Genomic DNA, 57,671 nt, shown 5'->3' on the forward strand with positions numbered 1-57,671 from the left:
TGATTACTTTATATAAACCAAATGAAACAGACTTTACGCATAACGGAATTGGTGTTTTAGATAAACATATTTATAGTGCAACTGTTGAGGAAGAACTCAACGGTTTATTTGTTTTTAATTTTAATTATCCTTTATTTGCTCCATATGGAACGAAGATTGACGGAATGAGCATCATAAAAGTTCCTACTCCTGATGGGGATCAGTTATTTCGCGTGGTAACTCCTAAAGTGAGTATGGGAGAAATCAAAGCGGTTTGTTACCATATTTTTTATGATTTAACGGAAAACTTGATTGAAGATATATTTATTCAGCCCACAAATGGTAGTGCGGCAATGGCTAGGTTGTCATCAGGTTGTCAATATAAGCATCCTTTTACTTTTTATTCTGATGTAACAAATATATCCACCGCACGTATTGTTCGAAAGAATCCTGTTGAAGCAATGTTGGATACGAGCCAAGATAATTCATTCGTAAATCGATGGGGCGGGGAATTAAAAAGAGATAACTTTGATGTAAAGATGTTGAAAAGCCGAGGATCTAACCGTGGAGTAGTGATAAGGCATAAAAAAGATTTGTTAGGGTATGAAGGCAGTGTGGACTGGAAAAGCCCTACTACCAGAATTATGCCACAAGGGTTTGACGGATTGTTATTACCAGAAAAATATGTAGATAGCCCACTGATTAATAAGTATCCGCATCCGAGAATACGAGTTATTGAATTTAATCATATAAAGGCAGCTATCGGTAAAAATGCGAATGATGAAGACGCAGTACCTGTAGAAGAAGCGTATAAAAGGTTACGTCAAGCCGCTAAAGCTATGTTTGATATTCAGATGGTAGATCAACCGAAAGCAACATATAAGGTTGAATTTCAAGAGTTGTCTCAAACAGAGGAATATAAAGAATATAAAATCTTGCAGCGTGTCTGGATGGGAGATATTGTTACAGTTAAACATGAGGAAGACGGTATTGATATTCAAGCAAAAGTCATTGCGTATAAATATGATCCGATTAAAAAGGAATATATCAATGTAACCATTGGGAACTTTAAAGAATCTTTTACAGATATGGCTGGTAAGGTAGATCAAATTCAACAAGATTTATCCAATATGCCAGGATCTTTACTGGATGCAGCGAAAGAAAATGCAACAAAACTAATCAATTCAGGATTTGGTGGAAATGTTCGTGTATATCCAGACCGAATTCTAATTATGGATACAAAAAATGAAATGACAGCTTCAAAAGTGTGGCAGTGGAACATAAACGGATTAGGTTATTCATCAAACGGGGTAAATGGTCCGTATGAAATAGCAATAACAAAAGATGGGCGTATTGTTGCGGATTTTATTACAACTGGAGTATTGACTGGAAATGTGATTAGAGGTGGAGAAATAACAGGAACTACTCTTAGAACTGCCAATGATTCTAATTATGTCTCTATTTCCAAACAGTTTATTAGGTTAATGGAATCGTATACCACCCGGATTTTCATGGGCTATTATATAAATCAAAGTAATGTCATGCAACCCACTATTGTATTAGGTGGCAACAATGATATAACAGCAACGCAGGGTGCAGTGTTAGTTTACCAACTCGAAGGTTCTCCCAAGTCAGGAGGAATCGGAATATCAAATGGATACCTAAATGGTGATCCAAACAGAGTCTATTTTTCAGCGTCCCTTGCGTTTAATCAAAATGGACATGCGGAACTAAGAGCGGATCAAAGCCTAGAACTAGAGTCAAAAGCATCCTATGCTTCTTTGAGAAGCCAAAATAATCTTTTTCTGGAAAGTAGAACAGGTGGTGCTTATTTCACTGCAAAAGAAGGATTTAGCTTTCGCCAAAATGGAGATCGGGTTGTGGATTTGAAACAGTCATCTGGCGGAGATAGTGACATCGTATTTCAGAACATTTTATTACGGAACAACAGAAATTATGAAAGTACCTATGTGCAAGTGAAAAGTGCTGGGGGAACTTATTTCAACGGTGTTTTAGCAGCAGATTTTAAAGTATCTTCTAAAAAGAAATATAAAACAAATATACGTGATATTAAATTTGATGCGTTAGAGAAGGTAATGGGCTGGGAAATTAAACAGTACAACCTTAAGACAGAAGTAGCCGAGTTGTATGATATGCGTATGAAACGTAAAGAAGGAGATCCAATCCTTACAACAAATGATATTACAACTCATTATGGAGTTGTGCTTCCGGATGAATCAAAAGAAAATGGTGTTGGCTTATATGGGATGATTGCGCAGACTGTTAAAGCATTTCAGGAGTATGTAGCCAAAACAGATGCTAGAATCGAAGAATTAGAGCCAATAAAGCCTAAAGGAAATATAAAACACAGGAACAAAGTAAAACGTCAAAGAAGACCGCCTAGACGCGTGAAAAGGAATAGTTAGAGAGAGGTGTAGTCATGCGAAATGAGGAAATTATTATAGATTTAGCAGATCCTGTGTTTACCAAAACAATTCGTTCGAGACAAAATGATAAAAACGGCTTGAAGATTACTGTATATGTAAGAGAAAAGGGGCAAATTGTTGATTTAACAGGGTATGCAGTGAAGTACGAAGCGATTAATCAAGTCGGACTGTTTGTTCGAGATGATGCTCAAATAGTTGATGCAAAGAATGGTATATTTTCATACACATTGTCCTCACAAGCTGTTTCCGCATCGGATGATTGGACAGCTTATTTTGTTATGGAAAAAAGTACAGAACGAATGAGTACACCAGACATTCGGATTACATTAAGACGGGATGTAAAAGAAGGTAATATTAAAATCGAAAACTATATTTCTGAGTTCGATAAGCTCAAGAAACAGATAGATGCTTTGCAGCAAGCGGTTGATAAAATGGATGTTGTAAAGCGATCAGGCGGGATAATGACAGGTTATCTAACAATGAAACCAACGTCCGGTTCCAATATCGGAGTTGGATTCAATAGTGAGGATAAGTTATTAGATATCGGTCTTGTAGGAGCCTCGGATGGTCAATTCTATTTAAAAGACTGGAAAAATAATAAAGTGTTGCTTGATAAATCACCTACTGGGGTATTCAATGTTTTTGCTGATAATCTTCTAAAAAAAGCTGGCGACATCATAAATGGGTTACTTGAATTTAAGAGCGATAATGCAATTGTATTAGGTAGTCGTTCTTATAAGACAGTCATTCACAAAGGGGCGCAGGGAGAGCTGATTTTTGCTCCATCCACAGTTTCTCAAGGGGATACTTGGGATTGGTCCAAAAGAGTAGAATTTCGAACAGATGGGACAATTAGACAAGCAAATGATACAGGGTGGATTAACCTTCCTACAACAGGGATAGAAAATGTTGCTGATAGAAATATGAAATATAAAAGAAGCGGTGAGCAGATATCTGTCATTGGATCAGTTAGAAATCCGACAAATACGACAGTATTCGCAACCCTTCCGACTGGATTTCGCCCTGTACAAAATATTGCTTTTCCAGCACTTGCTTATGGCAATGGACCAACAGTTTGTGAGGTTACGGTTAAAAGTGATGGTGGGATTTTCGTAAATGGTGTTCAGAGCGGGAATACAATTCATATTGCAATGAGCTTTTTAATTTAAATATTACAGATTAAGCGTGCATAAGCAGGCTTTTTTATTTTGTATAAAATAGGGCTTTTATTTGGAAAGGAGTTGACCCAATGTCAGAGCAAAAACATGATGATTTTAAAGAACTATTAGTAGGGTTAACAAGGGTGGAAACAAAGTTAGACACACTTGGTAACGTTAAGGATGTTGCGATTGAAGCACAGCAATCAGCGAAAAGCGCTCATTTACGGATTGATCGATTAGATAAATTAGTATTCTGGATTGGTACTACAGTAGTTGGAGCTATTATCACTGGTGGGATAATGGCTCTTTTTAAATTCGCAGGGAAGTGATCGTATATACGGTCACTTTTTTTATTGAGAGGAGGTGAGAATATGAAAAATCTTGATGCAGCATCAATTAGTCGCTATGTCATATTGGTGATTGCTGTAATTAATAGTGTTTTAAATCTTGTTGGATACCAAACCATTGATGACAAAATCACAAACGATTTAGTAGCCGTAATTACAGGCGCATTTACTTTGTATATGGCGTGGAAGAACAACTATTTGAGTAACAAAGGATTACAACAAAAAGATGTATTAGAAAAAAATAATTTACACTAAAAGGAGATGTTCAATAATGGAAATCAGAAAAAAATTAGTTGACCCAAGTAAATATGGTACAAAGTGTCCGTATACAATGAATCCAGAATTTATCACAGTTCACAATACGTATAATGATGCTACAGCAGAAAATGAAGTATCTTATATGATTCGCAATGACAACCAAGTTTCGTTTCATATCGCAGTAGATGATAAGGAAGCTGTACAAGGTATTCCTTTAGAGCGTAACGCTTGGCATTGTGGTGATGGTGGAGGAAATGGTAATCGAAAGTCTATCGGGGTTGAGATTTGCTATTCTTTAAATGGTGGAGATCGATATTATAAAGCAGAAGATAATGCAGCTATCGTTGTAGCTCAACTCATGAAACAGTACAATATTCCAATTAGTAAAGTTCGCACACACCAATCATGGAGTGGAAAGTACTGTCCTCATCGTATGTTAGCAGAAGGACGTTGGAATAGTTTTATTGAAAGAGTCCAAAACGCATACAATGGAGGTGGTAAAGTAACTCCTACACCTATTCCGCCGTCAAATAACGGGACAGGTATTGCATATATTGAGGGGAATGGCGTTAACCTTCGTAAAGGACCGGGTACTGGATACGGGGTTATTCGTCAATTAGGTAAAGGTGAGTCCTACGAAGTATGGGGACAATCAAACGGGTGGTTAAACCTTGGTGGCGATCAGTGGATTTATAATGATCCATCGTACATTCGTTATACAGGAGGGGAGGCACCGACACCTTCTAAACCTTCAAATGATGGTATTGGTGTAGTGACTATTACTGCTGATGTGTTACGCGTTCGTACTGGTCCAGGAACTAACTATGGTGTCGTAAAAAATGTGTACCAGAGCGAAAGATATCAGTCTTGGGGATATAGAGACGGTTGGTATAATGTTGGTGGCGACCAATGGGTTTCAGGTGAATATGTGAAGTTTGAAAAGTAAAAATAAGAGCCGTCCTATTGGGCGGCTTTTTTTAGTTTATATTCACCAATTCATCAAACTTAAACTCAGTATTTAAACCAAAAGCATCTGTACAATACACAGTTTTTAGCATTGGTTCAATATGTAATACATTTATGTACATGTCGTGAATTATTCCGTCACGATAGTATGAAATTAATATTTCCTCTTTATTTTGCATTGAATGAATAAGTCCACGCTCAATTTGTTCGCGCATATCTTCTGTGATCGTTGGTTTAGGAACCTTATTCAAATCGTTTAGCATTTCCTTAATTCCGATAAATTGTTCTGGAAGTGAAGCAAATGGTCGCCACTTTATCATACCGCGCCCTTTCAATTTAGGTGTTCCCCAATTTTCATTTTCCATAATGAGATCCTCCGATTCAAGCTGTTTGATATTATTATACACAAACATATGTTCTTTTGGAATGCGTAAAAAAAGCCTATCTTTTATGATTAGGCCTGTTTTTATTATTATGGTATTTAAAGTTATCTTTTAGATAATGCACGTAGTATAGGTTTTAAAATTCTACCGAATATGCGATACGCATTAAAAATAGAGCGTATGACTTTCATATAATCTCCACCTTGAAATTTATTTAATATTCGATTCTTCTTCAATCCAAATATCCTCTATGTACAAGTTTAGTTCTTTAGCAATTTTATAGGCTGTAGGGAAAGTAGGTAGTTTTGTATTATTTACAAGAGTGCTTAGTGTAGATTGACTTAAGTTTACACGTTTAGCAAATTCTTTTTGTTTTATTTCTCTTTCGGCGAAAATGATGCGTAATCTACATTTGAAATTCATATAGATCCCTCCTATATATATGATTCAACACATCAAGTAATACACCTTTTTAATAAAATGCTTTCTGTCATAAAAAGTTTAATTGGACAGGCAAATATTAAATTCCATCACATATACCTATATTACTTCCATTTAGAAGCCCACAAGGAAGAAGAGACAACAAGAGGGGAGAGAGTTACATGCGTTGGCAGTATAATCACTTAAACACAACTCCATATTTACATCCTTCAAAAGAATTACGTCAAATGTATAACGAATCAAAATCCAAATCAGAAACAGAATCAATTATGAATCACATGAAAAATCATGAAGTGTTTAATAACAAGGAATATAAAAGGTATTTCAGTTTATCCCAGGTTATCGAAGAGGATCTATACGGTGAGGAAGAAGACATTTTAAATTGGGAAATCCTAATGGATTGTTATGATGTAGTGCTTGCGAGAAAAGGTATTATATTCCGCGAAAAAGAAGAGGAGGAATAGGTATGACACTTGCAGGAGAAGCAGTAATTATTTGGACGGCAACAGGTTTGTCAGTAATTACGATGAAGGTAGCAGAAAAAATGGGGAAGAACGTTCCACATTGGCTTCCACGTATTACTTTGTACACAACGCTTACAGGTTCGTTTTTATACCTTCTACGTTATGTTCTAGTTATGTTTCTATGAAGGAATGGGATGTGGAAAGCTTATATTCTATATGTCATAAGGGATTTTGCTTGTATGCACGTATTCCTTGAAACAGGGATATATACCCTCTATAAGAGGGATATAGGGAGTGATTTTATGTTGGAGCTATTATCGGTACCGGTCGCTGGATTATTATTCGCCATATTCGGTGATAAACTTAAAAGTAAAGATGATGACCGTAAAAAGATACAAGTATTTTTTGAGGTAAGTGGAATTGCTATCCGGATTGAGGAGAGATTACAGTATCCGGTTTTTCTTGAGCAAAAAAATGATGACCGAAGCACAACTTATGTATATCGATTACCAGTAGGAATGCCAAGTAAAATTATTCAGAAAGTTGAGGATGTTGTTTCTGAAGGATTGAACAAACCTGTTCGAATTGATTACGACAATTACAAATTAAATATTCGTGTGTTTCATAGAGATATACCGAAAAAATGGTCATGGTCAAATGACTTAGTGACACAAGGGAAATGGCGTGTACCAATGGGCCAAGGTTTAGAAAAACTTATCTACCATGATTTTGATAAAACTCCACATATGACACTAGGTGGTCTCACACGAATGGGTAAGACGGTGTTTCTAAAGAATGTAGTTACGTCACTTACTATAGCGCAACCAGAGCATATTCATTTATACATTATTGATTTAAAAGGCGGTTTGGAGTTCGGACCATATAAGAACTTAAAACAAATAGTTTCCATTGCTGAGAAGCCCGTAGAAGCCTTTATGATATTAAAGGACATTCTTGAGAAGATGGAAGAGAAAATGCAATACATGAAAGATAGACATTATACAAACGTTGTAGAAACAAATATCAAAGAGCGGTACTTCATTATAGTAGACGAAGGAGCTGAACTTTGTCCTGATAAAAGTATGAAAAAAGAACAACAAAGACTATTGGGAGCGTGTCAACAAATGCTGTCCCACATAGCTCGTATAGGCGGTGCCTTAGGATTTAGATTAATTTTCTGTACACAGTATCCTACAGGAGATACATTGCCACGCCAAGTGAAACAAAATAGTGATGCGAAATTAGGTTTTAGGCTACCAACTCAAACAGCTTCAAATGTTGTAATAGATGAACCAGGATTAGAATCAATAAAAAGCATTCCTGGTCGTGCAATTTTCAAAACCGATAGACTTACTGAAATACAGGTGCCTTATATTAGCAATGAAGTGATGTGGAATTATTTAAAACAATTTGAGGTGGAGAAACATGAGGATGCAAACGCATATGCAAATCAACCGTCAAATGGCGATACTTGCGACGATTAGGAAGCTACAGTTTGCGACAAGAAGGCATTTAATGAGTGTGCATGATATGGGTGGGATAAGAAATGCAAATCGAATTATGAAGGATCTCTCTTCTTACACGAGTAAATTAACTCACAATAAAGAATATGTTTATTATTTAAATCAATTAGGGCACAAGCTATTTGGTGAAGGGAAAGTAGTTCATCGTAGCCGAGTGGCACATGCTATTTTACGCAATGAAGCTTGGCTACATTTGTTTTGCCCAAATGACTGGCAAATAGAAACAGAAATTAGATATATAAAAGATAACAAAAAGAAGAAGATAATTCCTGATGTGAAATTTCGTGACGAGGACAGAATACTTCATGCTGTAGAAATAGATCGCACCCAAAAGATGGTGGTCAATGATGAAAAATTAAAATGTTACGAGGAGCTTACTAGAATATATAAACAAAAATATAACGGAAAAGTGCCAGTTATTCATTTCTTCACCATAACCAAATATAGAGAAAAGAAATTGGAACAACTGGCAGCAAAATATGATGTATTTGTAAAAGTATATGTAATTCAAGAAATTTAATTCTGTAGGAGTTAACGGGGATAGTAAATGGGAATATATATATAAGAAGAGAGTGATCGCAAACGACCACTCTCTTTTGACCACGCAGACCACATTGACCACAACTTGTACCACATTTATTATTTACTTTATGTCCATTTTGTCTAAAATAGAAAATATAGCTGGACAAAAACACACGTTTTAACACATAATGGACACAATGCTTCTTTAGAGGTGTAAAGAAAAAACATTGACAAATATAAAATGGCTAGCTATAATTTTGTTTGTTGCCTTGAGGTGATATGATATGAAATGGTCCATCCATCAATTGAATAAATTGAGAAATAAAGGATTGACATTGGATGAGATGGTAGATGTAAGTGAGCTAAAAGAGGTCGAGAAAGATATTCGTGAAATTAATCCTGTTCATGTAACGGGAAGAGTTGATTTTGGCTCCGGTAAGTTTACGTTTCATCTACATATAACTGGAAGCATGGTTTTACCATGTTCTCGCTCTTTAGTAGATGTGACATTACCATTTGACATTAAAACAACTGAGGTGTTCCAAACTTCACAAGAAGAATTTGAAACTGAAGCTGAAATTCATTCTTTAGAAGGAGAAGTACTTGACTTACTGCCCGTAATCAAGGAAAATATACTTTTGGAGATTCCAATGCAAATTTTCAGTGATGATGTTTCTGGTGGAGCACCGACGCAAGGTCAAGACTGGCAAGTGATTTCGGAAGAAGACAAAGAAAAGACTGTTGATCCAAGATTGGCAGGACTTGCAAAGTTTTTTGACAAATAATCGGAAGACTGGTTCAGGCCTTCATATGAAAATAACTATTTCTTTTAAGGAGGTGGGAAGAATGGCTGTACCTTTTAGAAGAACTTCTAAAACAGTAAAAAGAAAGCGTCGTACGCATTTCAAATTATCAGTACCTGGTATGGTAGAGTGCCCAAGCTGTGGTGAAGCGAAATTAGCTCACCGTGTATGTAAAGCATGCGGTACTTACAAAGGTAAAGAAGTAATCAGCAAGTAATTGCGGGAAAATAAACGCAGAAGATATCTTCTGCGTTTATTTTTTTTGTCTTAATCTTTAGTTGTTGTATTCTATCTTTTCTAGTAACTGCATATGCTTAATAAAAAATGCATAGGGAGGACTAGAGAGATGGCGACAACAAGACAAGATGCTTGGACTGATGATGAAGATTTGCTTCTGGCAGAAGTAGTACTCCGGCATATTCGAGAAGGTGGAACACAACTTTCTGCCTTTAAGGAAGTGGGGAAAAATTTATCTCGTACACCAGCAGCATGTGGGTTTAGATGGAATTCTTACGTAAGAAAGCAATATAAAGAACGTATTGAGGAAGCAAAGCAACTTCGTAAAGTAGAAAATTATGAAGTGAAAGAGACAAAGGTGTTAGAACCTACGTCAATTACGTTGAATGATGTTATTGATTTCTTGCAAAATTATAAAGATGAAAACTCTTTAACAGTGTTGCAACAACAAGTTGAATCATTACAAACAGAAAGAGAGCGTCTTCTGGAGCGATTATCAGTATATGAAGAAGAGTATAGAACACTACTTGATTATATCGATCAAAAAAGAAGTGTAATGGTAGCGGAAAGAAACAATGCTCGCTCGAATGAGAAGTTAGAGAAGCTTAAGAAATAAAAAACAGCTGTTATACAGCTGTTTTTTTATTTCTTAAGCCGATTCTTCGTTTGTAACCGCATTCAAATTTGCTTCTGGCTGCCAAATATAAAAATCTCCATCAGTTACTGATACGGGGTTGAAATTTAATTTATCCCAAAAACCAGCTGAATGAATACGTGCTATCGTTTTAATAGGAAATTGCATTTGTTTCGCATGATTTACAAGCATTTGCCCGAATCCTTGTTTTTGAAAAGTTGGTAATACTTCAAGTTTATAAAGTTCTAGGTAGGGACCTGTAATTTCGAATGGTTCTCCGCCGTTTCTTTTCATATATAGACTCATACGTGCGATTAGTGATCCGCCATAATAAATACCGTAAAATGGAGATTCACTGTCGTTTTCAATAATGTTTGCTTGCAATTCTTCCAGCATAGATAGTTCCTGGGCTCCGCACCCTTTAAATTTTTTGAATTCATCTAACGTTTTATAATTGATGAGCAAGCGCTCAACTTTTGGGAATCCCATTACATCACATCCTTTTCTTGTCTCGTTGAATGCAGAAAAGTAAAAATATTTATAATAATAGTATAACTCATTTTTTTATTTTTATGAAGAAGATAGTATATTTCTTTTTTTATTTTTTTTGAGGATTTGCTAAACTAAGAGTAGAAGCGTATTAATAGGTGGTACATACATAGTGAAAAATGAGAGTATATTTGTTGGGCAGAGGACAGCGGAATTATAGGGCGTGCTCAGGTGCTTTAAAAAGATATAAAGGGGGGAAGGCAAGGGCACTTAGTGTGAATTCCTTGTGTGAAAATGAAAATTGGAATTGTCGGACCAGGTGCTATTGGTCTATTGTATACATTTTATTTACAAAAAAATAACCAAGATGTTACGTTGTTTACAAGAACAGCTAAGCAAGCTGAAGAATTAAATGAAATAGGTGTAACTTGTATTAGAGATGGAAGATGTGAAACAGTATATCCATCTGTTTTACCGATAGAAAGTATGGTAGCGCAAAATTTAGATTATATATTTATTGCTGTGAAGCAATATCATATAGATGACGTACTACCGTTTGTGGAAGGGGCATCATCATTAATCTTTTTGCAAAACGGAATGTCGCATCTTCAAAAGATGCTGAACATAGGGAGTAAAAATATAGCTGTTGGTATTGTAGAACATGGTGCGAAAAAAGAGGGAGGGCATATCGTTCATCATACTGGGATAGGGGTAACAAAATTTGGAGTGGTTTGTGGTCAATCTATACATTTTAAAAAAATATTCAATTATTTTCCTGTTGCTTATTTTCCAGTTCAAATAGAAACGGATTGGGAAGAGATTATGCATAAAAAATTAGTAGTAAATGTATGTATCAATCCGTTGACAGCACTATTGGGAGTTAAGAATGGTGAATTAATCACGAATCGTTTTTTTTATCAAATGATGGAGCAAGTGTTTCAGGAGGCAGCATTTCTTATTAGAGGAGAAAAAGAAATGGTATGGCAAATGGTACGAAATGTGTGTGAAGGAACGTCTCGTAATACATCTTCTATGCTAGCGGATGTAAGAGCGAGTAGACAGACGGAAATTAATGCGATTGTTGGATATGTATTAGAAGAAGCTAAGAAACAGCAACGACCAGTTCCGACACTTCAATTTTTGTTCGATGCAATAAAAGGTTTAGAAACAAGAGTATAAGTGTTATTCTTTGCTTTTACGTGAAACATTGACTACAATGTGGATTGGTGAGAGAACTGGATACGAAAGGAAGAATTATATGGAGATAAAAGAAATCTCTGTTCCGCAACAAGGTATTGTAGCGGACTATATGAACGGTAAAAAAGAGATACAGTCATGTTTTGATTATATGTTAACAGAAGATGCTTTTAAACAACGTTTACATGATTTGCGTGAAAGGGAGTTTTTCCGCCAAGATTTAGTAGCGCATTTATTAGAATATAATACAAAATTACAAGCGGGAGAATCTACACTTCAAAATGTAAAAGCGCTTGGAGATGAAAATACATATGTTGTTATAGCTGGACAACAAGCGGGGTTATTAACTGGACCGCTTTATACAATTCATAAAGTTATTTCAATTTTACAGCTTGCAAAGGAAAAGGAAGAAAGTTTAGGAGTTAAAGTTGTCCCTGTCTTCTGGATTGCGGGTGAAGACCATGATATGGATGAGATTAATCATACTTTTGTAGCGAAAAATAAAAAGATGAAAAAAACTATTTTTTATGACCGTAATCCGAAAAAGGCAAGTGCTTCTGAGTCTGAACTTTCTGTTGAAGATTGTAGAAATTGGATTGAAGAGATTTTTAAAACATACCCAGAAACAAATTTTACAAAAGATGTATTAAAATTTGTTGATGATGCTTTGAAAAAATCGAATACGTATGTAGATTTCTTTGCTCATCTTATTACGAAAATCTTTGCTAATTCTGGTTTAATCCTTGTTGATTCACATCATCCTGAATTAAGAAAGTTAGAAATTCCATTTTTCAAGCGAATTATAAGTAAGTATAAAGAGGTACAAAAGGGCCTTCGTAATCAGCAGGAAGTAATTAAAGAACTAGGATACAAACCGATTATTGAAACGAAGTCTCATGCAGTGCATATATTCATGGAAATAGATAATGAACGAGTATTGCTTGAAGAGCATCAAGGGAAGTTTGTTGGAAAGGATGGGGCGCATTCCTTTTCATACGAAGAGTTGATTGAAGAGATGGAGAGAAATCCGGCACGTTTTAGTAATAATGTTGTAACACGTCCTCTTATGCAAGAGTATGTATTTCCTACGCTCGCATTTATTGGAGGTCCAGGGGAATTAGCTTATTGGAGTGAATTACAACAAGTATTCCATACTGTCGGTTTTCAAATGCCACCTGTCGTTCCTCGTCTTACAATTACTTATGTGGAGAGAGATATAGCGACAGATTTATTCGATCTGCAATTGAGAGAAATTGATCCGTTTTTAAATGATGTCGATAAACTGCGTGAAAACTGGTTGTCTAATCAAATAGAGGAACCGATTGATGATCATTTTGAAAAGGCGAAAAAAGAAATTGCCGATATTCATACATCTTTACAGCAATTTGTAAAGAAAATAGAGCCAGGGTTAGGTGCGTTTGCAGGGAAAAACGAATTGAAAATTAATGAACAAATTGAACTGTTGGAAAGAATGTTGAAAAGAAATGTTGAGAAAAAGTATGAGGTTCAGCTAAATAAATTCCGCCGTATACAATTCGCACTTCGTCCATTAGGTGCACCGCAAGAACGTGTGTGGAATGTATGTTATTATTTAAATCAGTTTGGTTTGGATTTCGTTGATCGTGTAATGGAAAACCCTTTTTCTTGGGACGGAAAACATCATGTTATAAAACTATAAAATCTTGCTCTTTGGAGCAGGATTTTATTTTTATTCCGTTGAATTTACTGTGAAGTGATTTTTTTCTGAATTATCAATCAAAAAATGTTAGATATGGCAATTGTGTTGGATACTTAAATATATGACAAAATAGCACAAAATGTAAACGTATTATTCGCTTTTTCGACAGTTTTTTATTTAAATTCCCGCAAAAGATGATAAAATTTAGTATATAATAAAAGAAAATAGCGATTTGTATAGTATGTTGCCTTTGTTGGTAAGTTAAATGAGTCGTTCTTTCGTATTATTTCATTCTCTAAGCGTGAAATATGTGTTTAGAGGAAGGGATACATTCAACATAATTAATTGGAAAAAGAGTAGGTGCAACAATGTTTAAACACGTAACAGTGCTTTTAAAGGAAACAGTAGACGGCTTAGATATAAAGCCAGATGGTACATATGTAGATTGTACACTGGGGGGAGGAGGACATAGTTCTTATTTATTATCCCAATTAACTGAAGGTGGAAAATTAATAGCGTTTGATCAAGATGAGATAGCGATTCAAAACGCGAAAGAAAAGTTCTCTTCATACGGTGAACAGTTTATAACAGTAAAGAGTAACTTCCGTTATTTAGCTGAAAAACTGCAGGAAATAGGTATAACAGAAGTAGATGGCATTTTATTTGATTTAGGTGTTTCATCCCCACAATTAGATACACCAGAACGAGGCTTTAGTTATCATCATGATGCACCGCTAGATATGCGGATGGATCAAGATGCCCCATTAACAGCGTATGATGTTGTAAATAGCTGGTCATATGAACAACTTGTAAGGATTTTCTTCCAATACGGTGAAGAGAAATTTTCAAAACAAATTGCAAGAAAAATTGAAGCTTATCGTGAGAATAAAGCTATTGAAACGACAGGAGAATTAGTAGAGCTAATTAAAGAAGGTATTCCGGCTCCAGCTCGTAGAACGGGTGGGCATCCTGCTAAGCGAGTGTTTCAGGCAATTCGTATAGCTGTAAATGATGAATTAAAAGTATTTGAAGAAGCATTGGAATCTGCTATTGAGATGGTTAAGCCAGGTGGAAGGGTTAGTGTTATAACATTCCATTCATTAGAAGATCGTATTTGTAAAACAACGTTTAAGCGAAATAGTACAACGCCACAATTGCCGCCAGGATTACCGATTATTCCTGATGAATTTAAGCCGAAATTAAAGCTTATTACAAGAAAACCGATTTTACCTTCTGATATAGAGCTAGAAGAAAATAATCGTGCGCGTTCTGCGAAGTTGAGAATCGCTGAAAAACGATAAAAGGGAGAGAGAGGTATGACTAATTTAGCTGTAAAGTACAAACAACAAGCGCAAGAAGAGGTGCAAATTCAAACGCCCCCACAGCAGATGGCTAAGCCGAAGGTTAAAGCAAAAATTACAAGAATCGAAAAACTGTTGTATGTAGCGTTTATTGGCTTTTTATTGTATGCCTGTGTCGCGTTTATTGGAAATAAAGCAGGCCTTTATCAAGTTAATGTAGAAGCAGCGACGATAGAAGAAAAAATTGTACAGCAGCAAAAAGAAAATCAAGAATTACAAGCTGAAGTAGAGAAGTTAAGTCGCTATGAACGAATCGCTGAAGTTGCAAAAAAACACGGGCTAGAAATTAATGCGAATAATGTGAAAGGCCTCAAATAAGGCAATAGGTGTGAAGGAACGATGAAGAAGAATATGACTAAATTTCATACCAATAAGGGAGCAGGTTATTTTATGATATTTTTCCTCCTGCTCTTTTTGCTGTTATTAGCCCGATTTTTTTACATACAATCAACAGGAACAGTTCATAATCAGGATTTAGATGCACTTGCTAAACAAAAGCATAGTAAAAAAGGAGTTCTTGAAGCGAACCGAGGAACCATTTATGATCAAAACGGTCATGTGTTAGCGCAAGATGCAAACTCTTACAAAATGGTAGCTGCACTAAAAGGTGCTAACTCAGTTGAGAATAAAGAAGATACTGCAAAGAAAATTGCAGGAGTACTTGGAAAAGGCGAAGAGGATATTTTAGCTTCTTTAAATAAGGAAGGTAGAAGTCAAGTCGAATTTGGAACGTTAGGCAAGGATTTGACGAAAGAAAAGAAGGAACAAATAGAAGCGTTGAAGTTGCCGGGAATATCTTTTATTACAGAAAATGCAAGGGTGTATCCAAACGGTGATTTTGCATCTTACGTTATAGGTCATGCAAAACCAAATGAGAATGGAACCTCGGTAGGTCAATTTGGCATAGAGAAAAGCTTGGATAAATACTTAAGTGCTTCGAACGGAGAAGTAGCGTATACAGGTGATCGTAAAGGTGTGTCCCTTGATGGTGGAAAAGTTAATGTAAAGGCACCTAAAAATGGAGATAACGCGTATTTAACAATTGATCAACGTGTCCAAAGTTATTTAGAAGACGCGATGAAAGCAGCAAGTAAGCAATATGAGCCAGAAAGTTTAATAGGGATTGTTGCAGATCCGAAAACTGGGAAAATATTAGCGATGTCTACTAAACCTAGTTATGACCCTAATGATCGTCAAATTAAATATTTCTTCAATGATGCAATTGCCAATGCATTTGAACCTGGATCAACAATGAAAATTTTCACGTTAGCGGCAGCCATTAATGAAGGTGTGTACAAAGGGCAAGATTATTATCAGTCCGGGACATATCAAGTCGGAAATAGGAAAATAAAAGATCATAACGGTGGTGCTGGTTGGGGCTCTATCACGTTTGATGAAGGGGTAGAGCGTTCTTCAAACGTAGCGTTTGCAATTTTAGGAGATCAAAAACTTGGTCCAGAACGTTTCCGAAAATATATTCATAGTTTTGGATTAGATGAAAAAACGAACATTGATTTATCAGGTGAAGGATCGAATACAATTTTATTTGATCAGCAAATACAACAAGTGACAACAGCTTTTGGACAAGGTTCCACTGTAACACCAATTCAGCTTGTACAAGCTGCAACGGCCATTGCAAATGATGGGAAAATGATGAAACCTTATGCAATTGATAAAATTGTAGATCCGATAACAGACAAAGTAAAATTAGAACATAAGCCAGAAGAAGTAGGAAAACCTGTTACAAAGGAAACAGCAGCGCAAGTAAGACAATTATTAGAACGTGTTGTTACATCTCCGAAAGGTACAGGGACAGCTTATAAAATTGATGGATATTCAGTTGGTGGTAAAACAGGTACAGCGCAAATTCCGGATGGAAAAGGCGGCTATATGACAGGGAGACAGAATTATATATTCTCATTCTTAGGTATGGCACCAATGGACGATCCACAACTTGTTGTGTATGTAGCTGTTAAACAGCCGAAATTAAAAGATGATGAGAACGGTGCACAACCGTTAGCTGATATTTTTAAATATGTAACAAAAAATAGTTTAGAGTATTTAAAGATTAAGCCAAATGAAGTGAAAGATCCGAAAAAACATCTGAAAGAACAACAAACTACTGTTCCGGATGTAAATGGTAAAACGATGGCTGAAGCGGGGAAAGCGATTGATAAAGCAAAACTTCGTCCAATCGTACTAGGTGAAGGGAAAGTACAGCAACAAGTACCAAAAGCGACTGAACAAACATTAAAAGGCGACCGAGTCTTCTTGGTAGGAGATAAGCCTACAATGCCAAATATACAAGGATGGGCACTGCGTGATGTTATGAATTTAGCGAAGACATTACAGCTTAACTTGAAACCTTCTGGTACAGGATACGTAACAGAACAAAGTGTGGCGGAAGGAACATTATTACAACCTGGTACAGAATTAGGTGTCACACTCGTACCGCCACTCGAACCACAGCAAGAAGCAGAAAAGCCGTAATGGTAAAAGAGAATAAGTTCTAATTAAATAAGTACAAGCATATATTGGAACAAGCTAGGCGTAAGGGAGGCTTGTTCCGATATGCGTGTATCAAATGTAACAGTTAGAAAACGACTTATTTTTATACTTATATCAGGTATACTTATTTTCACGATTATCGATATTCGTCTTGGATATGTGCAATTTTTTCTTGGGAATATGTTAACGGATCGTGCGAAAGATTCATGGAGTCGTAATATTACTTTTGAACCCGAACGTGGGAAAATTTTAGACCGAAATGGTGTGGAACTTGCCACGAATAAAAGTGCTCCAACTGTCTTTGTTGTACCGAGGCAAATTGAAAAACCAGCAGAGACTGCAGAGAAGTTAGCTGCAGTATTAGGTGTGGAAAAAGATGAGATTTATAAAAGGATTACAAAAAAAGAATCGATTGTAAGGTTAGATAAAGGCGGAAGGAAAATATCACATGACAAAGCGAAAGAAGTACGAGGATTAAGTCTGAAGGGCGTGTATATCGCAGAGGATTCTATCCGGTACTATCCATTTGGAAACTTTTTATCACATGTATTAGGTTTTGCAGGTAGCGATAACCAAGGTCTTATGGGACTAGAAAAATATTATGATAAAGAGCTAAATGGGGACAAAGGTCATGTGCGTTTTTTTGCAGATGCGAAAGGACAAAGGATGCCTAATGTTGGTGATGATTTCAAAAAGCCAGAAGCCGGTTTAAATTTAGGATTAACAATCGATGCGCGTATTACAAGGATTATGGAAAGAGAAATGAATATCGCGGAGTCAACTTATAATCCTGACGGTATGATTGCGATTGCGATGAACCCTAAAAATGGTGAAGTTTTAGGGATGTCTAGTCGACCGAGTTTTGACCCAGCGGATTTTCAAAGTGTCTCTCCAGAAGTGTATAACAGAAATCTACCTGTATGGAGTACGTATGAGCCTGGTTCAACATTTAAGATCATTACATTAGCTGCAGCATTGAATGAAAATTTAGTAGACTTAGAGAAGGATACGTTTTATGATGATGGAGCAGCTGAAGTAGGTGGAGCTAGATTGAAATGCTGGAAAGCAGGAGGTCATGGCAGTCAAACGTTTTTAGAAGTCGTTCAAAACTCATGTAACCCGGGATTTATTGAACTTGGTGATCGCCTTGGTAAAGACCGATTATTTAAATACATTCGTAATTTTGGTTTTGGGCAGAAGACTGGAATTGACTTGCAAGGTGAAGGCAGTGGGATTTTATTTAATTTAGATAAAGTTGGTCCAGTAGAGCAAGCAACAACTTCATTCGGCCAAGGGGTTTCTGTTACACCGATTCAACAAGTAGCAGCTGTAGCGGCGGCTGTAAATGGTGGAACATTGTATCAGCCGTATATAGCTAAGGAGTTTATTGATCCGAAAAATAATCAAGTTGTTAGTAAAAAGACACCTGTTGAGAAAAGAAAAGTTATTTCCAAGGAAACTTCAGAAAAAGTTCGTTATGCATTAGAGAATGTTGTAGCGAAAGGTTCTGGTAAAGGTGCTTATATTGATGGATATCGTGTAGGTGGAAAAACGGGTACTGCTCAAAAGGTGAAAGATGGTAAATATTTAGAGAATAATTATATAGTATCTTTTATCGGATTTGCTCCAGCGGATGATCCAGAGATTGTTGTGTATGTTGCTGTTGATAATCCAAAAGGGGTTACACAGTTTGGTGGAGTGGTAGCAGCTCCAATTGTCGGGAATATTCTTCGAGATGCGCTTCCTGTTATGGGAGTGAAACCGAGAAAAGAACAAGTTGAGAAAGAATATAAATGGGGCGATACACCAACTGTGGAAGTTCCGAATTTAATTGGAATGAAAAAGAAAGACTTACAAACACAACTCGTCGATTTGAAGCTTGATATAAGTGGAGATGGAGAGAAAGTAATTAAACAATCACCAGAAGCGGGAGCTAAAGTAAAAGAAGGCTCAAAAATTAGAATTTACTTCGGGAATTAAAGGTAACATAGTACGTTTTATGGTACAATTGGTGGAAGTGAGTTCTTTATAGAACAGTTACTTAATTTGAGACAGTAAGTGTCTCATTCATAAATAGGTCAGTAGCACTTACCTCCTTATATAGGAGGTAATGTGTTGCTTACTAAAAAAGATAAATAAACAATGTAGAGAGGGTTTAGTGAAATGAAGTTGCATACACTTGTATCATGTTTGCATGATTTTCCAGTTGTTCCAAAAGAAAATCCAGAAATCACATCTATAGAAGCTGATTCACGTAAAGTGAAAGAGGGAAGCTTATTTGTATGTATGAAAGGATATACGGTTGATAGCCATGATTTTGCTAAGCAAGCAGCGGCACAAGGAGCGGCTGCTATTGTTGCGGAAAGACCAATTGATGTTGACGTTCCAGTTGTACTTGTGAAAAATACTTTTCGTTCGTTAGCGGTTTTAGCTGATTATTTTTATGGTCAACCGACACACAAGTTACATTTAATCGGAATTACAGGTACAAATGGAAAGACAACAACATCGCATATTATGGATGAGATTATGCGAGCACATGGTCATAAAACAGGGCTAATTGGAACGATTAATATGAAAATCGGTGATGAAACATTTGAGGTGAAAAATACAACACCAGATGCACTAACACTTCAACAGACGTTTTCAAAAATGGTTGAACAAGGTGTGGACAGCACGGTAATGGAAGTTTCGTCACATGCGTTAGATCTTGGTCGTGTACACGGATGTGATTACGATGTAGCGGTATTTACGAATTTAACACAAGATCATTTAGACTATCATCAAACGATGGAAGAATATAAACATGCAAAAGGGTTACTATTTGCACAGCTTGGCAATAGTTATAATCATAATGGCGAAAAGTACGCTGTGCTGAATAGCGATGATAATGTAACAGAAGAGTATATGAGAAGTACTGCAGCAACAGTTGTAACATATGGTATTGATACAACAAGTGACATTATGGCAAAAAATATCGTTATGACGAGTGGCGGGACTACATTTACGCTTGTCACACCATATGAAAGTGTAAATGTTACGATGAAATTAATAGGTAAATTTAATGTATATAACGTACTTGCAGCAACAGCAGCAGGACTTGTTTCGGGTGTGAAATTAGAAACAATCATTGCTGTTATAAAAGAACTAGCTGGGGTTCCAGGGCGTTTTGAAGTTGTTGATGGAGGACAAAATTATACAGTTATTGTTGATTACGCACATACGCCGGATAGTTTAGAAAATGTATTAAAAACTGCAAAACAATTTGCAAAAGGTGATGTGTATTGTATCGTTGGTTGTGGCGGCGATAGGGACCGAACGAAGAGACCGATAATGGCAAGTGTTGCAACAAAATATGCAACTCATGCAATTTACACATCAGATAATCCAAGAAGTGAAGATCCAGCGGCTATTTTAGATGATATGGTACATGGTGCAAGTGGGAAAAATTATGAAGTGATTATTGATAGAAAAGAAGCGATACACCATGCAATCACTAAAGCGAAAGCAGATGATATCATTATTATTGCTGGTAAGGGTCATGAAACGTATCAAATTATTGGTAAAGAAGTTCATCATTTTGATGATCGTGAAGTTGCTAAAGAAGCAATTAAAGGGCGTTTAAGCAACGAAGAGTAACAACGTGAGAGGAGGACTACATGTGCTTGAGCAAGGTTTATTAGTAACGGCTGGGGTAGCATTCTTAATTTCTGTTGCCCTTTCGCCATTGTTTATTCCATTTTTAAGAAAATTAAAGTTCGGACAGAGTATTCGTGATGAAGGACCAAAGTCACATCAAAAAAAATCAGGGACACCAACAATGGGTGGTATCGTCATATACGTATCTATGATGGTAACTTCACTTATTATGGCGATTAAGTTTAATTATTTAGGTGCAGAGGTTTCGTTATTACTATTAGTGACGTTTGGTTACGGATTGATTGGATTTTTAGATGACTACATAAAGGTAGTTAAGAAGAGAAATCTTGGTTTAACATCAAAACAAAAATTAGTAGGTCAGCTTGTTATTGCTATTGCATTCTTTTTAATTGGAAAAGGGCAAGCGTTCCACACATACATCATGATTCCGGGAACGGATGTTAAGTTTGAATTAGGTTGGGCGTATTTTGTACTTGTACTATTTATGCTTATTGGTGGATCAAATGCAGTTAACTTAACTGACGGTTTAGATGGTTTATTATCAGGAACAGCTGCTATTGCATTTGGAGCATTTAGTATTATTGCTGTGGCACAAGAGCAATTTGGAGTAGCGATATTTTGTATGGCAGTTGTAGGAGCTGTACTTGGATTTTTAGTATTCAATGCGAATCCAGCAAAAGTGTTTATGGGAGATACAGGTTCATTAGCTTTAGGTGGAGCCATTGCAGCTGTAGCGATTTTATTAAAACAAGAATTGCTACTTGTAATTATTGGCGGAGTATTCGTAATGGAAACTTTATCGGTTATCATTCAGGTCATTTCATTTAAAACAACAGGAAAACGTGTCTTTAAAATGAGTCCATTACACCATCATTATGAATTATGTGGTTGGTCAGAGTGGCGTGTTGTTGTGACGTTTTGGTCTGCAGGATTTTTATTAGCTGTGTTAGGAATTTATATCGGGGTGTGGATGTAATTGAAAACTGTAACTGAATTTCAAAATAAGAATATTCTTGTATTAGGCATTGCAAAAAGTGGTTATGCAGCAGCTACATTGTTACAAAAGTTAGGGGCAAATGTTATTGTAAATGACGGAAAGCCTTTAGCAGAGAATGTACTTGCTGCAGAATTACAAGCAAAAGGAATGGACGTTGTATGCGGTGGTCATCCTTTAGAATTATTAGAGAGAAATATTTCTCTTGTAGTAAAAAATCCAGGAATCCCGTATTCTAATCCAATATTAGTTGCTGCGAAAGAAAAGCAAATTCCAATTGTTACGGAAGTTGAATTAGCATATCGTATTTCAGAAGCACCATTTGTTGGGATTACGGGGTCTAACGGTAAAACGACGACGACAATGCTGACATTTGAAATGCTAAAAGAAGGACAAAAGCATCCTGTAATTGCAGGGAACATTGGAACTGTAGCGTGTGAAGTAGCACAGGGTGCAAAAGAAAATGAAGTTGTAGTTACAGAACTTTCATCGTTTCAATTGATGGGAGTAGAATTGTTCCAACCTAAAATTGCTGCGTTTTTAAATTTATTTGAGGCCCACTTAGATTATCATGGGACGAAGAAAGAATATGGTTTAGCGAAAGCAAATATTTTTAAAAACCAAACAGAAAATGATTATAGTGTAATAAATGCGGATGATGCAGATGTGATGGCTTTGTCTGCGTATTCTAAAGGTCAAAAAATCCTGTTTTCGACAACGAAAGAAATTGAAGATGGCGCGTGTATAAAAGATAACGCTCTTTATTTCAAAGGTGAAAAAGTTGTTGAAGTAAGCGATATCGTTTTACCTGGTCAACATAATTTAGAAAATATTTTAGCTGCGATGAGTATTGCGAAATTATTAGGTACTTCTAATGAAGCAATTACGGTCGTGTTAAAACGTTTTACGGGTGTAAAACATCGTTTAGAATATGTAACAACGATTAACAACCGTAAGTTTTATAATGATTCAAAAGCAACGAATATGTTAGCGACTGAGAAAGCACTATCTGCGTTTACACAACCGATTGTGTTACTAGCAGGTGGGCTTGATCGCGGAAATGAATTCGATGATTTAATTCCGTATTTCAAAAATGTAAAAGCGATTGTAACATTTGGACAAACAGCTCCTAAACTAGTAAGAGCGGCAGAAAAAGCGGGATTAGATATAATTGAAAGTGTCGATACTTTGGATGAAGCAGTGGTGAAGGCTTATGCTCATTCTAAAGATGGCGATGTTGTTCTTCTTTCTCCAGCGTGTGCAAGCTGGGATCAATTTAAAACATTTGAAGAAAGAGGAGACATTTTTATACAAGCTGTGCATAAACTTATATAAAGTAAATCAAAACATCAGTAGGCTAACACCTACTGATGTTTTGTTACATAGGGCAAAAGGTTCTGCCTAAAGAGGTGGTGTTTGTGGGTAATGAAGAAAACGCCTGATTTTATTCTCATCATCGTAACACTTTCATTGTTGACAATCGGAATGATTATGGTTTATAGTGCGAGTGCAGTTTGGGCCTCTTATAAAATGGGGGACTCATTCTTTTTTGCAAAAAGACAATTACTGTTTGCGGGTCTTGGTGTAGTAGCTATGTTTTTTATTATGAAAATTGATTATTGGGTGTGGCGTACGTATTCAAAAGTGATTTTGCTAGTTTGCTTCATTCTTCTTATTCTCGTTCTTATTCCTGGAGTAGGTCTTGTTCGAGGAGGAGCACGAAGTTGGATTGGAATCGGAGCATTTTCGATTCAACCGTCAGAATTTATGAAGTTTGCGATGATTATTTTCTTGGCAAAGTTTTTAGCAGAACGGCAAAAATTGATTACATCTTTTAAACGTGGTTTATTACCGGCTCTTAGTTTTGTTTTTCTTGCTTTTGGGATGATTATGTTACAGCCAGACCTTGGGACAGGAACGGTAATGGTTGGGACATGTATCATTATGATATTCATTTCGGGAGCGAGAGTCTTTCACTTTGCAATGTTTGGTTTGATTGGTGTAGCAGGATTTGTAGGGTTAATTGCATCAGCACCGTATCGAATGAAACGCATTACATCATATTTAGATCCGTGGTCAGATCCGCTCGGGAGTGGATTTCAAATTATCCAATCATTACTTGCAATTGGACCTGGTGGATTATTTGGGCTTGGACTTGGACAAAGTAGACAAAAATTTCTTTATTTACCTGAACCGCAAACTGACTTTATATTTGCAATCTTATCCGAGGAATTAGGTTTTATTGGTGGTTCATTTGTGTTATTATTATTTAGTCTATTATTATGGCGCGGGATTCGTATCGCATTAGGAGCGCCAGATTTATATGGTACGTTTTTAGCAGTAGGTATTGTGGCGATGATTGCGATTCAAGTAATGATTAATGTTGGTGTTGTAACAGGACTGATGCCTGTTACGGGTATTACCTTGCCGTTTTTAAGTTATGGTGGATCAAGTTTGACATTAATGTTAATGGCAGTAGGTGTATTATTAAATATAAGTCGCCATTCTCGCTACTAAACCCTGTTTATAAGACAGGGTTTTTCGTATGTGTGTAAAAATGCAATATGTATATAGAAATAAGTATAATGGAAATAAGAAAAGAGAAGCGGAGGAGTTAGTAGTGCGTGTATTAGTGAGTGGTGGGGGTACTGGTGGTCATATTTATCCAGCTCTTGCTTTAATTAGAGAAATAAAAAAGTTAAATCCAGAAGCGAGATTTTTATATATTGGTACGGAAAATGGACTAGAGAGTACAATCGTTCCAAAAGCAGGTATACCATTTCAATCTATTGTTATAAGTGGATTTAAACGAAAAATATCATTAGATAATGTGAAAACAGTAATGCGTTTTCTAAAAGGTGTACAGGATAGTAAACGATACATTCGTCGTTTTAATCCGGATATCGTAATTGGAACGGGTGGATATGTATGTGGACCAGTTGTATACGCTGCAGCCAAACTAGGTATTCCAACTATTGTACATGAACAAAATAGTGTACCAGGTGTAACGAACAAGTTTTTAAGCCGTTATGTTGATAAAGTTGCTGTTTGTTTTGAAGCAGCTATAGAGCATTTTCCAGAGTCAAAAGTGGTAATGACAGGCAATCCAAGAGCATCAGAGGTAATGGATCAAAATGGAATGAAGGGGAAACGTTCAGTTGGGCTTTCTCTTCCTAAAAAGTCTGTACTTATATTTGGTGGAAGTCGTGGGGCTAGACCGATTAACGATGCCTTCGTTGAAGCAATTGAACAGTTTGGGAACAAAAGCTACGAAATACTATATGTAACGGGTGAAGTACATTATGATAAAGTGATGGAAGCCGTGAAGCAAAAAGGAAACCCAAGCAATGTTATTATTAAGCCGTTCATTCATAATATGCCAGAGGTACTAACTGGTGTAGACCTTGTTGTTTCAAGGGCTGGGGCAACAACACTTGCAGAATTAACAGCGTTAGGAAAACCAAGTGTGTTAATACCGAGTCCGTATGTAACAAATAATCATCAGGAAAAGAATGCACGTTCAGTTGTTGATAAAGGAGCGGCAAAAATGTTACTTGAAAAAGATTTAACAGCTGAAACGCTTATTCGTGATATTGATGAGATTTTATTGAATGCACAAACATTACAAAATATGAAGCTAGCGGCTAAGCAACTAGGTATTCCAGATGCAGCAAATAAGCTGTATGAAGTAATGAATAAGCTTGTAAAAAAATAAAGTGAGGCTTTAATCAGTGGGGAGTGATTCTCTCTCTTTGATTATTATCTTTCACTAATAGGATGTTTACTGACATCCTGATTCCGCCTAATTTCTTTGTTATCGCCGAATTTTGATTTAGGAGCTGTACTGCCCGTAAATAGAGGGATAACGTTAGGTGAACGCCCTGCATATTATTGTCATAAGGAGACTTAATATGGGGGAGATTGTCTATGGAACAATTAGTAAATGAGCTTATAGAAGCAGACGTTGGTCGTGTTTTAGTTAACGAGCCGTTAGCACGTTATACAACTATGAAAATAGGTGGACCAGCGGATATTTTAATTGTGCCAAAGCATGTAGCCGGTATTGAAAAAACATTACAGTTAGTAAAGCAATACAAAACGAAGTGGACTGTAATTGGTCGCGGTTCAAACCTTCTTGTATCTGATCAAGGCATAGAAGGTGTTGTTATTCGTTTAGGAGAAGGATTAGATCACTTAGAGGTCGAAAAACATAAGGTAAGAGTTGGTAGTGGATATCCTCTTATTAAATTGTCAACTTTACTTAGTCGTCAAGGGTTAGCTGGATTGGAGTTTGCGAGCGGTATTCCAGGAAGTGTCGGTGGTGCAGTATACATGAATGCAGGTGCACATAAATCGGATATATCGAGTGTATTATCGAAGGCTCTCATTCTGTTTGAAGACGGTACAATTGACTGGTTAACGAATAAAGAACTGGAGTTTTCTTATCGGGCATCTGTATTGCAAACGAAACGTCCTGGTATTGTTTTAGAGGCGGTGTTTCAATTACAGGCGGGAAAACGTGAAGAAATTGTACGTAGTATGCAAAATAATAAAGATTACCGCCGTGAAACGCAACCATGGAATCACCCGTGTGCAGGAAGTGTATTTCGGAATCCAATCCCACATTTTGCAGGAGATTTAGTAGAAAAAGCAGGGCTTCGTGGTTATAGGATTGGTGGAGCTCAAATTTCTGAAATGCATGGCAATTTTATTGTTAATACCGGGGGAGCTTCAGCGCAAGATGTATTGTCTTTAATTGAATTAATAAAACATACAATTAAGGATAAATTTGATGTAGATATGCACACAGAAGTAGAAATCATTGGAAGATAACGGTTATTCGTTCCGCTCATTATCATTTATGTTATAATAAGAAGATAAGAACGGCATGAGGAACATGCCGTTCTTTATGTTACATAGGGGGATCGTACATGAATAATAGTAAAGTGATTAAACTACAAGATCGTGTACCAAAATTGAAAAATCAAAAGAAAAAAAACAAAAAAAATGTTAATCATCGATTGATTTTATACATATCAATTTTATTTTTATTAGTGCTCTTTTTAATTTATTTTCGGTCTCCGCTTAGTAATATAAAAAAGATTAGTGTGTTTGGAAATCACTATATGACGGATGAGCAAGTAATGAAGGATTCAGGCGTGACATATGATACAAGTTATTTCCGAGTGACAGCACATAAAGCTGAAGAAAACTTAACGAAGCGAAAAGAAATTAAAGCAGTAAATGTAAAAAAACGTTTTCCAAACAAGATTGATATTCATATCGAAGAATATTTAACGATTGGTTATATAAATAAAGAGGGAAAATTACAACCGTTATTAGAAAATGGAAAAACGCTTGATGTACTACCTAATGGAAAACTTCCTGTTGCAGCACCGATTTTTGAACCTTTTAAAGAAGAGAAAATGAAGGAGTTAATCGCTGAACTAGAAAAATTAACACCAGCTATTTTAAAATCTATTTCGGAGATTCGCTATTCACCAACGAATGCGAATGAAGATCATCTTACTTTATATATGAATGAAGGTTATGAAGTGAGCACTACGATTCAAAATTTCGCAAAACGTATGGAAGCCTATCCACTTATTTTAAAAACAATTGAGCCAGGTAAGAAGGTATTAATTGACTTAGAAGTAGGTGCATATACGAAAGAATTAGGTGCGGAAGAAAAAAAAGAATAGAATGGTAGTTTTCGTTGCTTATAGCAGAAAAAACGAAACGAATGTTCTATTATATGTATACGAATTTAGAAGAATGGTTCATTTGATGAAAAATATGTAAAAATTCTTAGATTCATACTAGTATTGGTACAAGTTTCACTTTTCTATGAGTACATCTTAGTGTAGACTTATACTTGGCGGTAAACTTTACACTCGAAATAGAATTATTTCAAGATAAGCAGTTATTCATAGTTTACTGCGATATTCTTAATTGAATGCTAAATAAAAATAAGAAAAATATAGGGTTAAAAAAGGGAAACGTATAAAGACGTTGAATATTTTTCTTATAAATAGTAAAGTTGCGATTGTTGTTCCATATATTGAGTTGTATGGTATAAATAAAGAAGGAGGTGCCAAAGAATGAACAGCAATGAAATATATGTTAGTCTTGACATCGGTACATCCAATGTTAAAGTCATCATTGGTGAAATGGTTAATGACAGCTTAAACATTATTGGTGTTGGAAATGTAAAATCAAATGGTTTAAAGAAGGGATCGATAGTTGATATAGACGAGACTGTTCGATCAATTAAAAAAGCAATTGAACAAGCTGAGCGCATGGTGGGAATCCACATTGAGCAAGTTGTAGTAGGTGTCAATGCAAACCAGGTACAGCTACTTCCTTGTCACGGAGTAGTCGCTGTTTCAAATGAAGATCGTGAAATCGGGAATGAAGATGTCTTACGCGTTCTAGATGCAGCACAAGTTGTGTCAATTGCTCCAGAACGTGAGTTTATTGATGTGGTACCTCGACAGTTCATCGTAGACGGTCTTGACGAGATTAACGATCCACGCGGGATGATCGGTGTAAGATTAGAAATGGAAGGTACACTTATTACAGGCTCGAGAACTTTACTACATAACCTACTTCGTTGTGTAGAAAAAGCAGGTCTTGAAATTGTTGATATTTGTCTTCAACCTTTAGCGGCTGCAACAGTTGCTATATCTTCAGATGAAAAAAATAGAGGAGTAGCCCTTGTTGATATGGGGGGAGGATCTACAACTTTATCTATTTTTAAAGATGGAGAGTTACAAGCGACGAGCGTATTACCATTAGGTGGAGACCATATAACGAAAGATATTGCGATTGGGTTGAAAACTTCAACAGAAAATGCAGATCAAATTAAGTTGAAATATGGACATGCTTTTTATGATACAGCATCTGAAGAAGAGATGTTTACGGTTCCTATTATGGGAAGTGATCAAACAGAACAATATTCTCAGTTGGAATTATCGGATATAATAGAGGCTCGTGTAGAGGAAATTTTAATGTTTGTTCAAGATGAAGTGCGTAAGTTAGGAGTAAAGCAAGTGGCTTCTGGTTATGTACTAACTGGCGGAATTGCTTCTATGCCAGGTGTTCTTGATCTTGCATATGATATTTTACATGAAAATGTTCGTGTAGCAACTCCTGATTATATTGGTGTGCGTGAGCCTCAATATACAAGTGGAGTTGGATTAATTAAACATTCTTATCAAAAAGCTAAATTACGTGGGAAAAATGTGCAGGAAAAGCAAGAGCATTTTGAACCAGTACCAGCACCAGCACCAACGCCGGTACAACAGCAACCCGCGAAACAAAAAACTCGTAATCAAAACAATAATAATCAAAATGATGACCGCATGATGTCAAAAGTAAAACGTGTATTCCGTTATTTATGGGATTAAAATTGGACACGAAAAATGAGGTTCTAGGGGGATTTCGACATGTTAGAGTTTGATACTACTCAAGATCAATTAGCGAATATAAAAGTTATCGGTGTCGGCGGTGGCGGAAACAATGCTGTAAACCGTATGATTGAACACGGTGTACAAGGTGTAGACTTTATCGCTGTGAACACTGATGCACAAGCATTAAATCTATCAAAAGCTGAAACAAAAATGCAAATTGGTGGAAAATTAACGCGTGGACTTGGTGCAGGCGCAAACCCTGAAGTAGGGAAAAAAGCTGCAGAAGAAAGTAAAGAACAGATCCAAGAAGCACTTCGTGGTGCGGATATGGTCTTCGTAACTGCCGGTATGGGCGGTGGAACTGGAACTGGTGCAGCTCCAGTTGTTGCTCAAGTTGCAAAAGAATTAGGTGCTTTAACAGTTGGTGTTGTAACACGTCCATTTACTTTTGAAGGACGTAAGCGTGCGACGCAAGCAGCATCTGGTATTGCAGCATTTAAAGAAAATGTAGATACTCTTATTGTAATTCCAAACGATCGCTTATTAGAGATTGTTGATAAAAATACGCCAATGTTAGAAGCATTCCGTGAAGCTGATAACGTATTACGTCAAGGTGTTCAAGGTATTTCGGATTTAATTGCAACGCCAGGTTTAATTAACTTAGACTTTGCAGACGTAAAGACAATTATGTCTAATAGAGGTTCTGCTTTAATGGGTATTGGTTCTGGTAACGGGGAAAATCGTGCTGCAGAAGCTGCGAAAAAAGCGATTTCTAGTCCATTACTAGAAACATCTATTGATGGAGCTCAAGGTGTTATCATGAACATTACGGGTGGCGCTAACTTAAGCTTATATGAAGTACAAGAAGCGGCAGATATTGTAGCTTCAGCTTCAGATCCAGAAGTAAATATGATCTTCGGTTCTGTTATTAACGAAGGATTAAAAGATGATATCGTTGTAACTGTAATTGCAACTGGTTTTGATGATAGCATTGCAACTCAACCACCAAAACCAATTATTCGTCCGAATGCGAACCACACGCAACAACAGCAACAACCAGTAGCTCAACCTTCAAAACAACGTGAAGTAAAACGTGAAATGAAGCGTGAAGAGCCAGTTGTACATGAGCGTCATTCAGATTCAGATGATATCGATATTCCAGCATTTTTACGTAACCGTCGTAGACGATAAAAAAAGGAGCTTTCATGCTCCTTTTTTGTTTTTTAAATGGAAAAGACCTGCTAAGCAGGTCTTTTTTTTATTTGGTATATTTTGTTGGTGAAAATAAGAGTATATCATTCTATGAATTTGTACTTTTATTTTTTACCGACAGATTATGTCTAGAAATCACAAAATAACAAAAAAACACCTCCGCAAATTGACACACTTTCCTATTGGATATGCATTATACTAGTCTCAACTTGAAAAAAGAGGTGAATTGTTTGGTTGTTTACGCCGACGTTGTTTGGTTGTTAAACGCCTGCATTGATTTTCTTTTGCTTTTATTAACAGCTACCGTGTTAAAAAAGAAAATCAAAAAATGGAGGCTTGTGTTAGGGGCATTTATAGGTTCAACTATTGTTATTTTTGCCTTTACTCCTTTTGCTTCTATGATGACACATCCAATTATGAAACTACTGTACTCATTACTTATTGTGTATACAGCATTTGGGTTTACAACATTTAGAAATTATGCACAAACTGTTTTTACTTTTTACTTTGTAACCTTTATGGTTGGCGGAGGATTAATTGGAACTCATTTCTTTTTGCAAACGAATGAAATGGTAAATGGATTGGTTCAATCTCAGTCAATTTCTTACGGTGATCCAATTAGTTGGTTATTTGTTATTTTTGGTTTTCCAGTAATTTATTATTTTTCTAAAAAGCGTATTGAAAGCGTAGAGGTCACGAAAATACACTATGATCAAATTGTGAAAGTAAAAATTCAATTAGCAGAAGAAGAACTAGAACTGGCAGGTCTTATTGACAGTGGGAACCAACTTTATGACCCATTAACAAAAACACCCGTTATGATTATGCATGTTTCATCATTAGAACATTGCTTACCATCTTGGTTAACAGAACAAATTTATTCCAAAACAGAAATTCCTCAAATACCAGAAAATGATTCTGGTTGGGCGACAAAATTACGCTTAATTCCTTTCCGTGCAGTAGGAGTAGAGAGTCAATTTTTGTGGGCAATTAAGCCTGACAGTGTGCAAGTTGACCATGAAGGTAGTTCTATTGTTGTAAACAAAGTATTAATTGGATTAAATACACAACAGCTTTCTACTAATGGGGAGTATCAATGTATTGTGCATCCAAAAATGTTGATTTCACAAAAAATGGTAATTGCTTAATAATGAGAGGCGGGATAATATGATGAAATTAAAATTTTATTTAGTATACCTTTGGTATAAAGTATTGCTGAAATTAGGAATTAAGACCGATGAAATTTATTATATTGGTGGAAGTGAAGCGTTGCCACCACCGTTAACAAAAGAAGAAGAGGAAGTTCTTTTGAATAAATTGCCAAAAGGAGATCAGGCAGCAAGGTCATTACTTATTGAACGTAACTTAAGGCTCGTTGTATATATAGCAAGAAAGTTTGAAAATACAGGGATAAATATTGAAGATTTGATTAGTATAGGAACAATCGGCCTTATTAAAGCGGTAAATACATTTAATCCAGAAAAGAAAATAAAATTAGCAACATATGCATCGCGTTGTATAGAAAATGAAATTTTAATGCATTTACGTCGAAATAACAAAAATCGTTCGGAAGTTTCTTTTGATGAACCACTAAACATTGATTGGGATGGGAATGAACTGTTATTGTCTGACGTGTTAGGTACAGATGATGATATTATTACAAAAGATTTAGAAGCTACTGTAGATCGTCACCTTTTAATGAAAGCATTACACCAATTAAATGATCGTGAAAAACAAATTATGGAACTTCGGTTTGGGCTTGCTGGAGGAGAGGAAAAGACGCAAAAAGATGTGGCTGATATGCTTGGGATTTCACAGTCATACATTTCGCGTTTAGAAAAAAGAATTATAAAAAGATTACGAAAAGAATTTAATAAAATGGTGTAAAGAATAAGACCAGCCGTTATGTAGGCTGGTCTTATTCTATTTAGTTGTATTAGGAAAGATAATTTAAATAACAAATCGTGAAAAAACCACATGCATAAAATCCCCTTCAAAGGAAATACTTTACACTGTACAGCAACTCCCGATAGGAGGGAACACTTTGACGAGAAACAAAGTAGAAATTTGCGGTGTTGATACAGCTAAACTTCCAGTATTAAAAAATGAAGAGATGCGTAAATTATTTCGTGAAATGCAAAGTGGAGAGATAAGCGCAAGAGAAAAATTAGTGAATGGAAACTTACGTCTTGTACTGAGCGTCATCCAAAGATTTAATAACAGAGGAGAATATGTTGACGATTTATTTCAAGTTGGTTGCATCGGACTTATGAAATCAATTGATAATTTTGATTTAGGCCAAAATGTAAAATTTTCAACGTATGCTGTGCCGATGATTATTGGGGAAATACGCAGATATTTGCGTGATAATAATCCGATTCGCGTATCGCGCTCATTGCGAGATATTGCGTATAAAGCTTTGCAAGTAAGAGAAAAGTTGATTGCAGAAAATTCAAAAGAACCAACAGCAATGGATATTGCAAAAGTGCTAGAAGTAACTCATGAAGAGATAGTATTTGCTTTAGATGCAATTCAAGATCCAGTCTCATTATTTGAACCGATTTATAATGATGGGGGAGATCCTATCTTTGTTATGGATCAGTTAAGTGATGAAAAACAAAAGGACGAGCAGTGGGTTGAAGAATTAGCATTGAAAGAAGGAATGAAGCGTTTAAATGATAGAGAGAAAATGATTATTAGAAAACGTTTCTTCCAAGGAAAGACACAGATGGAAGTTGCAGAAGAAATTGGGATTTCCCAAGCGCAAGTATCACGTTTAGAGAAGTCAGCCATTAAACAAATGAATAAAACGATTCAAGGATAAGGTCTCACCAATTATGGTGAGACCTTTTTATATGTAATATGGTTTGTGCTCATAGTAGGGGATTAGTGTTCATATAATTTCGTATAGGTGGCTTCCTGTAAATATGAGAAACAGTTTCCAATTTGTCATATAAGGGAGAGGATGAAAATGGTGATACGAATTTCAGAGTTACAGATGAAGGATGTTATAAATATTTCAGATGGAAAAAGGATTGGGAATATTGGAGATATTGAAATTGATATGAACACAGGGAAAATTTGTTCTGTTATTATTTCCAAACAGACACGTATGCTAGGTATTTTTGGAAAAGATGTTGAGATTGTAATTCCTTGGAAGGAAATTGTGAAAATTGGGGAAGATGTCATACTTGTAAGAGTAAATCCTGTTAATTCTGTAACAGAATCAATACAAACACCGACAATTTCATAAAGAATATTACAAATTCCTCTTTTTTTTCTGTTAGGATTATGAAAAAATAAAAGTATGGTAAAATAGACAGGAAGTACCATGCTTTTTTCTGTTATTTTAATTAAAAGGAGCCGCTTTATTATGAGAGAACCATTTAAATATGTGGACGGTATACTGTATTTACAAGCGTGGAAAGAACTTGGAAACATTACTGCTGGATTTACGACAAAAGATGGTGGGATAAGTACGGGCTCCTTTCATGCGATGAATTTAGGATTACATGTGAATGATATCGTGGAGAACGTTCATGAAAACAGACGCATTTTAGCAAATAAGTTACAAAAACCATTAGAAAACTGGATTTGCTCTGAACAAATTCATGCTCATCATGTTGAAAAAGTAGGGCAACAGGAAAAGGGAAGTGGTGTCTATTCATATGAGGACGGCATTTCAAAAACAGATGGCATTTATACGAGTAATGAAGATGTTCTGTTAACGTCTTGTTACGCGGATTGTGTTCCGCTCTATTTTTATGCACCATCACATGGTATGATAGGACTTGCGCATGCTGGATGGAAAGGCACTGTACAAGAGATTGCAAAGGAAATGATTCAAAAGTGGAATGCAGAAGGTATTTCAAGTGATGAAATTCATGTTGCAATTGGGCCGTCGATCGGATCTTGTTGTTATGTTGTGGATGATCGTGTATTAACAGCAGCACAGGAAGTAGTTAGGGGTGCTGTTCCTCATCAAAAAATTTCTGACGGGCAGTACGCAATTAATTTAAAAGAAATTAATCGTATATTATGTGTACAAGCAGGCATAAAAGAAGAGCATATTGTAATGTCATCTCTTTGTACAAGCTGTGAAGAGCAACTATTTTTCTCTCATCGTCGTGATCAAGGTAAGACAGGAAGAATGTTGAGTTTCATAGGTTTTAAGGAGGAAGAAAGCAAGTGACAGTACAAGAAAATTTAGTAATTGTAAACGAAGCTATTAAAGAATCTTGCGCTCGAGCTGGACGTTCGTTGCAAGATATTAAACTTGTTGCAGTTACAAAAACTGTAGGGATTGAAAAAACAAACGAAGTAATTGAAGCTGGAGTTATCGATTTAGGTGAAAATAGAAATGAAGGTTTCTTACAGAAATACGAGCATTTCGGTTCAAAAGTTAATTGGCACTTTATTGGCTCATTACAAACGAGAAAAGTAAAAGAAATCATTAATGAAATTGATTATTTACATTCGTTAGATCGTCTTTCACTGGCGAAAGAAATTCAGAAACGTGCTGATAAGAAAGTGAAATGCTTTATTCAAGTGAAAACCTCATCTGAAGAATCGAAGCAAGGATTGGCAATAGAAGAGGTTGTTTCTTTTATTCAAAGTTTGCAAGAATTCGATAAAATTGAAGTGGTTGGACTAATGACGATGGCTCCATTTACAGAAGAAGAGGAAGAAATCAGACGCTGTTTTAAGGAATTACGTATGCTGCAAACAGAGGTGCAGGAGCTAGAGTTATTACATGCGCCATGTAAAGAATTATCAATGGGAATGTCCAACGATTACAAGATTGCAATTGAAGAAGGGGCTACATATATTCGTTTGGGAACGATTTTAGTAGGAAAAGCGTAAAAGGAAGGAGAATCTTATTATGAGTTGGTCAAAAGTAAAATACTTCTTTTTTGATACACCGGAAGAAAAAGAAGCAGCTCAATATGGTTATGAAAAGGAGCAAACAGACATGAAAAAGCAGCAAGATCCACCAGAACAACAAGACGTTACGTTTCCGAAAGCGCAACCGAAGCAAAATGTTGTGAGTATTGAAACAGCAAAACAATCTTCAAAAGTTGTTTTATTAGAACCACGCACATATTCGGAAGCACAAGGGATTGCGGACCACTTAAAAGGTAGACGAGCTGTTGTAATTAATTTGCAGAGAATGTCTACTGATCAAGCGGTACGTATCGTTGACTTTTTAAGTGGTACTGTATACGCTATAGGCGGGGACATTCAAAAAATAGGGCCGAAAACATTTATGTGTACACCTGAAAATGTAGATATTGTTGGTGCGATTTCAGAGTTATTCGGTGAAGAAGAAGAAACAAATATAAAGAGGTGGTAATACGCCATGACAACAGTTTTTATAGTGTTAAGTTATGCTATCGAGATTTACTCGTGGGCACTTATTATTTACATTCTCCTATCATGGTTTCCTGGTGCGAAGGAATCATCTTTTGGAGAGTTCCTGGCACGTATTTGTGAACCGTATTTAGAACCGTTCCGCCGCTTTATTCCGCCGCTTGGAATGATTGATATTTCTCCAATCGTTGCGATCTTTGCGTTGAAACTTGCTAAAACTGGTTTGTTCAGTTTATTAAGCTATTTCTTATAGTAAGAAGGTAAATACATGAGCATCTACGAACATTTTAGGCCTGATGAGGAGGTCTTTGTGGATAAAGTGCTAGAGTGGAAGCGAGCGGCGGAGTACCATCAAGTGAAGTTAACGGATTTTCTCGATCCTAGGCAACAACAAATTGTTTCTATGGTAATAGGACAAGGTGATGTTGCTGTGCAATTTGGTGGTGCAACGCCTAATGCAGAGCGTAAAAGAGCACTTATTTATCCAGACTATCTAGAATTAAATGAAGAAGAATTTCAAGTAGAAGTATTAGAAATTGACTATCCTTCCAAGTTTTATACGCTAGAACATAGGCAAATATTAGGTACATTTATGTCTCTTGGTTTAACAAGAGAAAAATGTGGTGATATTTTGCTGCAAGAAAATCGTGCCCAAATTGTAGTTGCGAAAGAAATTGTATCGTATATTGAGATGAACTTACAATCAATAGGGAAAGTAAAAGTCTCTTTAGCGTCAGTGCATGGAGAACAAATTCTACAGATACATGAAACGTGGGGAGAGAAATCTGGAACGGTTTCTTCACTTCGTTTAGATGTTATGTTAGCTGAAATGTTACATTTATCTAGACAGAAAGTACAACCTTTCATAAAAAATGGTTTAGTAAAAGTCAATTGGAAAACAGTGGAGCAAACTTCTTATGAATGTTATCCAGGAGATGTTTTTTCTGTTAGAGGATATGGCCGAAGTAAATTATTTTCTGTAGAAGGTAGAACAAAACGCGACAAATGGAGAATTTTGTATGGTATACTAAAATGATTGGTTTTTTAGAAGGAAATCCTCCTATTTTGTCGAAGAAAAGATATAATTGAAAGAGGAAATTTAGATAACTACTTGGAGGTGGCGTTGTGCCGTTAACACCATTAGATATTCATAACAAAGAATTTGGTCGCGGATTCCGTGGCTATGATGAAGATCAAGTAAATGAGTTTCTTGATCAAATTATCAAAGATTATGAATTGGTCATTCGTGAGAAAAAAGCTTTAGAAGAAAAAGTTGCGCAGTTAGAAGGGAAGTTAGATCATTTCTCTAATATTGAAGATACGTTAAACAAATCTATCGTTGTTGCACAAGAAGCAGCGGAAGAAGTAAAACGTAATGCGCAAAAAGAAGCGAAATTAATTGTGCGTGAAGCTGAAAAGAATGCTGATCGTATTATTAACGAAGCATTAGTAAAATCAAGAAAAGTTGCTTTTGATATTGAAGAGCTAAAGAAACAAGCGAAAGTATTCCGAACTCGTTTCCGTATGTTATTAGAAACACAGCTTGAGATGTTAAACAACGATGATTGGGATAAACTAATTGAATTAGAAGACGAAGTAGATGAACTGTTGAAAAAAGAAGAAACAGTGTAAGCTTGACGTTTTTCTCATTATTACATATAATTTTAAACAACATATTTATTAAGAAAAACGAAGATAGGGATAAGTACCTTTTCAAACCTTATATAGCGAACTGAGGATGGTGTAAGCTCAGGATAAGGAGATAGTGGGAATATCACCCTGGAGTTCCGCGCTGAACAAATAGAGTAAGCGTAGGCGTGTATTCGCGTTAAGAATATAAAGAGGATTCTATACATATGTATATGATCTACTAGGGTGGTACCGCGGGAGACTTTCTCGTCCCTTTTTGGGATGAGAAGGTCTCTTTTTTATTCCGTTTTTTAAGTATTTCTTTTATACATGTAAGGAGGAATTGAGCATGGAGTACAAAAATACATTACTGATGCCAAAAACTGAGTTCCCAATGCGTGGGAATTTACCAAAACGTGAGCCTGCAATGCAAGAAAAATGGGCTGAAATGAATATTTACGAAAAAGTACAAGAACATACAAAAGGTCGTCCTTTATTTGTATTGCATGATGGACCTCCATATGCGAATGGTGACATTCATATGGGACATGCATTAAATAAAGTATTAAAAGACTTTATTGTTCGTTATAAATCAATGAGTGGTTTTAGTGCGCCATATGTTCCAGGATGGGATACGCACGGTTTACCAATTGAACAAGCTTTAACAAATAAAGGTGTAAAACGTAAAGAAATGACAGTTGCTGAGTTCCGTAAGTTATGTGCAGAGTATGCATATGAACAAGTAGAACGTCAACGTGAACAATTTAAGCGTCTAGGTGTACGTGCAGATTGGGATAATCCATATATTACTTTAGAGCCAGCTTATGAAGCACAACAAATTAAAGTGTTTGGTGACATGGCGAAAAAAGGTTATATCTATAAAGGTCAAAAACCAGTTTACTGGTCTCCAACGAGTGAATCTGCTTTAGCGGAAGCTGAAATTGAATATCAAGATAAAAAATCAGCATCTATTTACGTAGCATTCCCTGTAAAAGATGGAAAGAACGTATTAGAAGGTGATGAAAAGTACATCATTTGGACAACAACACCTTGGACATTACCTGCAAACTTAGGTATTTCTGTTCATCCAGAGCTTGAATATAGCATTGTAAAAGTAAATGATGAGAAATATATCATTGCTTCTGAGCTGTTTGAGACAGTTGCAAAAACGTTAGAGTGGGAAAATGCTGAAGTTGTGAAAACAGTAAAAGGTAGCGAACTTGAGTATACAGTTGCAAAACATCCATTCTACAATCGTGATTCATTAGTTATGCTAGGAGATCACGTAACAACAGATGCAGGTACAGGTTGTGTTCATACAGCACCAGGACACGGGGAAGATGACTTCGTTGTTGGTAAAAAGTATGGATTAGAAGTACTTTGCCCAGTCGATGATAAAGGTGTATTAACAAATGAGGCACCTGGATTTGAAGGCTTATTCTATGATAAAGCTAACAAACCAATTACAGAAAAATTAGAAGAAGTAGGCGCGTTACTGAAACTAACATTCATTACACATTCATACCCACATGATTGGAGAACGAAAAAACCAATTATTTTCCGTGCAACAGCACAGTGGTTTGCATCTATTGAAGCATTCCGTAAAGAATTAATAGAAGCTGTAGCAGAAACAAAATGGGTACCAGCATGGGGAGAAACTCGTCTTCATAATATGGTTCGTGACCGTGGTGACTGGTGTATTTCTCGTCAGCGTGCATGGGGTGTGCCAATTCCGGTATTCTATGCTGAGAATGGTGATCCAATTATTACGGATGAAACAATTAACCATGTAGCAGATTTATTCCGTGAACACGGTTCTAACGTATGGTTCGAGCGTGAAGCGAAAGATCTATTACCAGAAGGATTTACACATCCAGGTAGCCCAAATGGCGAATTCCGTAAAGAAACAGACATCATGGATGTATGGTTCGATTCAGGTTCTTCTCACCAAGCGGTATTAGAAGAGCGCGAAGATTTACAGCGTCCAGCTGATTTATATTTAGAAGGATCTGACCAGTATCGTGGTTGGTTTAACTCTTCATTATCAACAGCAGTTGCTGTAACAGGTAAAGCTCCATATAAAGGCGTACTAAGCCACGGTTTCGTACTAGATGGTGAAGGACGTAAAATGAGTAAGTCGATTGGAAACATCGTCGTACCGAAGAAAATCATGGATCAATTAGGCGGAGACATTTTACGCTTATGGGTATCTTCTGTTGACTATCAATCTGACGTACGTATTTCAGATGATATTTTAAAACAAGTAGCAGAAGTGTATCGTAAAATCCGTAACACATTCCGTTTCTTATTAGGAAACTTAGACGACTTTAAGCCAAGTGAAAATGCAGTAGCTGTAGCTGAACTTCGTGAAGTAGATCGTTACATGTTAGTAAAATTAAATGACTTAATTACAAAAGTTAAAGAAGCATATGAGACATACGACTTCGCTGCTGTGTATCATGCAATTCATAACTTCTGTACAATTGATTTAAGTTCATTCTACTTAGACTTTGCAAAAGACATTTTATACATTGAAGGTGCAAACCACGAAGATCGTCGTGCAATTCAAACTGTATTATATGATGTTCTTGTTGCGTTAACGAAACTTGTAACACCAATCTTACCGCACACAGCTGATGAGGTATGGCCATATATTCCAGGCGTAACAGAAGAAAGTGTACAATTAACTGATATGCCAGAAGCTGTACAATTAGATGACGCGGAAGCGTTAAAAACAAAATGGGATGCATTTATGACATTACGTGATGACGTGTTAAAAGCACTAGAAGTAGCTCGTAATGAAAAAGTAATCGGTAAGTCATTAAATGCAAGCATTACGCTATATCCAACTGCAGAAATGAAAGCTATGTTAGAGTCTATTAGCGAAGACTTAAAGCAATTATTCATCGTTTCTGAGTATAAACTTGGTGGTATGATGGATGAAGCGCCAGCAGATGCACCGAAGTATGAACATACAGCGGTTGTTGTTGTTCAAGCAACTGGTGAAACATGTGAACGTTGTTGGGTAGTTTCAGAAACAATTGGTAAAGATGCTGAACATGAAACATTATGTGAGCGTTGTGCAACAGTTGTTAAAGAAAACTATGTAAAATAATAAAAAACTGACTGCTATTGATGCGGTCAGTTTTTTTGTTGATGGCATATCAAGATCACTTTCAGACTCTTTCCTGTGAAGGAAAAATGTGTGTGAGGTAAGCAAATAAATTTCGGACACACTAACTGTACATTACAGCTAGGAGGAATGTACACGTGAATGAAATTTACATGGAAATAAAAGAAGAATTGCAATTGATGAGAAAAGAGTTGCAAGAGAGACTAGCTAAAGAAGTAATGCACAAATATGATGTCGAGTTCAGCCAAGAGCTTGGATATGAAATTAAGGAAGAGATAAAGAAAAAATTGCTATTACATGATATAAAAGAGGATTTAAAGGATGTAGAACGCGCATTATTTAAAATGGAAATAGACATGTATGGTATTTGTGAAGAGACAGGGAGATTAATTTCGACAAAGCAAATGAAGACAATGCCGACTGCCCGTACGATTCATGAATTCTTCTACGAAAAGGTAAATGTATGAATACGCACAACGATATTATATTACCTTTTTTAAATTTATTTTATTCTTCTATAAAGGTTCATTGTGAAAAGGTAGCAGCTATGCTAAAATTTTGAGGTACACTGTCTTTGTGGGGGAAATGAAAATGATATATTATGTAATAGCGTTATTCGTCATTGCTATCGATCAAATATCGAAGTGGTTAATTGTAAAGAACATGGAATTGGGTACGAGTATTCCGATTATCGACAATGTATTATACATAACATCACATCGAAATAGAGGCGCTGCTTGGGGTATTTTAGAAAATAAAATGTGGTTCTTCTACATTATTACAGTTGTTTTTGTAGTGTTTATTGTATTTTATATGAAAAAGTATGCGAAAACAGACAAGCTTCTAGGTATTTCGTTAAGCCTAATTTTGGGCGGGGCAATTGGTAACTTTATTGATCGTGTATTTAGACAAGAAGTAGTGGATTTCATTCACGTGTATATTTTCTCGTACAACTATCCAGTATTCAATATAGCTGATTCAGCATTATGTATTGGTGTTGTATTAATTATTATTCAAACATTATTAGAAGGCAAGAAAGCGAAGGAGTAATTGAATGAGTGAAGTAGTACAAGTAACAGTTGCAGCAGAGCAAAAAAACGAGCGAATTGATAAATTCGTTGCAGGGATAAATAACGAATGGTCACGTACGCAAGTGCAGCAATGGATTAAAGATGACGTTGTGACAGTAAACGGAAAAGCGGTAAAAGGGAATTATAAAGTAAAAGAAGAAGATGAAATTACAGTAACAATTCCTGAACCAGAAGAGTTAGATATTCAACCAGAGGATTTAAATTTAGAAATTTATTATGAAGATGCAGATGTGCTTGTTGTAAATAAGCCACGTGGTATGGTTGTACATCCAGCACCAGGGCATACAAGTGGTACACTTGTAAACGGCCTTATGCACCATTGTACAGACTTATCAGGCATTAACGGTGTAATGCGCCCAGGTATCGTGCATCGTATTGATAAAGATACATCTGGACTATTAATGGTTGCTAAAAATGATATGGCACATGAATCGCTTGTAAATCAGCTTGTAGCAAAAACAGTAACGAGACGTTACAAAGCGATTGTACACGGTGTGATTCCGCATGATAAGGGAACGATTGATGCTCCGATTGCTCGTGATAAGAAAGAGCGTCAAAGTATGACAGTTGATGAAAATGGTAAGAACGCTGTTACGCACTTCCAAGTGTTAGAACGCTTTAAAGACTTTACGCTTGTAGAATGTCGCTTAGAAACGGGACGTACGCACCAAATTCGTGTTCATATGAAATATATTGGCTATCCACTTGCAGGAGATCCGAAGTATGGTCCGAAGAAAACGTTAGATATGAATGGACAAGCACTTCATGCGGGTATTTTAGGCTTTGATCATCCTCGTACTGGTGAATATATTCAGTTTGAGGCACCGATTCCAGAAGTGTTTGAAGACGTATTAAATATTTTACGAAAATAGTATTGACAAATCATAAGAAAACTGAGATACTGACAACAGTTAAATAATGATCCTTTAACACAGCCCCGTGAGGTTGAGAAGGTAACGGTTTGAAATACTTAGGGTATGTTGTACCCTTTTTTCAAAAGTCCTCTCGCACACGCTGAGAGGACTTTTTTTATACCATTACTCTCACGCAAGAAAAAAGCTTGGAGGTGTAGAGCATGCAAGAGAAAGCTGTCGTTTTAGATGACCAAATGATTCGCCGCGCTTTAACACGAATTAGTCATGAAATCGTGGAACGAAATAAAGGTGTCGATAATTGTGTTCTTGTCGGAATTAAAACTCGTGGAATTTTTATTGCACAACGTTTGGCAGAACGAATTGGTCAAATTGAAGGAAAAGAAATGGAAGTTGGAGAGTTAGACATTACGTTATATCGTGATGATTTAACACTACAATCGAAAAATAAAGAACCACTTGTAAAAGGTTCTGATATCCCTGTAGATATTACGAAGAAGAAAGTTATCCTTGTGGATGACGTATTATATACAGGAAGAACAGTTCGAGCAGCAATGGATGCTCTTATGGATTTAGGTAGACCATCTCAAATCCAATTGGCGGTTCTTGTTGATAGAGGTCATCGCGAATTACCAATTCGCGCTGATTATGTAGGGAAGAACATTCCAACATCAAGTGAAGAGCGTATAGAAGTTGATTTGCAAGAGACAGATCAACAAGATCGAGTAAGCATATACGATAAGTAAAGCCCTTTTAAATGTAGTCCTGTGAGGCTGCCAAAGGGTCTTGGCTTTCATATGTCAAATTTGGCATACGAAAGTGTAGGACTCTTTGTGCACAGGCACAAAGAGTTTTTTTATTGCAAAGATTTAAACTGAAGGAGGATGTAACAATGGAACAAAAGCCAGTGTTAGACGTTAATGAAGTACCGAAACCGGGAAAATGGTTATTTTTAAGTATACAACATTTGTTCGCGATGTTTGGATCAACAGTGCTTGTTCCGTTTTTAACAGGATTGAATCCATCAGTAGCATTAATATCAAGTGGATTAGGAACGTTAGCGTTCCTTCTTATAACGAAAGGTCAAGTACCTGCCTATCTAGGATCATCATTCGCCTTTATCGCACCGATTATAACAGCGAAAACGGCAGGTGGACCGGGAGCAGCAATGCTTGGTGGTTTGCTAGCAGGACTTGTGTACATCTTAATCTCACTCGGAATTAAGAAGTCAGGATCAGAGTGGATTATGAAATTACTTCCGCCAATCGTAGTTGGTCCAGTAGTAATGGTAATCGGTCTAGCTTTAGCACATACAGCAGTTAACATGGCGATGAACGGTGCGGATGGCAAATATAGCTTTACACACTTTTCAGTAGCGTTAGTAACGTTAGCAATTACAATTATCTGCTCGATATTCGGGAGAGGGTTTTTCAGTATCATACCAGTGTTACTAGGGATTGTCGGCGGATATATCTTCGCTTACTTCCAAGGGCTAGTAGACTTAAAGCCGGTAGCTGAGGCAAAATGGTTTGTTATACCAGATTTCACAGTACCATTTGTAACATATACGCCGGAGTTTTCGTGGAAGATTGTACTCCTGATGGTACCAGTTGCACTAGTAACAATTTCAGAGCATATCGGACATCAAATTGTACTTGGAAATGTTATTAAAAGAGATTTAATTGAAAAACCAGGTTTACACCGTTCAATCTTCGGTGATGGGGTAGCGACATTAATCGCGTCACTAATCGGTGGACCGCCGAATACGACGTATGGTGAAAACATCGGTGTGCTAGCAATTACGAGAGCATACAGTGTATACTTATTCATCGGTTCAGCAGTGTTTGCAATCATATTCGGGTTTATCGGTAAGATTTCTGCACTGATTCATTCGATCCCAACACCAGTTATGGGTGGTGTATCAATCCTACTATTCGGTGTAATCGCATCAAGCGGATTACGCATGATGGTAGATGATAAAACAGACCTAAGTGACAAACGAAACTTAATGATTGCATCAGTGATACTAGTGATTGGTATTGGCGGAGCGGTACTTCACGTAGGAGAATCGTTCCAAGTAGAAGGAATGGCACTAGCAGCAATTGTAGGTGTACTATTAAATCTACTACTACCAGAAACGAAACAAATAAAACAATCTAAGCAAATTGCTTCATAATAATAACCTTTTAATTCAGTCCTGTGAGACCGAAAAGGGTGGCTTCTTTCTTGCACCCTAGTCTCACATGACTAGGGTATTTTTATACAAAGGTTGTTATAAATATACGAAAGTGGTAACATAAAAATTAGAAAGATGAGGGATGACGATGAGCCATTTGTTAACGATGAGTGAATTATCGGAAGTAGAAATTTCAGAAATCCTAAAAGACGCAGAAGATTTTGCGAATGGAAAAGAAAGCAAAACGACAGAGCAAACTTTTGTTGCGAACTTGTTCTTTGAGAATAGTACGAGAACGAGATTTAGCTTTGAGGTTGCTGAGAAGAGATTAGGACTTGATGTTTTAAACTTTTCAGCTGATGCATCTAGCGTACAAAAAGGAGAAACTTTATACGATACGATAAGAACATTAGAATCAATCGGAACAAAAGCGGTAATCGTCCGCCATGAGCAAGATCGCTACTTCGATGAACTAAAAGATCAGGTGAATATCCCAATCTTAAATGCTGGAGATGGATGTGGAAACCACCCAACGCAGTGCCTACTCGATCTCCTTACAATTAAACAAGAGTTTGGAAGATTTGAAGGATTAAAGATTGCGATAGTAGGAGATGTTCGTCATAGCAGAGTAGCGCGTTCGAATGCAGAAGCATTAACGAAACTAGGTGCAACAATCTACTTTGCAAGTCCAGAAGAGTGGAAAGATGAAGACAACACATTTGGAACATACAAACCATTAGATGAACTTGTTCCAGAAGTGGATGTAATGATGTTACTTCGTGTACAACATGAGCGTCATGATCATTATGAAACAGACATTATGAAAGAGTATCATGAGAAACACGGATTAACAGTGGAAAGAGAAAAGCGTATGAAAGAAGGAAGCATTATTATGCATCCAGCTCCTGTAAACCGTGATGTTGAAATTGCAAGTGAACTTGTTGAGTGTGAGCGTTCACGCATATTTAAACAAATGGAAAATGGAGTTTACGTAAGAATGGCTGTACTAAAACGCGCCTTACCAAATGTATTAGGAGGAATGAAACATGAATTACTTGTTTAAAAATGGTCGTTATATGAATGAAGAAGGAAAAATCGTAGCAACGGATCTTCTCGTACAAGACGGTAAAATCGCTAAGGTAGCAGAAAATATTACGGCAGATAATGCTGAAGTAATCGATGTGAACGGAAAGTTAATCGCACCTGGATTAGTAGATGTACACGTACATCTTCGTGAACCAGGTGGTGAACATAAAGAAACAATTGAAACAGGTACACTAGCAGCGGCAAAAGGTGGATTCACTACAATTTGCGCAATGCCAAATACACGTCCGGTACCAGATTGCAGAGAACATATGGAAGACTTGCAAAAACGTATTGAAGAAAAAGCTCATGTTAACGTACTACCATACGGAGCAATTACAGTACGTCAAGCTGGTTCTGAAATGACAGATTTCGAAACATTAAAAGAACTTGGAGCATTTGCTTTCACAGATGACGGCGTAGGCGTACAAGATGCGAGCATGATGTTAGCGGCTATGAAACGTGCAGCAAAATTAGATATGGCAGTAGTTGCGCACTGTGAAGAGAATACGCTTATTAATAAAGGTTGTGTACATGAAGGGAAGTTTTCTGAGAAACACGGATTAAACGGTATCCCATCAGTATGTGAATCTGTACATATTGCAAGGGATATACTGCTTGCTGAAGCAGCAGATTGCCACTATCACGTATGTCATGTAAGTACGAAAGGTTCGGTACGTGTAATCCGTGATGCGAAACGCGCTGGAATTAAAGTAACAGCAGAAGTAACACCGCATCACCTAGTGTTATGTGAAGATGATATCCCATCAGCTGATCCTAACTTTAAAATGAACCCACCGCTTCGTGGAAAAGAAGACCATGCAGCATTAATTGAAGGTTTATTAGATGGAACGATCGATATGATTGCAACTGACCATGCACCGCATACAGCGGAAGAGAAAGCACAAGGAATTGAAAGAGCACCGTTTGGAATTACTGGTTTTGAAACAGCATTCCCACTTCTATACACAAACCTTGTGAAAAAAGGAATTATTACATTAGAACAATTAATTCAATTCTTAACAGAAAAGCCAGCTGATACATTCGGCTTAGAAGCAGGTCGCCTGAAAGAAGGTAGAACAGCTGATATTACAATCATTGATTTAGAACAAGAAGAAGAGATTGACCCAACAACATTCTTATCAAAAGGAAAAAATACACCATTCGCAGGTTGGAAATGCCAAGGATGGCCGGTAATGACAATCGTTGGTGGTAAGATCGCATGGCAAAAGGAGAGTGCATTAGTATGAAAAGACAACTTATCTTAGAAGATGGAACAGTATTAATTGGAACAGGTTTCGGAGGCGAAATCGAAAAGTCAGGTGAGGTTGTATTTACAACAGGAATGACTGGATATCAAGAAACATTATCTGATCCATCATATTGCGGTCAAATCGTAACATTCACGTACCCATTAATCGGAAACTACGGCATTAACCGTGACGATTTTGAATCCATTCACCCATCTGTAAATGGTTTAATCGTAAACGAAATTTGTGATCATCCATCAAACTTCCGTAATGAAATTTCGTTAAATGATTACTTGAACGAAAGAAATATCCCAGGATTAGCAGGGATTGATACGAGAAAATTAACGAGAAAAATTCGTCAATACGGTACATTACGCGGACGCCTTTGTAATATGGATGCAGATGTAGAGTACATTGTAAGTCAATTAAAAGCGACAGTATTTACAGATCATGTAAAACGCGTATCAACGAAAGATCCATACCCAAGCCCAGGTCGTGGTCACCGAGTTGTACTAGTAGACTTCGGTATGAAACATGGTATTTTACGAGAATTAAATAAGCGTGACTGTGATGTAATTGTAGTTCCTTACAACACAACAGCAGAAGAAATTTTACGCCTTAGCCCAGATGGAATTATGTTAAGTAATGGACCTGGAGATCCGAAAGATGTACCAGAAGCAATTGAAATGTTAAAAGACATTATCGGTAAAGTTCCTTTATTCGGAATTTGCCTAGGACATCAATTGTTCGCTCTAGCATCAGGTGCAAATACAAGTAAGTTGAAATTTGGTCACCGTGGTTTAAACCATCCAGTAAAAAATCTTGCAACTGGAAAAGTAGCAATTACATCTCAAAACCACGGATACGCAGTAGAAGAAGAATCAGTTGAAAATACAGATCTTGAAATTACACATGTTGCTTTAAACGATGGAACGGTAGAAGGTCTTCGTCATAAGAAGTTCCCAGCATTTACAGTACAATACCATCCAGAAGCTTCAGCGGGACCAGAAGATGCAAATGATTTATTCGAAGATTTCTTAACAATGATTGAAAACTTCAAGAAAGAAGGGGAAGAGTTATGCCAAAACGCCTAGACATTAACACAATTTTAGTAATCGGATCAGGACCAATTGTAATTGGGCAAGCAGCGGAGTTTGACTACTCTGGTACACAAGCTTGTCAATCTCTTAAAGAGGAAGGTTACAAAGTAATCCTTGTTAACTCTAACCCAGCAACAATTATGACGGATACTGCAACAGCAGATAAAGTATACATCGAGCCATTAACATTAGAATTCGTAAGCCGTATTATTCGTAAAGAACGTCCTGATGCAATCCTACCAACATTAGGTGGTCAAACAGGTTTAAACATGGCTGTTGAACTTGCAAAATCAGGCGTACTTGACGAGTGCGGAGTTGAAATTTTAGGAACAAAATTATCAGCAATCGAGCAAGCGGAAGATCGTGATTTATTCCGTACATTAATGCAAGATTTAAATGAACCAACACCACCAAGTGAAATTATTCATAACCTTGATGAAGCATATGGATTTGTAAACGAAATTGGTTATCCAGTAATCGTTCGACCAGCGTTCACATTAGGAGGAACGGGCGGCGGAATTTGCCATAACGAAGAAGAGCTAATTGAAATCGTAACAAGTGGTTTAAAACATAGTCCAGTAACACAATGTTTATTAGAGAAAAGTATTGCTGGCTGTAAGGAAATTGAATATGAAGTAATGCGTGATTCAAATGATAACGCGATTGTAGTATGTAACATGGAAAACATCGATCCAGTTGGTGTTCACACAGGTGATTCGATTGTAGTAGCACCGAGCCAAACGCTAAGCGACCGTGAATATCAAATGTTACGTAACACTTCATTACGAATTATTCGTGCACTAGGAATTGAAGGCGGATGTAACGTTCAGCTTGCGCTTGATCCATATAGCTTCCAATACTATGTAATTGAAGTAAATCCACGTGTAAGTCGTTCATCTGCACTAGCATCTAAAGCAACTGGATATCCAATTGCGAAATTAGCAGCAAAAATTGCAGTCGGCTTAACGTTAGATGAAATCGTAAACCCAGTAACACAAAAAACTTACGCTTGTTTCGAGCCAGCGTTAGACTATGTTGTTTCAAAAATTCCACGTTGGCCGTTTGATAAGTTTGAATCAGCGAACAGAACGCTTGGAACACAAATGAAAGCAACTGGTGAAGTTATGTCAATCGGACGTAACTTAGAAGAATCATTACTAAAAGCAGTTCGTTCTTTAGAGCTTGGCATTTATCACTTAGAATTAGAGCACTTAAAAGAACTTGATAAAGAAACGATGAAAAAACGTATCATTAAAGCGGATGATGAACGACTGTTTATTGTAGCAGAAGCAATTCGCCAAGGTGTAACGAAAGAAGAAATCAATGAATGGTGTGAAATGGACTTCTTCTTCTTACAAAAAGTTGAAAACATCGTAAATATGGAACGTGAAGTAAAAGCGAACGTAGGAAATATGGAAGTACTACAAACTGCAAAAGAAATGGGCTTCAGCGATCACTACATTGCAGCAGCTTGGAACAAAACGGAGCGCGAAATTTACGATATGCGTAAAGAAAATAATATGATGCCAGTATTCAAAATGGTAGATACTTGTGCGGCAGAGTTTGAATCTGCAACGCCATATTACTACAGCACATATGCGGACGAAAATGAATCGATTGTAACAGATCGTAAGAGTGTAGTAGTTCTAGGATCTGGTCCGATCCGCATTGGTCAAGGTGTTGAGTTTGACTACGCAACAGTTCACTCAGTATGGGCAATTAAAGAAGCTGGATATGAGGCAATCATTGTTAATAACAACCCAGAAACAGTTTCAACAGACTTCAGTATTTCTGACAAATTATACTTTGAACCATTAACGATTGAAGATGTAATGCACATTATCGATTTAGAAAAACCAGAAGGTGTTATCGTTCAGTTCGGTGGACAAACGGCAATTAACTTAGCTGCTAAATTAGAAGCTCACGGTGTGAAAATCTTAGGAACATCACTTGAAGATTTAGACCGTGCAGAAGATCGTGATAAGTTTGAAGCAGCGCTAACACAACTTGGTATCCCGCAACCAGTTGGTAAAACAGCAACGACTGTAGAGCAAGCAGTAGCAATCGCTGACAAAATTGGTTACCCAGTATTAGTAAGACCATCTTACGTACTAGGTGGACGCGCGATGGAAATCGTATATCGTCAAGAAGAACTGCTGCACTACATGAAAAATGCGGTTAAAGTTCACGCAGATCACCCAGTATTAATCGATCGTTACATGGTTGGTAAAGAAATTGAAGTAGATGCAATTTCAGATGGTGAGAATGTATTCATTCCGGGTATTATGGAACATATTGAACGCGCTGGAGTTCACTCTGGTGACTCAATCGGAGTATATCCACCGCAAAGCTTATCTGCAAAACTAAAAGAACAAATTATTGAACATACAATTGCACTTGGAAAAGGTTTAAACATTGTTGGATTACTAAACATTCAGTTTGTAGTATTCAAAGATGAAGTGTATGTAATCGAAGTAAATCCACGTGCGAGCCGTACAGTACCATTCTTAAGTAAAATTACAGGCGTACCGATGGCGAATGTTGCAACGAAAGTTATTTTAGGGCAAGACCTAGTAGAGCAAGGATACGGAACTGGTTATCACCCAGAAGAGAAAGAAGTATATGTAAAGGCTCCGGTATTCTCATTCGCAAAACTACGCTCAGTTGATACAACATTAGGACCTGAAATGAAATCAACAGGGGAAGTAATGGGTAAAGACTTAACGCTTGAAAAAGCATTATACAAAGGATTAGTTGCTTCTGGAATTAACATCCCAACGCACGGATCAGTAATCATTACTGTAGCGGATAAAGATAAAGAAGAGGCAATGGAAATTGCAAAACGTTTCCACGAAATCGGTTATAACTTATTAGCAACAGCTGGAACAGCACAGTCGTTAGCTGAGCAAAATATTCCAGTGCAAGTTGTAAACAAAATTGATTCTGAAGACTACAACTTACTAGATATTATCCGTCAAGGAAAAGCACAGTTTGTAATCAATACGCTAACGAAAGGCAAACAACCAGCGCGTGATGGTTTCCGCATTCGCCGTGAATCAGTAGAAAATGGTGTGGCTTGCTTAACATCACTTGATACAACGAGAGCAATCTTACGAGTACTAGAATCTATGACATTCTCAGCTCATTCAATGAAAGAAATTACGCAAACAAAGCGTCACGAGGTGGTACATGCATGATGCAAAAGCAAAATATGATTGTCGTTAACCAAAAAGAAATCGCAAAAAACATTTACGAATTAGTGCTTCAAGGAACGTTAGTACAGCAAATGAACGAACCAGGGCAGTTTGTACACATTAAGGTAGCAGAGGGCATTGCGCCCCTTCTGCGCCGCCCGATTAGTATTTGTAATGTAAATCAAGAGAAGAACGAATTTACAATGCTATATCGTGCAGAAGGACAAGGGACAAAAACATTAGCAACTAGAAAACAAGGTGAAATGGTAGACGTACTAGGACCGCTAGGACATGGTTTTCCTGTAGAAGAAGCAGAAGCTGGTCAAACAGCTTTACTAGTAGGCGGGGGAATTGGTGTACCACCACTTTATGAATTATCACAGCGCCTCGTTGCAAAAGGGGTACGCGTAATTCACATCCTAGGTTTTCAAACGAAAGATGTAGTTTTCTATGAAGAAAAATTTGCAGAACTTGGTGATACGTACGTTGCAACAGTAGACGGTACACACGGTACAAAAGGATTTGTCACAGATGTAATTGATAATTACGGAATTGACTTTGATATTCTTTATTCATGTGGTCCGTTAGCGATGCTTCGTGCATTAGAAGGACGTTACAAAGAGAAAAAAGCCTATATTTCATTAGAAGAACGTATGGGCTGTGGTATTGGAGCTTGTTTCGCATGTGTATGCCACTTACAAGAAGATCCAAGTGGACATTCTTACAAGAAGGTGTGTAGCGACGGACCAGTATTTCCAATCGGGGAGGTTGTACTATGAACAGATTGCAAGTTGAATTACCAGGATTATCGTTAAAAAATCCAATTATACCGGCATCTGGATGCTTTGGGTTTGGTCGTGAATATGCACAGTTTTACGATTTAAGTGTACTAGGATCAATCATGATTAAAGCGACGACAGAACAACCACGTTATGGAAATCCAACGCCTCGTGTTGCTGAAACACCAGGCGGCATGCTAAATGCAATCGGACTTCAAAACCCGGGATTAGACAAAGTAATGAATTCGGAATTACCATGGTTAGAACAATTTGACCTTCCAATTATTGCGAACGTTGCAGGCTCACAAGCTGAGGATTACGTAGCGGTTGCGAAGGAAATTTCTAAAGCGCCTAATGTCCATGCACTAGAATTAAACATTTCTTGTCCGAACGTAAAAACAGGTGGTATCGCCTTTGGTACAAATCCTGAAATTGCTGCTGATTTAACGAAGCGAGTAAAAGAGGTTTCTGAAGTACCTGTATACGTGAAGTTGTCACCGAACGTGGCAAACATTGTGGAAATTGCAAAAGCGATTGAAAATGCAGGTGCAGATGGTTTAACGATGATTAATACATTGCTTGGTATGCGTCTAGATTTAAAAACAGCTAAACCAATTTTAGCAAACCGTACAGGTGGATTATCAGGTCCTGCGATTAAGCCAGTAGCAATTCGCATGGTACATGAAGTAAGCCAAGCGGTAAACATTCCGATTATCGGAATGGGTGGTATTGAGACAGCGGAAGATGTAATTGAATTCTTCTATGCTGGCGCAAGCGCAGTTGCAGTAGGTACAGCGAACTTTATTGATCCGTTCGTATGTCCGACAATTATTGAAGAGTTACCAGCATTACTAGATGAATTAGGATTTGATCACATTTCGGAATGTCAAGGAAGGAGCTGGAAGCAAACATGTCACAGTCGTTAATCGTTGCATTAGATTTTCCAGGGAAACAAGATGTAGAACAATTCTTGCGCCACTTTGAAGGGGAAAAGTTATTTGTCAAAGTTGGTATGGAGTTATTTTACAAAGAAGGCCCTGCGATTATTACGTACTTAAAAGAAAAAGGACATAAGATTTTTCTAGATTTAAAACTTCATGATATTCCGAATACAGTAAAAAGCGCTATGCGTAGCCTAGCTAGTCTAGATGTTGATATGGTAAATGTTCATGCTGCTGGGGGAAGCAGTATGATGAAAGCTGCGATTGAGGGATTAGAGGAAGGTAAGCAAGAAGGAAAAGAGAGACCGATTTGTATTGCAGTTACACAACTAACAAGCACTTCGGAAGCTATGATGAAAAAAGAGATCGGCATTGAGAAAACGTTAGAAGAAGCGGTTGCTCATTATGCAAAACTAACGAAAGAAAGTGGACTTGATGGCGTTGTTTGTTCAACACTTGAAGTTCCAAAATTACGTGAAGTATGCGGAAATGAATTTGTAACAGTAACACCGGGGATTCGTCTTGCAAGCGATGATGTAAATGACCAGGTGCGCGTAGCAACACCGAAACGTGCGAGGGAACTTGGCTCAAGCTACATCGTAGTTGGACGTAGTATTACAAAAGCAGAAAATCCGCTTGAAGCGTATAAAACAGTAAAACAACAGTGGGAAGGTGTAACAGTATGAAAAAAGAAATCGCATCGCATTTATTAGAAATTGGAGCAGTATTTTTACAACCGAACGATCCATTCACATGGTCTTCAGGTATGAAATCACCAATTTATTGTGATAACCGTTTAACTTTATCTTATCCAAAAGTACGTCAAGCGATTGCAGCTGGATTAGAAGAGTTAATTAAAGAGCACTTCCCAACTGTAGAAATTATTGCAGGAACAGCAACTGCTGGTATTGCGCACGCTGCATGGGTAAGCGATCGTATGGATTTACCAATGTGCTACGTACGCAGTAAAGCAAAAGGTCACGGTAAAGGGAACCAAATCGAAGGAAAAGCTGAAAAAGGTCAAAAAGTTGTAGTAGTAGAAGACTTAATTTCAACTGGCGGTAGTGCAATTACATGTGTAGAAGCACTTCGCGAAGCTGGATGTGAAGTATTAGGAATCGTATCAATCTTCACATACGAGTTAGAAGCAGGAAAAGAAAAACTAGAAGCAGCTAACGTAGCATCATATTCTTTAAGTGATTACAGTACATTAACTGAAGTTGCAGCAGAAAAAGGTATGATCGGACAAGCTGAAACAAAAAAATTACAAGAGTGGCGTAAAAATCCAACTAACGAAGCTTGGATCACAGCGTAACACGAAAAAAGACGACCGCGGGGGAACGCGGTCGTTTTTTTATATCATTGTTATAATTTCAAGTAAAGTTCCATCAATATCAAAGAAAATCATATTACAATCTCCTTAACTACTTAGCGCTTTCTGCAAGCTCATATCCTCTTACAAACAATAAAGTCATATAAGAAACAATAAATGAGAAGATGCTGTACATGCCAACCCAAAAGAAAAATTTTGGAGTAAAGGCGATAACACCTATTATTAAAAAACTAGCAAACGTTACAATCGGCATTACGTAATACGTTTTCGTCTTGCGCGTTCCAATAACAGAAACGATAAAGATAAGTAATGGACAAATTAATAAGACGAAAATCAATTCATTCATAGGTATGTCCCCTTTTCTAATTGCAGTAATCTGTTTCTCGTAAACGTTTTGAAATAATTACTCTCCTAATATAATTTCGCTAAGTAATAACGAATCCCTCTTGAAAACTGATAATTCATGATGAATTTTACAAGCAAAAAACGTAAGCAAGAGAACACTTGCTTACGTTATAGGATAAACATCGCAACGATCGTGGTGACAATTAAACCGATAACAACCGGTAAAAAGTTTCGGCGTGCAAGTTCAAATGGATCGACTTTACAAATCGCAGCAGCAGGAATAAGTGCCCAAGGAATTAACGTCCCGCCCCCGGTCCATATAGCCGCAATTTGTCCGAGTGCTGTTAATGTAGCTGTTCCATGGCCAAGTGCTGTTCCAAAAAGATTGGCAATGGAACCAGCAAGTGATATACCTGAAAAACCTGATCCATCTAAGCCGGTAATGACACCAACGATGGTTAATGTCCCTGCCGATACATATTGATTTAAAGGAACAGTTTGAGATAAAGCGATGCCTAAGTCGTTAATGATTCCGTGTGAACCTTTCGGTAAATAGTCCCCGATAATTTTTACAAATCCACTATCTCCTAAATAAAAGAGTGCAGCGATAGGAATAACTGGTCCGAAAATTTTAAAGCCAAATTGGAGCCCTTCTATGAAATAATCGGTCGTTTTATTCAGTCCATTTCCTTTGTAGGCGATGAGGGAAATGATGATAATCATAATAACAGTCGTTCCGCCGATAAGTGCAGTTGCGTCGCTTCCTTGTAATTTAAATTGAATCATGCAAAGGATATCAATGATATATACGATAGGGATACAAATAGCGAGCCATTTTTTTATGCGAGGAGATAATGAAGTGAGCGTTTTAGAAGACTCAGTTGATGGAATAGCTTCTTGTATAGATAAGCCTGTATGAAACTCTTTTCGTAAGAAGAAAAAAGCGACAGAAGTTGTCACAATGCCCATAACGATAACGAGTGGAACACTTGCAGATACGATGCTGGAAACAGGGAGACCAGCCGCGTCTGCAGTTAATTTCGGTGCACCTTGAATAACGAAGTCTCCTGATAAGGCGATGCCGTGTCCAAATAAGTTCATAGCAATTGCAACCCCAATTGGAGGAAGGCCGACACGTACAGCAACCGGTAATAAAATAGCTCCCATTAAGGCGACAGCTGGAGAAGGCCAAAAGAAGAAAGAAATGGTCATCATTAAAAGGCCGATAATCCAGTAGGCGAGTGTAGGTGTACGAATCATTTTTGTAAATGGTGAAATCATCGTATCATTTATGCCAGTATGAACGAGTAAATTGCTCATTGATACGATAATGGAGATGATTAATATAGTTGGTAATAGCTCAGTAATGGCGTAAATGAAACTTTGAAAAATTCCGCTAATGGCAAGAGGGATAGAACTTGTTGCAGTTAATGCTAATAAAAAGATAAAAACGATACAAATGATAGTCGTATCTTTTCGGAGAATAAAAAAGGTAATAATAGTGAGTAAACAAATAATGTAGAGAGCGTGTAATAGCGTTAATTCAACTCCCATAACATTCACATCCTTTAGGCATTCGTGTAGTTTATTGTATGAAAGCAGTGAAAGTATGTGAGTATAGGAAAAAGAAAAAAGTGAAATTTCATGTACTGTAATGATAAGAATAAAAAATGGATGATACAATACAATTAATCCTAAAAATGGGATTTGAGGAGAAGGGGAATGGGGAAGTACGAATGAGAGAAAAAATAGGATATTATGGTGTGCTAGTTTGTTTACTATTATCAGTTATTTCAGGACAATTTCTTAACAGTGAATGGGTACCAGTTATATTATGTATAGGAGTATTGATTTTTGCTCCTATGTATCGCTGGAATGAATGGAAAGCATATAGTCGAAAAAAGAAAATGGTTTTCAGCATCGAATTTGTCATTATAATCAGCACAATTCCGTTTTTGTTATGGAATGGAAAGGAAATGAGATAATAGATGGAATTGTAATGTTTCAAGGGTGGTTGTTTATTGCGAAAATGCTATATTTAATATGCATTTTAATGTTGGTAGTGGTAGTCACTAAAATAGTAAACGAAAAGCTATTTGTTAATGAATAAAAGAAAATGCCACCTTATTCGGTGGCATTTCCTCATTTTACTGCATGAGCTTTTTGCATCTTTTTAATTAAACGAATTTGTCCACGATGATTGATTTCATCTTCAAAAACGTGAAACCACTTAAAATAGTTATTTGCTGGTTTGTCATACCAAAAGTCTGTCGTTTTAAATAACCATTCATCAGGTAACGATTGAAAAGTCTCGATTGTTTTGGAACGTACTTCTTGTAATGTATTTATGTAAAATTCTATAGCGTTTCCTTTTATTTTCTCACGTCCAAGATCGCCTAATTCAATGCCAGGTAACCAGCGTTCTAATTCAGCCTCCGTTGGTTCACGGTCTTCAAAAGTATGAATCTGGTAGTAAAATTCAATAGCGGCCATATGGTACAATAACATACCAATTGAATTTGCGTCCTTATCATATAAATAATCAAGTTCTTCAATTGTTAAACCTTCCACTGCTTGCATTGTTGTATAGCGAGCGTAATTCATCATGGAAACAAGATTTGAAAATTCTCCTTGTAAACCCTCTATTTTCTCAATTATAAAATTCAATTAAAATTCCCCCTCTTTAAATGAATACTCCAG

57 protein-coding genes, 1 pseudogene and 1 other annotated feature are annotated in these 57,671 nt (G+C 36.8%); of the genes and pseudogenes, 52 read left to right on the plus strand and 6 right to left on the minus strand.

The annotated features are described in order from the left end of the window. The first annotated feature begins 2 nt into the window (after positions 1 to 2). From EBQ15_RS19795 to EBQ15_RS19815, 5 genes are all read left to right on the plus strand, one after another. Positions 3 to 2,405, plus strand: a complete 2,403-nt coding sequence (locus EBQ15_RS19795) for a phage tail spike protein (protein WP_241232444.1) — start codon at positions 3 to 5, stop codon at positions 2,403 to 2,405. 14 nt (positions 2,406 to 2,419) lie between these two features. Next, entirely contained in the window at positions 2,420 to 3,595 is a 1,176-nt protein-coding gene (locus EBQ15_RS19800) for a BppU family phage baseplate upper protein (protein WP_033693006.1), read from the plus strand. An 80-nt stretch (positions 3,596 to 3,675) separates the two neighbouring features. Further along, a complete protein-coding gene (locus EBQ15_RS19805; RefSeq protein WP_000003219.1) occupies positions 3,676 to 3,915 on the plus strand; it encodes a hemolysin XhlA family protein in 240 nt (79 codons plus the stop codon). Between the two features lie 42 nt (positions 3,916 to 3,957). Next, entirely contained in the window at positions 3,958 to 4,188 is a 231-nt protein-coding gene (locus tag EBQ15_RS19810) for a phage holin (protein ID WP_000792639.1), read from the plus strand. A 16-nt stretch (positions 4,189 to 4,204) separates the two neighbouring features. Then, positions 4,205 to 5,137: an N-acetylmuramoyl-L-alanine amidase gene (locus EBQ15_RS19815; protein ID WP_000405784.1), complete on the plus strand. Its 933-nt coding sequence runs from the start codon at positions 4,205 to 4,207 to the stop codon at positions 5,135 to 5,137. A gap of 31 nt (positions 5,138 to 5,168) precedes the next feature. Here EBQ15_RS19815 and EBQ15_RS19820 read toward each other — a convergent pair whose 3' ends face one another. Further along, entirely contained in the window at positions 5,169 to 5,522 is a 354-nt protein-coding gene (locus EBQ15_RS19820; protein WP_000426810.1) for a YolD-like family protein, read from the minus strand. Between the two features lie 228 nt (positions 5,523 to 5,750). Then, a complete protein-coding gene (locus EBQ15_RS19825; protein WP_001009470.1) occupies positions 5,751 to 5,963 on the minus strand; it encodes a helix-turn-helix transcriptional regulator in 213 nt (70 codons plus the stop codon). 179 nt (positions 5,964 to 6,142) lie between these two features. On the opposite strand from EBQ15_RS19825, the gene EBQ15_RS19830 reads away from it, so the two are divergent. From EBQ15_RS19830 to EBQ15_RS19865, 7 genes are all read left to right on the plus strand, one after another. After that, positions 6,143 to 6,445: a hypothetical protein gene (locus tag EBQ15_RS19830; protein WP_001267626.1), complete on the plus strand. Its 303-nt coding sequence runs from the start codon at positions 6,143 to 6,145 to the stop codon at positions 6,443 to 6,445. Positions 6,446 to 6,447: 2 nt separating this feature from the next. After that, on the plus strand, positions 6,448 to 6,630 hold the full coding sequence (locus tag EBQ15_RS19835; RefSeq protein ID WP_000170778.1) for a hypothetical protein: 183 nt from the start codon (positions 6,448 to 6,450) through the stop codon (positions 6,628 to 6,630). A 117-nt stretch (positions 6,631 to 6,747) separates the two neighbouring features. Beyond that, entirely contained in the window at positions 6,748 to 7,929 is a 1,182-nt protein-coding gene (locus EBQ15_RS19840; protein WP_033683937.1) for an FtsK/SpoIIIE domain-containing protein, read from the plus strand. Further along, on the plus strand, positions 7,871 to 8,488 hold the full coding sequence (locus EBQ15_RS19845; protein WP_033683200.1) for a replication-relaxation family protein: 618 nt from the start codon (positions 7,871 to 7,873) through the stop codon (positions 8,486 to 8,488). Before EBQ15_RS19840 ends, EBQ15_RS19845 begins: the two co-directional genes overlap by 59 nt. A gap of 286 nt (positions 8,489 to 8,774) precedes the next feature. Beyond that, the gene (locus EBQ15_RS19855; protein ID WP_000872149.1) at positions 8,775 to 9,275 is read left to right on the plus strand and encodes a YceD family protein; all 501 of its coding nucleotides are present in this window, start codon (positions 8,775 to 8,777) and stop codon (positions 9,273 to 9,275) included. 61 nt (positions 9,276 to 9,336) lie between these two features. Further along, complete coding sequence (gene rpmF, locus EBQ15_RS19860; RefSeq protein ID WP_001984764.1) at positions 9,337 to 9,510, plus strand: 50S ribosomal protein L32; 174 nt, start codon at positions 9,337 to 9,339, stop codon at positions 9,508 to 9,510. Between the two features lie 129 nt (positions 9,511 to 9,639). After that, positions 9,640 to 10,146 (plus strand): RsfA family transcriptional regulator, encoded by a 507-nt coding sequence (locus EBQ15_RS19865; RefSeq protein ID WP_000246468.1) that lies wholly within the window; start codon positions 9,640 to 9,642, stop codon positions 10,144 to 10,146. Positions 10,147 to 10,179: 33 nt separating this feature from the next. On the opposite strand, the gene EBQ15_RS19870 is transcribed toward EBQ15_RS19865, so the two are convergent. Continuing rightward, entirely contained in the window at positions 10,180 to 10,653 is a 474-nt protein-coding gene (locus EBQ15_RS19870; RefSeq protein ID WP_000506695.1) for an N-acetyltransferase, read from the minus strand. Positions 10,654 to 10,947: 294 nt separating this feature from the next. On the opposite strand from EBQ15_RS19870, the gene panE reads away from it, so the two are divergent. The 39 genes from panE to pyrE all read left to right on the plus strand — a co-directional run bounded on the left by panE (position 10,948) and on the right by pyrE (position 54,608). After that, entirely contained in the window at positions 10,948 to 11,832 is an 885-nt protein-coding gene (panE, locus tag EBQ15_RS19875; RefSeq protein ID WP_016118560.1) for a 2-dehydropantoate 2-reductase, read from the plus strand. 79 nt (positions 11,833 to 11,911) lie between these two features. Then, positions 11,912 to 13,528, plus strand: a complete 1,617-nt coding sequence (bshC, locus tag EBQ15_RS19880) for a bacillithiol biosynthesis cysteine-adding enzyme BshC (RefSeq protein ID WP_000403029.1) — start codon at positions 11,912 to 11,914, stop codon at positions 13,526 to 13,528. A gap of 368 nt (positions 13,529 to 13,896) precedes the next feature. Continuing rightward, a complete protein-coding gene (gene rsmH, locus EBQ15_RS19885) occupies positions 13,897 to 14,829 on the plus strand; it encodes a 16S rRNA (cytosine(1402)-N(4))-methyltransferase RsmH (RefSeq protein WP_000472508.1) in 933 nt (310 codons plus the stop codon). A 15-nt stretch (positions 14,830 to 14,844) separates the two neighbouring features. Continuing rightward, positions 14,845 to 15,207 carry a cell division protein FtsL gene (ftsL, locus tag EBQ15_RS19890; RefSeq protein WP_000182804.1) on the plus strand — a complete coding sequence of 121 codons (363 nt, stop codon included), beginning with the start codon at positions 14,845 to 14,847 and terminating at the stop codon, positions 15,205 to 15,207. A gap of 21 nt (positions 15,208 to 15,228) precedes the next feature. After that, positions 15,229 to 17,379, plus strand: coding sequence for a penicillin-binding protein (locus tag EBQ15_RS19895; RefSeq protein WP_000739958.1), 2,151 nt, complete (start codon positions 15,229 to 15,231; stop codon positions 17,377 to 17,379). A gap of 81 nt (positions 17,380 to 17,460) precedes the next feature. After that, entirely contained in the window at positions 17,461 to 19,377 is a 1,917-nt protein-coding gene (locus tag EBQ15_RS19900; protein ID WP_001266237.1) for a stage V sporulation protein D, read from the plus strand. Positions 19,378 to 19,560: 183 nt separating this feature from the next. Then, entirely contained in the window at positions 19,561 to 21,036 is a 1,476-nt protein-coding gene (gene murE / locus EBQ15_RS19905; protein ID WP_000766319.1) for a UDP-N-acetylmuramoyl-L-alanyl-D-glutamate--2,6-diaminopimelate ligase, read from the plus strand. Positions 21,037 to 21,058: 22 nt separating this feature from the next. Continuing rightward, on the plus strand, positions 21,059 to 22,033 hold the full coding sequence (gene mraY / locus EBQ15_RS19910; RefSeq protein WP_000893060.1) for a phospho-N-acetylmuramoyl-pentapeptide-transferase: 975 nt from the start codon (positions 21,059 to 21,061) through the stop codon (positions 22,031 to 22,033). Next, positions 22,034 to 23,386, plus strand: a complete 1,353-nt coding sequence (murD, locus tag EBQ15_RS19915; protein WP_000860128.1) for a UDP-N-acetylmuramoyl-L-alanine--D-glutamate ligase — start codon at positions 22,034 to 22,036, stop codon at positions 23,384 to 23,386. It abuts the gene before it with no gap. Positions 23,387 to 23,476: 90 nt separating this feature from the next. Next, the gene (gene spoVE, locus EBQ15_RS19920; RefSeq protein ID WP_000753520.1) at positions 23,477 to 24,568 is read left to right on the plus strand and encodes a stage V sporulation protein E; all 1,092 of its coding nucleotides are present in this window, start codon (positions 23,477 to 23,479) and stop codon (positions 24,566 to 24,568) included. 103 nt (positions 24,569 to 24,671) lie between these two features. Next, positions 24,672 to 25,766, plus strand: a complete 1,095-nt coding sequence (gene murG, locus EBQ15_RS19925; RefSeq protein ID WP_021728036.1) for an undecaprenyldiphospho-muramoylpentapeptide beta-N-acetylglucosaminyltransferase — start codon at positions 24,672 to 24,674, stop codon at positions 25,764 to 25,766. A 212-nt stretch (positions 25,767 to 25,978) separates the two neighbouring features. After that, positions 25,979 to 26,884 (plus strand): UDP-N-acetylmuramate dehydrogenase, encoded by a 906-nt coding sequence (gene murB / locus EBQ15_RS19930; protein WP_000437024.1) that lies wholly within the window; start codon positions 25,979 to 25,981, stop codon positions 26,882 to 26,884. Positions 26,885 to 26,982: 98 nt separating this feature from the next. Next, positions 26,983 to 27,753 (plus strand): cell division protein DivIB, encoded by a 771-nt coding sequence (gene divIB, locus EBQ15_RS19935; RefSeq protein WP_001065789.1) that lies wholly within the window; start codon positions 26,983 to 26,985, stop codon positions 27,751 to 27,753. A 399-nt stretch (positions 27,754 to 28,152) separates the two neighbouring features. Next, complete coding sequence (gene ftsA / locus EBQ15_RS19940) at positions 28,153 to 29,460, plus strand: cell division protein FtsA (RefSeq protein WP_001087557.1); 1,308 nt, start codon at positions 28,153 to 28,155, stop codon at positions 29,458 to 29,460. Positions 29,461 to 29,499: 39 nt separating this feature from the next. Beyond that, positions 29,500 to 30,654: a cell division protein FtsZ gene (gene ftsZ / locus EBQ15_RS19945; protein WP_000888984.1), complete on the plus strand. Its 1,155-nt coding sequence runs from the start codon at positions 29,500 to 29,502 to the stop codon at positions 30,652 to 30,654. A gap of 251 nt (positions 30,655 to 30,905) precedes the next feature. Further along, positions 30,906 to 31,823 (plus strand): sigma-E processing peptidase SpoIIGA, encoded by a 918-nt coding sequence (gene spoIIGA, locus EBQ15_RS19950; RefSeq protein ID WP_000261970.1) that lies wholly within the window; start codon positions 30,906 to 30,908, stop codon positions 31,821 to 31,823. 19 nt (positions 31,824 to 31,842) lie between these two features. Continuing rightward, positions 31,843 to 32,562: an RNA polymerase sporulation sigma factor SigE gene (sigE, locus tag EBQ15_RS19955; protein ID WP_000976948.1), complete on the plus strand. Its 720-nt coding sequence runs from the start codon at positions 31,843 to 31,845 to the stop codon at positions 32,560 to 32,562. 157 nt (positions 32,563 to 32,719) lie between these two features. After that, entirely contained in the window at positions 32,720 to 33,499 is a 780-nt protein-coding gene (gene sigG, locus EBQ15_RS19960) for an RNA polymerase sporulation sigma factor SigG (RefSeq protein ID WP_000197755.1), read from the plus strand. Positions 33,500 to 33,646: 147 nt separating this feature from the next. Then, on the plus strand, positions 33,647 to 33,928 hold the full coding sequence (locus EBQ15_RS19965; protein ID WP_000236745.1) for a YlmC/YmxH family sporulation protein: 282 nt from the start codon (positions 33,647 to 33,649) through the stop codon (positions 33,926 to 33,928). A gap of 120 nt (positions 33,929 to 34,048) precedes the next feature. Then, positions 34,049 to 34,867 (plus strand): peptidoglycan editing factor PgeF, encoded by an 819-nt coding sequence (pgeF, locus tag EBQ15_RS19970; protein ID WP_001209005.1) that lies wholly within the window; start codon positions 34,049 to 34,051, stop codon positions 34,865 to 34,867. After that, positions 34,864 to 35,538 (plus strand): YggS family pyridoxal phosphate-dependent enzyme, encoded by a 675-nt coding sequence (locus EBQ15_RS19975; protein WP_000218007.1) that lies wholly within the window; start codon positions 34,864 to 34,866, stop codon positions 35,536 to 35,538. The genes pgeF and EBQ15_RS19975 overlap by 4 nt, the downstream gene beginning before the upstream one ends. 19 nt (positions 35,539 to 35,557) lie before the next feature. Beyond that, complete coding sequence (locus EBQ15_RS19980; protein ID WP_000119129.1) at positions 35,558 to 36,028, plus strand: cell division protein SepF; 471 nt, start codon at positions 35,558 to 35,560, stop codon at positions 36,026 to 36,028. 6 nt (positions 36,029 to 36,034) lie between these two features. Continuing rightward, positions 36,035 to 36,298, plus strand: coding sequence for a YggT family protein (locus tag EBQ15_RS19985; protein ID WP_000214233.1), 264 nt, complete (start codon positions 36,035 to 36,037; stop codon positions 36,296 to 36,298). A 15-nt stretch (positions 36,299 to 36,313) separates the two neighbouring features. Beyond that, positions 36,314 to 37,081: a YlmH family RNA-binding protein gene (locus EBQ15_RS19990; RefSeq protein WP_016118557.1), complete on the plus strand. Its 768-nt coding sequence runs from the start codon at positions 36,314 to 36,316 to the stop codon at positions 37,079 to 37,081. A gap of 89 nt (positions 37,082 to 37,170) precedes the next feature. Next, positions 37,171 to 37,677 carry a septum site-determining protein DivIVA gene (gene divIVA / locus EBQ15_RS19995; RefSeq protein WP_001131611.1) on the plus strand — a complete coding sequence of 169 codons (507 nt, stop codon included), beginning with the start codon at positions 37,171 to 37,173 and terminating at the stop codon, positions 37,675 to 37,677. Positions 37,678 to 37,728: 51 nt separating this feature from the next. Next, positions 37,729 to 37,952: a binding site (T-box leader), on the plus strand. 71 nt (positions 37,953 to 38,023) lie between these two features. Beyond that, positions 38,024 to 40,789 carry an isoleucine--tRNA ligase gene (ileS2, locus tag EBQ15_RS20000; protein WP_000455920.1) on the plus strand — a complete coding sequence of 922 codons (2,766 nt, stop codon included), beginning with the start codon at positions 38,024 to 38,026 and terminating at the stop codon, positions 40,787 to 40,789. Between the two features lie 155 nt (positions 40,790 to 40,944). Beyond that, the gene (locus tag EBQ15_RS20005) at positions 40,945 to 41,274 is read left to right on the plus strand and encodes a TraR/DksA C4-type zinc finger protein (protein ID WP_001002956.1); all 330 of its coding nucleotides are present in this window, start codon (positions 40,945 to 40,947) and stop codon (positions 41,272 to 41,274) included. 124 nt (positions 41,275 to 41,398) lie between these two features. Next, positions 41,399 to 41,857 carry a lipoprotein signal peptidase LspA gene (lspA, locus tag EBQ15_RS20010; protein ID WP_000642184.1) on the plus strand — a complete coding sequence of 153 codons (459 nt, stop codon included), beginning with the start codon at positions 41,399 to 41,401 and terminating at the stop codon, positions 41,855 to 41,857. A 4-nt stretch (positions 41,858 to 41,861) separates the two neighbouring features. Beyond that, positions 41,862 to 42,770, plus strand: coding sequence for an RluA family pseudouridine synthase (locus tag EBQ15_RS20015; RefSeq protein ID WP_000005830.1), 909 nt, complete (start codon positions 41,862 to 41,864; stop codon positions 42,768 to 42,770). 203 nt (positions 42,771 to 42,973) lie between these two features. Next, entirely contained in the window at positions 42,974 to 43,516 is a 543-nt protein-coding gene (gene pyrR, locus EBQ15_RS20020) for a bifunctional pyrimidine operon transcriptional regulator/uracil phosphoribosyltransferase (protein WP_001156491.1), read from the plus strand. Positions 43,517 to 43,662: 146 nt separating this feature from the next. Continuing rightward, positions 43,663 to 44,946 (plus strand): uracil permease, encoded by a 1,284-nt coding sequence (uraA, locus tag EBQ15_RS20025; protein WP_000435931.1) that lies wholly within the window; start codon positions 43,663 to 43,665, stop codon positions 44,944 to 44,946. A gap of 148 nt (positions 44,947 to 45,094) precedes the next feature. After that, on the plus strand, positions 45,095 to 46,009 hold the full coding sequence (gene pyrB, locus EBQ15_RS20030; protein ID WP_000018845.1) for an aspartate carbamoyltransferase: 915 nt from the start codon (positions 45,095 to 45,097) through the stop codon (positions 46,007 to 46,009). Next, positions 45,993 to 47,279, plus strand: coding sequence for a dihydroorotase (pyrC, locus tag EBQ15_RS20035; protein ID WP_001108366.1), 1,287 nt, complete (start codon positions 45,993 to 45,995; stop codon positions 47,277 to 47,279). Before pyrB ends, pyrC begins: the two co-directional genes overlap by 17 nt. After that, on the plus strand, positions 47,276 to 48,373 hold the full coding sequence (locus EBQ15_RS20040) for a carbamoyl phosphate synthase small subunit (protein ID WP_000828685.1): 1,098 nt from the start codon (positions 47,276 to 47,278) through the stop codon (positions 48,371 to 48,373). The genes pyrC and EBQ15_RS20040 overlap by 4 nt, the downstream gene beginning before the upstream one ends. Continuing rightward, on the plus strand, positions 48,358 to 51,576 hold the full coding sequence (gene carB, locus EBQ15_RS20045) for a carbamoyl-phosphate synthase large subunit (RefSeq protein ID WP_001126104.1): 3,219 nt from the start codon (positions 48,358 to 48,360) through the stop codon (positions 51,574 to 51,576). Before EBQ15_RS20040 ends, carB begins: the two co-directional genes overlap by 16 nt. Next, complete coding sequence (gene pyrK, locus EBQ15_RS20050; protein WP_000983368.1) at positions 51,573 to 52,352, plus strand: dihydroorotate oxidase B electron transfer subunit; 780 nt, start codon at positions 51,573 to 51,575, stop codon at positions 52,350 to 52,352. Before carB ends, pyrK begins: the two co-directional genes overlap by 4 nt. Further along, positions 52,349 to 53,278 carry a dihydroorotate oxidase B catalytic subunit gene (gene pyrD, locus EBQ15_RS20055; protein ID WP_001081049.1) on the plus strand — a complete coding sequence of 310 codons (930 nt, stop codon included), beginning with the start codon at positions 52,349 to 52,351 and terminating at the stop codon, positions 53,276 to 53,278. The genes pyrK and pyrD overlap by 4 nt, the downstream gene beginning before the upstream one ends. Beyond that, the gene (pyrF, locus tag EBQ15_RS20060; RefSeq protein ID WP_000083505.1) at positions 53,263 to 53,979 is read left to right on the plus strand and encodes an orotidine-5'-phosphate decarboxylase; all 717 of its coding nucleotides are present in this window, start codon (positions 53,263 to 53,265) and stop codon (positions 53,977 to 53,979) included. The genes pyrD and pyrF overlap by 16 nt, the downstream gene beginning before the upstream one ends. Beyond that, positions 53,976 to 54,608 (plus strand): orotate phosphoribosyltransferase, encoded by a 633-nt coding sequence (gene pyrE, locus EBQ15_RS20065; protein WP_000711442.1) that lies wholly within the window; start codon positions 53,976 to 53,978, stop codon positions 54,606 to 54,608. The genes pyrF and pyrE overlap by 4 nt, the downstream gene beginning before the upstream one ends. A 109-nt stretch (positions 54,609 to 54,717) precedes the next feature. Here the strand turns inward: pyrE and EBQ15_RS20070 are convergent, their stop codons facing one another. Both EBQ15_RS20070 and EBQ15_RS20075 read right to left on the minus strand, forming a co-directional pair. Then, positions 54,718 to 54,972 (minus strand): YbeF family protein, encoded by a 255-nt coding sequence (locus EBQ15_RS20070; RefSeq protein WP_001003933.1) that lies wholly within the window; start codon positions 54,970 to 54,972, stop codon positions 54,718 to 54,720. A gap of 167 nt (positions 54,973 to 55,139) precedes the next feature. Beyond that, positions 55,140 to 56,525 carry a membrane protein gene (locus tag EBQ15_RS20075; protein WP_000537864.1) on the minus strand — a complete coding sequence of 462 codons (1,386 nt, stop codon included), beginning with the start codon at positions 56,523 to 56,525 and terminating at the stop codon, positions 55,140 to 55,142. Between the two features lie 182 nt (positions 56,526 to 56,707). Here EBQ15_RS20075 and EBQ15_RS20080 point away from each other — a divergent pair. Next, positions 56,708 to 57,081 (plus strand): annotated as a pseudogene (locus tag EBQ15_RS20080) (YoqO family protein). 32 nt (positions 57,082 to 57,113) lie between these two features. On the opposite strand, the gene EBQ15_RS20085 reads toward EBQ15_RS20080, so the two are convergent. Further along, complete coding sequence (locus EBQ15_RS20085; protein WP_001009252.1) at positions 57,114 to 57,638, minus strand: DinB family protein; 525 nt, start codon at positions 57,636 to 57,638, stop codon at positions 57,114 to 57,116. Positions 57,639 to 57,671: the final 33 nt, after the last annotated feature.

The sequence above is a fragment of the Bacillus sp. 2D03 genome, from assembly GCF_003946765.1.
Lineage (GTDB): Bacteria > Bacillota > Bacilli > Bacillales > Bacillaceae_G > Bacillus_A > Bacillus_A cereus.

Excerpts from the sequence above, each read along its gene's own strand:
- EBQ15_RS19800 (WP_033693006.1), top strand. The coding sequence starts at position 2,420 with ATGCGAAATGAGGAAATTATTATAGATTTAGCAGATCCTGTGTTTACC.
- EBQ15_RS19805 (WP_000003219.1), top strand. The coding sequence starts at position 3,676 with ATGTCAGAGCAAAAACATGATGATTTTAAAGAACTATTAGTAGGGTTA.
- EBQ15_RS19810 (WP_000792639.1), top strand. The coding sequence starts at position 3,958 with ATGAAAAATCTTGATGCAGCATCAATTAGTCGCTATGTCATATTGGTG.
- EBQ15_RS19815 (WP_000405784.1), top strand. The coding sequence starts at position 4,205 with ATGGAAATCAGAAAAAAATTAGTTGACCCAAGTAAATATGGTACAAAG.
- EBQ15_RS19820 (WP_000426810.1), bottom strand. The coding sequence starts at position 5,522 with ATGGAAAATGAAAATTGGGGAACACCTAAATTGAAAGGGCGCGGTATG.
- EBQ15_RS19825 (WP_001009470.1), bottom strand. The coding sequence starts at position 5,963 with ATGAATTTCAAATGTAGATTACGCATCATTTTCGCCGAAAGAGAAATA.
- EBQ15_RS19830 (WP_001267626.1), top strand. The coding sequence starts at position 6,143 with ATGCGTTGGCAGTATAATCACTTAAACACAACTCCATATTTACATCCT.
- EBQ15_RS19835 (WP_000170778.1), top strand. The coding sequence starts at position 6,448 with ATGACACTTGCAGGAGAAGCAGTAATTATTTGGACGGCAACAGGTTTG.
- EBQ15_RS19840 (WP_033683937.1), top strand. The coding sequence starts at position 6,748 with ATGTTGGAGCTATTATCGGTACCGGTCGCTGGATTATTATTCGCCATA.
- EBQ15_RS19845 (WP_033683200.1), top strand. The coding sequence starts at position 7,871 with ATGAGGATGCAAACGCATATGCAAATCAACCGTCAAATGGCGATACTT.
- EBQ15_RS19855 (WP_000872149.1), top strand. The coding sequence starts at position 8,775 with ATGAAATGGTCCATCCATCAATTGAATAAATTGAGAAATAAAGGATTG.
- rpmF (WP_001984764.1), top strand. The coding sequence starts at position 9,337 with ATGGCTGTACCTTTTAGAAGAACTTCTAAAACAGTAAAAAGAAAGCGT.
- EBQ15_RS19865 (WP_000246468.1), top strand. The coding sequence starts at position 9,640 with ATGGCGACAACAAGACAAGATGCTTGGACTGATGATGAAGATTTGCTT.
- EBQ15_RS19870 (WP_000506695.1), bottom strand. The coding sequence starts at position 10,653 with ATGGGATTCCCAAAAGTTGAGCGCTTGCTCATCAATTATAAAACGTTA.
- panE (WP_016118560.1), top strand. The coding sequence starts at position 10,948 with ATGAAAATTGGAATTGTCGGACCAGGTGCTATTGGTCTATTGTATACA.
- bshC (WP_000403029.1), top strand. The coding sequence starts at position 11,912 with ATGGAGATAAAAGAAATCTCTGTTCCGCAACAAGGTATTGTAGCGGAC.
- rsmH (WP_000472508.1), top strand. The coding sequence starts at position 13,897 with ATGTTTAAACACGTAACAGTGCTTTTAAAGGAAACAGTAGACGGCTTA.
- ftsL (WP_000182804.1), top strand. The coding sequence starts at position 14,845 with ATGACTAATTTAGCTGTAAAGTACAAACAACAAGCGCAAGAAGAGGTG.
- EBQ15_RS19895 (WP_000739958.1), top strand. The coding sequence starts at position 15,229 with ATGAAGAAGAATATGACTAAATTTCATACCAATAAGGGAGCAGGTTAT.
- EBQ15_RS19900 (WP_001266237.1), top strand. The coding sequence starts at position 17,461 with ATGCGTGTATCAAATGTAACAGTTAGAAAACGACTTATTTTTATACTT.
- murE (WP_000766319.1), top strand. The coding sequence starts at position 19,561 with ATGAAGTTGCATACACTTGTATCATGTTTGCATGATTTTCCAGTTGTT.
- spoVE (WP_000753520.1), top strand. The coding sequence starts at position 23,477 with ATGAAGAAAACGCCTGATTTTATTCTCATCATCGTAACACTTTCATTG.
- murB (WP_000437024.1), top strand. The coding sequence starts at position 25,979 with ATGGAACAATTAGTAAATGAGCTTATAGAAGCAGACGTTGGTCGTGTT.
- divIB (WP_001065789.1), top strand. The coding sequence starts at position 26,983 with ATGAATAATAGTAAAGTGATTAAACTACAAGATCGTGTACCAAAATTG.
- ftsA (WP_001087557.1), top strand. The coding sequence starts at position 28,153 with ATGAACAGCAATGAAATATATGTTAGTCTTGACATCGGTACATCCAAT.
- ftsZ (WP_000888984.1), top strand. The coding sequence starts at position 29,500 with ATGTTAGAGTTTGATACTACTCAAGATCAATTAGCGAATATAAAAGTT.
- sigE (WP_000976948.1), top strand. The coding sequence starts at position 31,843 with ATGATGAAATTAAAATTTTATTTAGTATACCTTTGGTATAAAGTATTG.
- EBQ15_RS19965 (WP_000236745.1), top strand. The coding sequence starts at position 33,647 with ATGGTGATACGAATTTCAGAGTTACAGATGAAGGATGTTATAAATATT.
- pgeF (WP_001209005.1), top strand. The coding sequence starts at position 34,049 with ATGAGAGAACCATTTAAATATGTGGACGGTATACTGTATTTACAAGCG.
- EBQ15_RS19980 (WP_000119129.1), top strand. The coding sequence starts at position 35,558 with ATGAGTTGGTCAAAAGTAAAATACTTCTTTTTTGATACACCGGAAGAA.
- EBQ15_RS19985 (WP_000214233.1), top strand. The coding sequence starts at position 36,035 with ATGACAACAGTTTTTATAGTGTTAAGTTATGCTATCGAGATTTACTCG.
- EBQ15_RS19990 (WP_016118557.1), top strand. The coding sequence starts at position 36,314 with ATGAGCATCTACGAACATTTTAGGCCTGATGAGGAGGTCTTTGTGGAT.
- ileS2 (WP_000455920.1), top strand. The coding sequence starts at position 38,024 with ATGGAGTACAAAAATACATTACTGATGCCAAAAACTGAGTTCCCAATG.
- lspA (WP_000642184.1), top strand. The coding sequence starts at position 41,399 with ATGATATATTATGTAATAGCGTTATTCGTCATTGCTATCGATCAAATA.
- EBQ15_RS20015 (WP_000005830.1), top strand. The coding sequence starts at position 41,862 with ATGAGTGAAGTAGTACAAGTAACAGTTGCAGCAGAGCAAAAAAACGAG.
- pyrR (WP_001156491.1), top strand. The coding sequence starts at position 42,974 with ATGCAAGAGAAAGCTGTCGTTTTAGATGACCAAATGATTCGCCGCGCT.
- uraA (WP_000435931.1), top strand. The coding sequence starts at position 43,663 with ATGGAACAAAAGCCAGTGTTAGACGTTAATGAAGTACCGAAACCGGGA.
- pyrB (WP_000018845.1), top strand. The coding sequence starts at position 45,095 with ATGAGCCATTTGTTAACGATGAGTGAATTATCGGAAGTAGAAATTTCA.
- pyrC (WP_001108366.1), top strand. The coding sequence starts at position 45,993 with ATGAATTACTTGTTTAAAAATGGTCGTTATATGAATGAAGAAGGAAAA.
- EBQ15_RS20040 (WP_000828685.1), top strand. The coding sequence starts at position 47,276 with ATGAAAAGACAACTTATCTTAGAAGATGGAACAGTATTAATTGGAACA.
- carB (WP_001126104.1), top strand. The coding sequence starts at position 48,358 with ATGCCAAAACGCCTAGACATTAACACAATTTTAGTAATCGGATCAGGA.
- pyrK (WP_000983368.1), top strand. The coding sequence starts at position 51,573 with ATGATGCAAAAGCAAAATATGATTGTCGTTAACCAAAAAGAAATCGCA.
- pyrD (WP_001081049.1), top strand. The coding sequence starts at position 52,349 with ATGAACAGATTGCAAGTTGAATTACCAGGATTATCGTTAAAAAATCCA.
- pyrF (WP_000083505.1), top strand. The coding sequence starts at position 53,263 with ATGTCACAGTCGTTAATCGTTGCATTAGATTTTCCAGGGAAACAAGAT.
- pyrE (WP_000711442.1), top strand. The coding sequence starts at position 53,976 with ATGAAAAAAGAAATCGCATCGCATTTATTAGAAATTGGAGCAGTATTT.
- EBQ15_RS20070 (WP_001003933.1), bottom strand. The coding sequence starts at position 54,972 with ATGAATGAATTGATTTTCGTCTTATTAATTTGTCCATTACTTATCTTT.
- EBQ15_RS20075 (WP_000537864.1), bottom strand. The coding sequence starts at position 56,525 with ATGGGAGTTGAATTAACGCTATTACACGCTCTCTACATTATTTGTTTA.